55 protein-coding genes (1 of these 55 running past the window's edge) are annotated in these 55729 nt (G+C 72.4%); 30 read left to right on the forward strand and 25 right to left on the reverse strand.

Translation table 11 applies throughout. The features are described 5' to 3' along the window. The 5 genes in view from HOO61_RS24985 to HOO61_RS17200 are tightly spaced (at most 40 nt apart) and all read left to right on the forward strand, a layout consistent with a single transcriptional unit that may run on beyond the window. Positions 1-1338: the 3' portion of a hypothetical protein gene (locus tag HOO61_RS24985; protein ID WP_172260660.1), read on the forward strand. The gene continues 108 nt to the left of window position 1, outside the view; the window shows 1338 of its 1446 coding nt (coding positions 109-1446); its start codon lies beyond the left edge, outside the window; its stop codon occupies positions 1336-1338. Positions 1339-1378: 40 nt separating this feature from the next. Beyond that, positions 1379-2344: an ABC transporter ATP-binding protein gene (locus HOO61_RS17185; RefSeq protein ID WP_216659044.1), complete on the forward strand. Its 966-nt coding sequence runs from the start codon at positions 1379-1381 to the stop codon at positions 2342-2344. A gap of 11 nt (positions 2345-2355) precedes the next feature. Next, positions 2356-3204, forward strand: coding sequence for an ABC transporter permease (locus HOO61_RS17190; RefSeq protein ID WP_253942525.1), 849 nt, complete (start codon positions 2356-2358; stop codon positions 3202-3204). Position 3205: 1 nt separating this feature from the next. Continuing rightward, entirely contained in the window at positions 3206-4006 is an 801-nt protein-coding gene (locus HOO61_RS17195) for an ABC transporter permease (RefSeq protein WP_172260662.1), read from the forward strand. Between the two features lie 27 nt (positions 4007-4033). Then, positions 4034-5650 carry an AMP-binding protein gene (locus HOO61_RS17200; RefSeq protein WP_172260664.1) on the forward strand — a complete coding sequence of 539 codons (1617 nt, stop codon included), beginning with the start codon at positions 4034-4036 and terminating at the stop codon, positions 5648-5650. Between the two features lie 9 nt (positions 5651-5659). Here the strand turns inward: HOO61_RS17200 and HOO61_RS17205 are convergent, their stop codons facing one another. From HOO61_RS17205 to HOO61_RS17230, 6 genes are read right to left on the reverse strand one after another with little or no spacing between them, the layout of a single operon-like run. Next, entirely contained in the window at positions 5660-6649 is a 990-nt protein-coding gene (locus HOO61_RS17205; RefSeq protein WP_172260666.1) for a nucleoside hydrolase, read from the reverse strand. After that, a complete protein-coding gene (locus tag HOO61_RS17210) occupies positions 6646-7548 on the reverse strand; it encodes a hypothetical protein (RefSeq protein WP_172260668.1) in 903 nt (300 codons plus the stop codon). The genes HOO61_RS17205 and HOO61_RS17210 overlap by 4 nt, the downstream gene beginning before the upstream one ends. After that, the gene (locus tag HOO61_RS17215) at positions 7545-8093 is read right to left on the reverse strand and encodes a hypothetical protein (RefSeq protein ID WP_172260670.1); all 549 of its coding nucleotides are present in this window, start codon (positions 8091-8093) and stop codon (positions 7545-7547) included. The genes HOO61_RS17210 and HOO61_RS17215 overlap by 4 nt, the downstream gene beginning before the upstream one ends. Further along, complete coding sequence (locus HOO61_RS17220; RefSeq protein ID WP_172260672.1) at positions 8090-8956, reverse strand: ABC transporter ATP-binding protein; 867 nt, start codon at positions 8954-8956, stop codon at positions 8090-8092. Before HOO61_RS17220 ends, HOO61_RS17215 begins: the two co-directional genes overlap by 4 nt. Continuing rightward, complete coding sequence (locus tag HOO61_RS17225; RefSeq protein WP_172260674.1) at positions 8953-9759, reverse strand: hypothetical protein; 807 nt, start codon at positions 9757-9759, stop codon at positions 8953-8955. The genes HOO61_RS17220 and HOO61_RS17225 overlap by 4 nt, the downstream gene beginning before the upstream one ends. Further along, positions 9756-10322 (reverse strand): RNA polymerase sigma factor, encoded by a 567-nt coding sequence (locus HOO61_RS17230; protein ID WP_172260676.1) that lies wholly within the window; start codon positions 10320-10322, stop codon positions 9756-9758. The genes HOO61_RS17225 and HOO61_RS17230 overlap by 4 nt, the downstream gene beginning before the upstream one ends. Positions 10323-10492: 170 nt before the next feature. On the opposite strand from HOO61_RS17230, the gene HOO61_RS17235 reads away from it, so the two are divergent. From HOO61_RS17235 to HOO61_RS17295, 13 genes are all read left to right on the forward strand, one after another. Continuing rightward, positions 10493-10990, forward strand: a complete 498-nt coding sequence (locus tag HOO61_RS17235) for a superoxide dismutase family protein (protein ID WP_172260678.1) — start codon at positions 10493-10495, stop codon at positions 10988-10990. Positions 10991-11195: 205 nt separating this feature from the next. Then, on the forward strand, positions 11196-11723 hold the full coding sequence (locus tag HOO61_RS17240) for a DinB family protein (protein WP_172260680.1): 528 nt from the start codon (positions 11196-11198) through the stop codon (positions 11721-11723). After that, positions 11720-12349 carry a class I SAM-dependent methyltransferase gene (locus HOO61_RS17245; protein WP_172260682.1) on the forward strand — a complete coding sequence of 210 codons (630 nt, stop codon included), beginning with the start codon at positions 11720-11722 and terminating at the stop codon, positions 12347-12349. Before HOO61_RS17240 ends, HOO61_RS17245 begins: the two co-directional genes overlap by 4 nt. Further along, positions 12346-12540 (forward strand): DUF3046 domain-containing protein, encoded by a 195-nt coding sequence (locus HOO61_RS17250; RefSeq protein ID WP_172260684.1) that lies wholly within the window; start codon positions 12346-12348, stop codon positions 12538-12540. The genes HOO61_RS17245 and HOO61_RS17250 overlap by 4 nt, the downstream gene beginning before the upstream one ends. Next, the gene (locus HOO61_RS17255; protein ID WP_172260686.1) at positions 12537-13793 is read left to right on the forward strand and encodes an MFS transporter; all 1257 of its coding nucleotides are present in this window, start codon (positions 12537-12539) and stop codon (positions 13791-13793) included. The genes HOO61_RS17250 and HOO61_RS17255 overlap by 4 nt, the downstream gene beginning before the upstream one ends. A 217-nt stretch (positions 13794-14010) precedes the next feature. After that, positions 14011-15063 (forward strand): recombinase RecA, encoded by a 1053-nt coding sequence (gene recA / locus HOO61_RS17260; protein ID WP_172260688.1) that lies wholly within the window; start codon positions 14011-14013, stop codon positions 15061-15063. 94 nt (positions 15064-15157) lie between these two features. Next, positions 15158-15919 (forward strand): regulatory protein RecX, encoded by a 762-nt coding sequence (locus HOO61_RS17265; RefSeq protein ID WP_172260690.1) that lies wholly within the window; start codon positions 15158-15160, stop codon positions 15917-15919. Between the two features lie 142 nt (positions 15920-16061). Next, on the forward strand, positions 16062-16553 hold the full coding sequence (locus HOO61_RS17270; RefSeq protein WP_172260692.1) for a phosphoribosyltransferase: 492 nt from the start codon (positions 16062-16064) through the stop codon (positions 16551-16553). After that, entirely contained in the window at positions 16537-17301 is a 765-nt protein-coding gene (locus HOO61_RS17275; protein ID WP_172260694.1) for a GNAT family N-acetyltransferase, read from the forward strand. Before HOO61_RS17270 ends, HOO61_RS17275 begins: the two co-directional genes overlap by 17 nt. Positions 17302-17308: 7 nt before the next feature. Then, positions 17309-18160, forward strand: a complete 852-nt coding sequence (locus HOO61_RS17280; RefSeq protein ID WP_253942526.1) for a polyphosphate kinase 2 family protein — start codon at positions 17309-17311, stop codon at positions 18158-18160. After that, the gene (locus HOO61_RS17285; RefSeq protein WP_367650226.1) at positions 18157-18933 is read left to right on the forward strand and encodes a HipA family kinase; all 777 of its coding nucleotides are present in this window, start codon (positions 18157-18159) and stop codon (positions 18931-18933) included. The genes HOO61_RS17280 and HOO61_RS17285 overlap by 4 nt, the downstream gene beginning before the upstream one ends. After that, positions 18930-19316, forward strand: a complete 387-nt coding sequence (locus tag HOO61_RS17290) for a DUF3037 domain-containing protein (protein WP_172260696.1) — start codon at positions 18930-18932, stop codon at positions 19314-19316. The genes HOO61_RS17285 and HOO61_RS17290 overlap by 4 nt, the downstream gene beginning before the upstream one ends. Positions 19317-19387: 71 nt before the next feature. Then, on the forward strand, positions 19388-22588 hold the full coding sequence (locus tag HOO61_RS17295; protein WP_172260698.1) for an AAA family ATPase: 3201 nt from the start codon (positions 19388-19390) through the stop codon (positions 22586-22588). On the opposite strand, the gene HOO61_RS24990 is transcribed toward HOO61_RS17295, so the two are convergent. Next, complete coding sequence (locus tag HOO61_RS24990) at positions 22525-23319, reverse strand: glycosyltransferase (RefSeq protein WP_367650243.1); 795 nt, start codon at positions 23317-23319, stop codon at positions 22525-22527. The two genes, HOO61_RS17295 and HOO61_RS24990, sit on opposite strands and share 64 nt — an antisense overlap. Then, positions 23316-24641, reverse strand: coding sequence for an alpha/beta fold hydrolase (locus tag HOO61_RS24265; protein ID WP_253942527.1), 1326 nt, complete (start codon positions 24639-24641; stop codon positions 23316-23318). The genes HOO61_RS24990 and HOO61_RS24265 overlap by 4 nt, the downstream gene beginning before the upstream one ends. A gap of 131 nt (positions 24642-24772) precedes the next feature. Between HOO61_RS24265 and HOO61_RS17305 the strand changes: the two genes are divergently transcribed. Next, positions 24773-25879: a trans-aconitate 2-methyltransferase gene (locus HOO61_RS17305; RefSeq protein WP_216659047.1), complete on the forward strand. Its 1107-nt coding sequence runs from the start codon at positions 24773-24775 to the stop codon at positions 25877-25879. A 13-nt stretch (positions 25880-25892) separates the two neighbouring features. Continuing rightward, on the forward strand, positions 25893-26591 hold the full coding sequence (locus HOO61_RS17310) for a DNA alkylation repair protein (protein WP_172260701.1): 699 nt from the start codon (positions 25893-25895) through the stop codon (positions 26589-26591). Positions 26592-26601: 10 nt separating this feature from the next. Here the strand turns inward: HOO61_RS17310 and HOO61_RS17315 are convergent, their stop codons facing one another. The 5 genes from HOO61_RS17315 to HOO61_RS17335 all read right to left on the reverse strand — a co-directional run bounded on the left by HOO61_RS17315 (position 26602) and on the right by HOO61_RS17335 (position 30972). Next, positions 26602-27345: a sirohydrochlorin chelatase gene (locus HOO61_RS17315; protein ID WP_172260703.1), complete on the reverse strand. Its 744-nt coding sequence runs from the start codon at positions 27343-27345 to the stop codon at positions 26602-26604. A 100-nt stretch (positions 27346-27445) separates the two neighbouring features. Next, positions 27446-28189 (reverse strand): phosphoadenylyl-sulfate reductase, encoded by a 744-nt coding sequence (locus tag HOO61_RS17320; protein ID WP_172260705.1) that lies wholly within the window; start codon positions 28187-28189, stop codon positions 27446-27448. Continuing rightward, a complete protein-coding gene (locus HOO61_RS17325) occupies positions 28186-28356 on the reverse strand; it encodes a hypothetical protein (protein WP_172260707.1) in 171 nt (56 codons plus the stop codon). Before HOO61_RS17325 ends, HOO61_RS17320 begins: the two co-directional genes overlap by 4 nt. Further along, positions 28356-30068 carry a nitrite/sulfite reductase gene (locus tag HOO61_RS17330; RefSeq protein WP_172260709.1) on the reverse strand — a complete coding sequence of 571 codons (1713 nt, stop codon included), beginning with the start codon at positions 30066-30068 and terminating at the stop codon, positions 28356-28358. Before HOO61_RS17330 ends, HOO61_RS17325 begins: the two co-directional genes overlap by 1 nt. Before the next feature lie 298 nt (positions 30069-30366). Further along, the gene (locus HOO61_RS17335) at positions 30367-30972 is read right to left on the reverse strand and encodes a DUF5701 family protein (protein WP_172260711.1); all 606 of its coding nucleotides are present in this window, start codon (positions 30970-30972) and stop codon (positions 30367-30369) included. Between the two features lie 113 nt (positions 30973-31085). Between HOO61_RS17335 and HOO61_RS17340 the strand changes: the two genes are divergently transcribed. Next, on the forward strand, positions 31086-32522 hold the full coding sequence (locus tag HOO61_RS17340) for a glycine hydroxymethyltransferase (RefSeq protein WP_172260713.1): 1437 nt from the start codon (positions 31086-31088) through the stop codon (positions 32520-32522). Here the strand turns inward: HOO61_RS17340 and HOO61_RS17345 are convergent. The 3 genes from HOO61_RS17345 to glgA all read right to left on the reverse strand — a co-directional run bounded on the left by HOO61_RS17345 (position 32515) and on the right by glgA (position 35498). Beyond that, the gene (locus tag HOO61_RS17345; RefSeq protein WP_172260715.1) at positions 32515-33192 is read right to left on the reverse strand and encodes a hypothetical protein; all 678 of its coding nucleotides are present in this window, start codon (positions 33190-33192) and stop codon (positions 32515-32517) included. The two genes, HOO61_RS17340 and HOO61_RS17345, sit on opposite strands and share 8 nt — an antisense overlap. A gap of 98 nt (positions 33193-33290) precedes the next feature. Further along, positions 33291-34178 (reverse strand): DUF559 domain-containing protein, encoded by an 888-nt coding sequence (locus HOO61_RS17350; RefSeq protein WP_172260717.1) that lies wholly within the window; start codon positions 34176-34178, stop codon positions 33291-33293. A 132-nt stretch (positions 34179-34310) separates the two neighbouring features. Then, entirely contained in the window at positions 34311-35498 is a 1188-nt protein-coding gene (gene glgA, locus HOO61_RS17355) for a glycogen synthase (RefSeq protein WP_172260719.1), read from the reverse strand. A gap of 73 nt (positions 35499-35571) precedes the next feature. Here glgA and glgC point away from each other — a divergent pair, with 73 nt between their 5' ends. Beyond that, positions 35572-36825 (forward strand): glucose-1-phosphate adenylyltransferase, encoded by a 1254-nt coding sequence (glgC, locus tag HOO61_RS17360; protein WP_172260721.1) that lies wholly within the window; start codon positions 35572-35574, stop codon positions 36823-36825. A gap of 6 nt (positions 36826-36831) precedes the next feature. Here glgC and HOO61_RS17365 read toward each other — a convergent pair whose 3' ends face one another. From HOO61_RS17365 to HOO61_RS17380, 4 genes are read right to left on the reverse strand one after another with little or no spacing between them, the layout of a single operon-like run. Continuing rightward, positions 36832-38079, reverse strand: a complete 1248-nt coding sequence (locus HOO61_RS17365; RefSeq protein WP_172260723.1) for a DUF6596 domain-containing protein — start codon at positions 38077-38079, stop codon at positions 36832-36834. Between the two features lie 8 nt (positions 38080-38087). After that, positions 38088-38444, reverse strand: a complete 357-nt coding sequence (locus tag HOO61_RS17370; RefSeq protein ID WP_172260725.1) for a YciI family protein — start codon at positions 38442-38444, stop codon at positions 38088-38090. After that, positions 38441-38800: a YciI family protein gene (locus tag HOO61_RS17375; protein ID WP_172260727.1), complete on the reverse strand. Its 360-nt coding sequence runs from the start codon at positions 38798-38800 to the stop codon at positions 38441-38443. Before HOO61_RS17375 ends, HOO61_RS17370 begins: the two co-directional genes overlap by 4 nt. A gap of 35 nt (positions 38801-38835) precedes the next feature. Further along, positions 38836-39186 carry a YciI family protein gene (locus HOO61_RS17380; RefSeq protein WP_172260729.1) on the reverse strand — a complete coding sequence of 117 codons (351 nt, stop codon included), beginning with the start codon at positions 39184-39186 and terminating at the stop codon, positions 38836-38838. A gap of 167 nt (positions 39187-39353) precedes the next feature. On the opposite strand from HOO61_RS17380, the gene pgm reads away from it, so the two are divergent. Further along, on the forward strand, positions 39354-40997 hold the full coding sequence (gene pgm, locus HOO61_RS17385; RefSeq protein WP_172260731.1) for a phosphoglucomutase (alpha-D-glucose-1,6-bisphosphate-dependent): 1644 nt from the start codon (positions 39354-39356) through the stop codon (positions 40995-40997). On the opposite strand, the gene HOO61_RS17390 is transcribed toward pgm, so the two are convergent. Then, positions 40978-41319, reverse strand: coding sequence for a hypothetical protein (locus HOO61_RS17390; RefSeq protein WP_172260733.1), 342 nt, complete (start codon positions 41317-41319; stop codon positions 40978-40980). The two genes, pgm and HOO61_RS17390, sit on opposite strands and share 20 nt — an antisense overlap. A 167-nt stretch (positions 41320-41486) precedes the next feature. Continuing rightward, positions 41487-43142, reverse strand: a complete 1656-nt coding sequence (locus HOO61_RS17395) for an acyl-CoA dehydrogenase family protein (protein WP_172260735.1) — start codon at positions 43140-43142, stop codon at positions 41487-41489. A gap of 174 nt (positions 43143-43316) precedes the next feature. On the opposite strand from HOO61_RS17395, the gene HOO61_RS17400 reads away from it, so the two are divergent. The 5 genes from HOO61_RS17400 to HOO61_RS17420 all read left to right on the forward strand — a co-directional run bounded on the left by HOO61_RS17400 (position 43317) and on the right by HOO61_RS17420 (position 49573). Then, a complete protein-coding gene (locus tag HOO61_RS17400; RefSeq protein ID WP_172260737.1) occupies positions 43317-44282 on the forward strand; it encodes a YihY/virulence factor BrkB family protein in 966 nt (321 codons plus the stop codon). Positions 44283-44284: 2 nt separating this feature from the next. Then, a complete protein-coding gene (locus HOO61_RS17405; RefSeq protein ID WP_172260739.1) occupies positions 44285-45376 on the forward strand; it encodes a potassium channel family protein in 1092 nt (363 codons plus the stop codon). Between the two features lie 16 nt (positions 45377-45392). Beyond that, on the forward strand, positions 45393-46016 hold the full coding sequence (locus HOO61_RS17410) for a hypothetical protein (protein WP_172260742.1): 624 nt from the start codon (positions 45393-45395) through the stop codon (positions 46014-46016). Between the two features lie 382 nt (positions 46017-46398). Beyond that, positions 46399-47943 carry a CHAP domain-containing protein gene (locus HOO61_RS17415; RefSeq protein WP_172260744.1) on the forward strand — a complete coding sequence of 515 codons (1545 nt, stop codon included), beginning with the start codon at positions 46399-46401 and terminating at the stop codon, positions 47941-47943. Between the two features lie 97 nt (positions 47944-48040). Next, positions 48041-49573, forward strand: a complete 1533-nt coding sequence (locus tag HOO61_RS17420; protein WP_172260746.1) for a helix-turn-helix domain-containing protein — start codon at positions 48041-48043, stop codon at positions 49571-49573. Between the two features lie 13 nt (positions 49574-49586). On the opposite strand, the gene HOO61_RS17425 is transcribed toward HOO61_RS17420, so the two are convergent. Further along, a complete protein-coding gene (locus tag HOO61_RS17425; RefSeq protein ID WP_172260748.1) occupies positions 49587-50828 on the reverse strand; it encodes an FAD-binding oxidoreductase in 1242 nt (413 codons plus the stop codon). A gap of 175 nt (positions 50829-51003) precedes the next feature. Here HOO61_RS17425 and HOO61_RS17430 point away from each other — a divergent pair, with 175 nt between their 5' ends. Continuing rightward, complete coding sequence (locus tag HOO61_RS17430; RefSeq protein WP_172260750.1) at positions 51004-51144, forward strand: hypothetical protein; 141 nt, start codon at positions 51004-51006, stop codon at positions 51142-51144. Positions 51145-51540: 396 nt separating this feature from the next. Further along, positions 51541-52227, forward strand: coding sequence for a response regulator transcription factor (locus HOO61_RS17435; RefSeq protein ID WP_172260752.1), 687 nt, complete (start codon positions 51541-51543; stop codon positions 52225-52227). Between the two features lie 44 nt (positions 52228-52271). Here the strand turns inward: HOO61_RS17435 and HOO61_RS17440 are convergent, their stop codons facing one another. Further along, positions 52272-54809, reverse strand: a complete 2538-nt coding sequence (locus HOO61_RS17440) for an ABC transporter permease (protein ID WP_172260754.1) — start codon at positions 54807-54809, stop codon at positions 52272-52274. Positions 54810-54812: 3 nt separating this feature from the next. Next, the gene (locus HOO61_RS17445) at positions 54813-55586 is read right to left on the reverse strand and encodes an ABC transporter ATP-binding protein (RefSeq protein WP_172260756.1); all 774 of its coding nucleotides are present in this window, start codon (positions 55584-55586) and stop codon (positions 54813-54815) included. Positions 55587-55729: the final 143 nt, after the last annotated feature.

Genomic DNA, 55729 nt, shown 5'->3' on the forward strand with positions numbered 1-55729 from the left:
GCCGGCGACCTCGCCGAGATGGCCGGTCTGGGCGCCCGCGTGATGGCCGACGGTGACCTCCTCGAGTCGTCGGTCCTGTCGCCGTTGACCTTCGCCGACGCGCAGGTGCAGGTACTCGACGCCACCGCCGGTGCCGACGGGCTGGCCGTCCGGGCAGTGGGCCTCGAGGCCGACGCGCTGGGCGTCCGCGCGGTGGTTGCGGCGTTCGAGGCCAGCGATGCCCTCGCGTGGCACCTCGGCGAGACCATCGACAGCACCCTCGGTCGCGTCACGGGCCGCGCCCTCGCACCGGCGCTCCCGGCGCTGCTCGTGGCAGGCGGTCTCACCTACGCCTGGTGGTCGACGGCGTCCGTCGAGGAGCAGGCCGCCCTGGGCGACGAGCTGGCTGACGACGTCGGCCGGCTCGTGCACGACCACCCCGCGCTCGCGCAGCACCTCGTCAACAGCGGTGGCGGGCTCGTCGACGGCCTGACCGGCGGGCTGCTCACCGGCACCGGGCTGCTCGACGGCGGCGGTCCGATCGAGCGCGCGAGCACCAACGACGCGGCCCGGCTGATGGCCCTGCTCCTCGGCAACGACACCGAGTTCACCGTCGAGCGCATCGACGGCGTCGACCCGTCGCCCGTCCAGCGCCGCGCGCCCGGGTCGCTGGAGGACCTGATGGTCTCGCTCGACGACACCCACCTGCTGGACCGGACCGATCCCGACCGCCACGGCGCGATCCAGGTCCAGCGGATCGTCGACGAGCATGGCGAGCGCTCCATCGTCTACCTGCCCGGCACCGACGACATGAGCCCCGTCGGCCGCGACGGCGGACCCGTGCGCGACATGGAGACCAACTTCCAGCTCATCGGCGGGCTCGACTCCGCCTACGGACGCGGCATCCAGCAGGCGATGCTCGACGCCGGTCTCGAGGGCCAGGACGTGATGCTCGTCGGGCACTCGCAGGGCGGCATGGTCGCGACGGCGCTCGCGGCCGACCCCGGCTTCACCCGTCACTTCGACGTCCGGCACGTCGTCACCGCCGGGTCGCCGACCGCGCAGGTTCCCGACCTGCCGGCGGGCACGAGCGCGATCCACCTCGAGAACCGCGGGGACGCCGTGCCGCTGCTCGACGGCGAGGACAACCCCGACCAGCCCCACCGCACGACGGTGTCGTTCGACGCAGGCAGCCACGACGTCGTGGACAACCACGCGCTCGACCACTACATCAGCGGCGCGGCGGCCGCCGACGCGTCGACCAACGGCTCGATCCGTGACCAGGTCGAGCGGATGCGCGACGACGGCTTCCTCGGCACGGGGTCGGCACGGGTCCAGACCTTCGTCATCACCCGGTGACGTGACCCGGCCCCGTCGATCCGGACGTGCCCCGTCCGTCATGGTGGTGAGGTCAGCGGATGATCTAGGGTCGACGCCCGTGACAGAAGCCATGATCTCGGCACGGGGACTGCGCAAGTCGTTCGGCGACTTCGAGGCCGTCAAGGGCATCGACGTCGAGGTGCGCAAGGGCGAGGCCTTCGGGTTCCTCGGCCCCAACGGCGCCGGCAAGTCGAGCACCATGCGGATGATCGCGTCGGTGAGCCCCGTGAGCGGCGGCGAGCTGCGGATCCTCGGGATGGACCCGGCCACCGACGGCCCCGCCATCCGCGGCCGCCTCGGCGTATGCCCGCAGGAGGACACGCTCGACAACGAGCTCAACGTCTTCGACAACCTCTACATCTACGGCCGCTACTTCGGCATCGACCGCGCCACGTGCCGCGAGCGCGCCCGGGAGCTGCTCGAGTTCGCGCAGATCACCGAGAAGGCCAAGGCCAAGGTCGAGGACCTGTCGGGCGGCATGAAGCGCCGCCTCACCATCGCCCGCAGCCTGATCAACAACCCCGACCTGCTGCTGCTCGACGAGCCGACCACCGGCCTCGACCCGCAGGCCCGCCACGTCCTGTGGGACCAGCTCTTTCGGCTCAAGCAGGCGGGGGTCACCCTCGTCATCACCACCCACTACATGGACGAGGCCGAGCAGCTGTGCGACCGCCTGGTCGTGATGGACAAGGGCCGCATCGCCGCCGAGGGGTCCCCGCGCGAGCTCATCGACGCCCACTCGACACGTGAGGTCGCCGAGCTCCGCTTCGGCGTCGGGGAGCACGAGGCGCTCGCCGAGAAGATCGAGGACCTCGGCGAGCGCGTCGAGGTGCTGCCCGACCGGCTCCTCGTCTACAGCGACCACGGTGAGGACGTCGTGACGGCCGTCCTCGACCGGGGGCTGCACCCGATCGCCACGCTCGTGCGCCGCTCCACCCTCGAGGACGTCTTCCTGCGCCTCACCGGCCGCAGCCTGGCGGACTGATGGGATCGGACATGGCCACCGAAGCAGGAGCCGGTACGACGCCCGGCACGGGCCGCCCGGCACGACCCACCGGCTCGCTGTCCGCGTGGGAGGGCATGAGCCGCCAGTACGACTACTGGCTCACCGTCCTCAAGCGCACCTGGCGCGGGGGAGTGGTGAGCAGCTTCCTCACCCCGCTGCTCTACGTCGTCGCGATGGGCGTCCTGCTCGGCGGGTTCATCGAGGGTGACCCCGACCGGCTCGAGGGCGCGACGTCCTACCTCGCCTTCGTGGTCCCCGGCCTCGTCGCCTCGCACGCCATGACGATCGCGGTCAGCGAGTCGACGTACCCCGTCATGGGTGCCATCAAGTGGCACAAGACCTTCTACGCGCAGCTGGCCACGCCGCTCGCCGTACGCGACCTGGTCAACGCCTTCGTCGGCTTCGTCATGTTCCGCGTCGCCTCGGCGTGTGCGGTCTTCATGCTCGTCATCGCACCGTTCGGAGTCTTCGCCACCTGGTGGGGTCCGATCCTCGCCTGGCTGTCGCAGGTGCTCGTCGGCTTCGCCTTCGCCACCCTGGTCTTCGCCTACAGCGCCTGGCTCAGGTCGGAGGAGGGGTTCGGCCTGCTGTTCCGCCTCGGCGTCATCCCGCTGACCCTCTTCTCCGGCGCCTTCTTCCCGATCAGCAACCTCGGCCCGGTGCTGGAGTGGATCGCCCGGCTGACCCCGCTGTGGCACGGCGTCTCGCTCTCGCGGATGTTCTGCGTCGGCCAGGTCGACTGGTCGCTCGTGGTCCTCCACGTCGTCGTGCTGGTCACCCTCACCGTCGTCGGCTGGTTCCTCGCCGTGCGCAACCTCGACCGCAGGCTGGAGGTCTGACATGGCGCTGATCCAGGAGATCCCGGCCCCGCTGACGCCGGCCGCCGCCACCAAGGTGCTGGTGCTGCGCAACTACGTCGTCTACAAGGACGCGTGGAAGCTCTTCATCACCGGCTTCCTCGAGCCGGTCTTCTACCTCTTCTCGATCGGCATCGGCGTCGGCCAGCTGATCGACACCTTCGAGTTCCACGGCGAGGCGATCCCCTACGCCGAGTTCGTCGCGCCGGCCATGCTCGCGACGTCCGCCTTCAACGGCGCGCTCCTCGACTCGACCTACAACGTCTTCTTCAAGATGAAGTACGAGAAGCTCTACGACCAGATGCTCGCCACGCCGCTGTCGACAGGTGACATCGCGCGCGGGGAGATCACCTGGGGTCTCATGCGTGGCTCGGTCTACTCCGCGGCCTTCCTGGTCGTGATGGCGCTGATGGGCCTGACCCACTCGTGGTGGGCCGTGCTCGCACTGCCGGCAGCGGTCCTGATCGCGTTCGCGTTCTCGGCCGTCTGCATGGCTGTGACGACGTGGATGACGTCCTGGCAGGACTTCGACAAGATCCAGCTCGCGCAGATGCCGCTGTTCCTCTTCTCGGCCACGTTCTTCCCGGTCGAGGCGTTCGGCGACGGCGTCCTGCGGTGGGTCGTGGAGGCCACGCCGCTCTACCGCGGCGTGGTGCTGTGCCGCGAGCTGACGACCGGCGTGGTCACCTGGGAGTCGGCGGTCTCGGTGGTCTACCTCGTCGTGATGGGCATCATCGGCCTCCTCGTCGTACGACGCCGTCTCGACAAGCTGCTGCTGACCTGAGCCCCGGTCCCGGGCTAGGTTCGGAGGATGGACTCCTACGCCCAGGGCGAGACGACGCCGGAACTGCTCGACGAGACCATCGGCGACAACCTGGCGCGCACCGTGGCGTCGTACGTTGACCGCGAGGCGCTGGTCGAGTGCGCGAGCGGGCGGCGGTGGACCTGGGCGGAGCTGGAGGCCGACGTCGATGCCGTCGCGCGCGGGCTGATCGGAGCCGGCATCCGGAAGGGCGACCGGGTCGGCATCTGGGGACCCAACAGCGCCGCGTGGACGCTGGTGCAGCTCGCCACTGCGAAGATCGGCGCGATCCTCGTCAACGTCAACCCGGCCTACCGCACGCACGAGTTCTCCTACGTCGCCAACCAGTCCGGCATGAGGCTGCTGGTCGCGGCGACGTCGTTCCGCACGAGCGACTACCGCGCCATGGTGGACGAGACCGCCGCGGAGAACCGGGCGCTGGAGCGCGTGGTCTACCTCGACGACGAGCAGAGCTGGGGCGGCCTGCTGGCCGACGGTGAGGGCGTCTCCGCCGACCAGCTGGCCGAGCGGGCCGCGAGCCTGGCGCCGGGCGACCCGATCAACATCCAGTACACGTCCGGCACCACCGGCTTCCCCAAGGGCGCGACCCTGAGCCACCGCAACATCCTCAACAACGGTTACCTCGTCGGCGAGATCTGTGGCTACACCGAGGCCGACCGGGTGTGCATCCCGGTGCCCTTCTACCACTGCTTCGGCATGGTGATGGGCAACCTCGCGTGCACCACCCACGGCGCCGCGATGGTGATCCCGGCGCCCGGCTTCGACCCGGCGCTGACGCTGAAGGCGACCGCCGACGAGTCGTGCACGTCGCTCTACGGCGTGCCCACGATGTTCATCGCCGAGTGGGCCCTGCCGGACTTCGACACCTACGACCTCTCGTCGGTGCGCACCGGGATCATGGCCGGCTCGCCGTGCCCGGAGGAGATGATGAAGAAGCTCATCGCGGCGGGGATCGACGAGATGACGATCTGCTACGGCATGACCGAGACCTCCCCGGTGTCGACGCAGACCCGCAGGGACGACTCCCTCGAGCGCAAGGTGGGCACCGTCGGTCGGGTCTGCCCGCACCTGGAGATCAAGATCGTCGACCCGGTCAGCGGCGACACCGTCCCGCGCGGCGAGGCGGGGGAGTTCTGCACGCGCGGCTACTCGGTGATGCTCGGCTACTGGGACGAGGAGGAGAAGACCCGCGAGGCCATCGACGGCGACGGCTGGATGCACACCGGTGACCTCGGCGTGATGGACGACGACGGCTACGTCCGGATCACCGGGCGGATCAAGGACATGGTCATCCGCGGTGGCGAGAACATCTACCCACGCGAGATCGAGGAGTTCCTCTACACCCACCCGGACGTCGAGGACGTGCAGGTCGTCGGCGTCCCGGACGAGAAGTACGGCGAGGAGCTGTGCGCGTGGCTGCGGATGCGCCCCGGCAGCGAGCATCTGGACGCCGACGGGGTGCGGGCCTTCGCAACGGGCAAGCTCGCCCACTACAAGATCCCGCGCTACGTGATCGTCGTCGACGAGTTCCCGATGACCGTCACCGGCAAGGTGCGCAAGGTCGAGATGCGCGAGGTGTCGACCGCACGACTCGGTCTCGACTGAGCCGGCCGGTCACCGGAAGACCTCGTGGTAGAGGCGGTCCAGGGCTGCCGTGTCGAGGCTGGTCACCACGCGGACGGGTCCGTCACCGGTCCGCGCGAGCCGGCCGCGGTCGTCGGTCGTGTCGACGATCCAGGCCCCCGACCGGGTGGTCGCGGCCGAGCCGTCGACAAAGATGCCGGCGGTGGCGAGATCCCAGTACTTCGGGGACTCGAACCCAGGAACGCGGCCGAGCCCACCGACGACCGGGCCGGCCAGCCCGTCCGGAGCGCCGGGCGGCACCGGGTCGTCAGGGACCACGGTCACCGGCACGGGTCCGGCCAGCACCTCCGCGAACGGCACCGGGTCCGCCCCGGCGTTCCACTCGGCCACCCCGTCGGCGTGCGAGTCGCTGTCGACCGTGCCCGCCATGGTGGTGACGCCGCCCAGTCGGGCGTACGCCGCAGGCTGCTCGCGCATCACCGCGGCCACCTCGGTCAGAGGGCCGAGCGCGACGACCTCGAGGCCGCGATGGCGTCGAGCCAGCCGGGCGATGAGCTCGTCGGCCGGGGCACGGACCGGTTCGAGGTCGCCGTCGGTGGGGTCGCGCGGCAGCCCGCTGTTCATCAGCGCCCCGGCGCCCCACTCGGGCGGGAACATCGTCCCGTCCTCACCGCGCGGCGTGGTGCCGCAGGCCACCGGCGGTGGCTCCGTACCGAGCGCCTCGAAGAAGTCGCTCAGCAGTCCGATACCACGGCAATCGAGCTGGCCCGTCGTCGGCACGGTCACGGCGACGACCTCGACCGCGGGGTGGCGCAGCAGGAGGGCGAGCGCGGCGAGGTCGTCGGGAGCGAGGTCGGTGTCGACGACGACCGGCGTCGCGGCCGGGTGCTTCGCGGCGGCGGGCGCCATCGGCCCGGGCGTGAAGACCTCTCCGTCGACGTCCGAGGCCGCGGGGGTGCAGGCCGCGAGCGCGGCGACGACGAGCGGGACGAGCGCGAGGAGGGGCAGGCGACGCCTCACGGGATCACCACATGCTGGCCGACGATGCCGGTCACGGCCAGGACCGCACCGACGAGGAGCAGGGCACGCCGCCCGGACCTCGGCCAGGCAGCGGCCAGCAACAGGGAGGTGAGCCCGAGCAGCCACACGTCGTGCCACCACGAGAGCGCCGGCGAGATCCACTGCCGCTCCCAGCCGCCGCTGGTGTGCGGAGCGCCGACGAGCAACCAGTCGGAGGGGAAGGACAGCGGGTCGGCCGTCGCCGGGCCGACCGGGAGGTGGATGGGTTGCACCTGGAGGATCGAGAACGGCGTGACCGCGGGCCCACCGAACAGCCAGTAGACCATCACCACGAACCACATGACGAACAGCAGGGGCACGATGGCGACGAGCCGGGACATCCGCCGGCCCATGGCGGCGCCGACGGCGATGGCGAGCAGCGAGAGGACGACCAGCTGCGACAGCTCGGCGGTGGTGTGGAAGGCCTCGGTGGTGCGTCCGGGCTCCATGCCGAGCCACAGGCCGCCCAGGTCCCGCTCGCGCCACGCCACCAGGGCGGCATACGCCGCCGCCACTGCGACGAAGGGCAGCGCCGCGAGCAGCCGGGCGAGCGTGCGCCGAGCCTCCGACACGGGTGCGGCAGGGGCGATGTCGTGGCGCGCCCGGTGGAACGGCACGGCTACGGCGACCGAGATGCCGAACAGCAGCGACACGACGGAGGGGATGATCGCCTCGTACGACGAGCCGGGCCACTCGCCCGGCTCGGGTTCGACCGTCCACATCCCCCAGGTCGCGAGCGCCAGGAAGAGCCACGGCACGGGGTTGCGCAGCATCCTGCGCGCCTCCGTCACGACCAGAGCGCGCGTCACCCGCGGCGAGGTGAGCGTTGCCGTCGTGCTCCTGGCCAGCGTCGTGCTCATCGGCGGTGCCCCGCGACGCAGACGAGCGTGGCACCGGCCAGCACCCACCACGGGTCCGTCCACCACCACGCGATCGCGTCCCCGACCGTGCCGCTCGGCACGACCTGGTCCAGCGCGAACAGCACCGGGGGAGTCGAGGCTCCCAGGAGCACTGCTCGCCGCTGCGGCGCCCACAGTGCGACAGCCACCCCGCACGCAGACAGGGCCAGCAGCGGGCCGGGGCCGGACGCCTCCGCGTTGGCCAGCGAGTCCACGAGCGTCCACACCACCACCGCCGGCAGGCCGACCAGGACCAGGCGCAGCACCCGGCGCTGCATGACCGACACCGGGACCGCCGACAGCAGCGCGGCGGCGGGGTCGTGCAGGCCTGAGACGATGGTCCCGGCCAGCCCGGCCGCGGCGATCGCGAGCACCAAGTCGGCGGGCCGGTCGGCGGACCGGGCGAGCACGGCGGCAGCGATGAGGAGGGCCGCGAGGCCGGTCGCCGGGGCCCAGCGGATGGCTCGTGCGGTGGGAACGGCCGCCTGTACGAGCACGGTGCTCACCGGGTCAGCCTCGTCACGAGCAGGTAGCCGTCGTCCACGGTGGGAGCGGCCGCGGTGGCGCCGGCCGGCGGGGTGCCGACGTGGCGGCGCGTGCCCGGGCCGGTCAGCCACGAACGCAGCGCAGTCGGCTCCTCGACGTCGGACTCCCACACCCGGCCCTCGGCCTCCCCGGCGAGCTGGGCGGGAGTGCCCGACCAGCAGATCCGGCCGCGGTCCATGACGAGGACCTGCTGGCACAGCGCCGCCACCTCGGCCGTGTTGTGCGTCGAGAGCACGACGCAGCCGCGGTGCGACGTCTCGGCCAGCACCGATCGCAGGGCGATGCGCTGCTCGGGGTCGAGTCCCGTGGCCGGCTCGTCGAGGACGAGGAGGTCGGGGGCGCCGACGAGCGCAGCCGCGAGCGCCACCCGCTGCTGCATGCCGCCCGACAGCGTGCGGATGCGCTTGTGCATCCGGTCGCCGAGGCCGACTGCCTCAAGGATCGCTGCCGCCTCGCGCCTGCGCCGGGTCGCGTCCGTGTGCTCCTTCAGGATCGCGACGTAGTCCACCATCTCGAGCGGAGTGAACCCGCCGTAGAGCCGGGGTGACTGCGGGAGGTAGCCGAGCCGTCGCCGCAGCTCGGTGCGTGCGGCGGGATGGGCGGGGTCATGGCCCAGCAGCGACAGGGTTCCCCGGTCGGGGGCCAGCACAGTGGCCAGGATGCGCAGCAACGTCGTCTTCCCGGCCCCGTTGGGTCCGAGGACGCCCACGATGCCTCGTCCGAGGTGGAGGTCGACGTGGTCGACCGCGGTGAGCGAGCCGAAGCGCTTGGTGACGCCGGCGGCCTCGAGCAGCGTGCCCGTGGCCGTGTGGGTGGTGGTCATACGTTCCTCCGGTAGGCGACGGCGTCGCGACGGGCGATGGTGAGCGCGATCGCGCCGAGCGCGATCGCGAGGGCCGTGAGCTGGGTGGGTGCCGAGGCGACGAGGTGGCTGACCAGGTCGGCGGGCAGCCTGCGCGAGGCAGCCGGCCACGACACCGCCACGGCCCAGGCCGAGCCCAGCGACGCGGCGACGACCGAGGGGTCCAGCCGCGTGGTGCCGGCCAGGGCCACGAGCGAGGCGAGGGCGGCACCGGGCAGCAGCCAGCCGAAGGCCACCGAGGTGGGGAGGCCGACCAGCACCGCCACGCCGACGCCGATCGGGACGGCGGGCAGAGCGACCAGCAGCGCCCGCGCCGCGATGACCCGGAGCCCGGCCCGTGGCGTGGCGAGGACGAGCTCGCCCGCCGGCTCGGCGTGGCGGCTGTAGGTGAGCGCGACCGCGGCCAGCGGTGCGGCGGGCGCCAGGGCCATGAACACGGGGAGGCGGAGGCCGAGCACGGAGACGATGACGGGCAGCGCGAGCAGCAGCAGGATCGAGGCGAGCCAAGCCATCCGCAGCCCGGGTGTGGCGAGTCCGAGGCGCAGCAGCGGTGTGGAACGCGGTCGGTCGATCCGGTCGGCCAGCGCCTGCCACCGGCGTGCGGAGTCACTCGCGGCCTCGCCTGCGGAGAGGGCCGTCGTACGGCGCCGGCACTCCTCGCAACGCAGCAGGTGGGACTCGACGGAGGCGGCGAGCAGGGGCGCCGCGCCGCCCGCGGCCCACGACCGGAGCGTCTCGTCGTCGGCGTGCCAGGTCTGCGTCACAGCAGTCCCTCCCTCAGCTCGGTGCGAGCACGGCTCATCCGGCTCTTGACGGTGCCGCTCGGGATCCCGAGCAGCGCGGCGGCCTCACGCGTGGTCAACCCGTCCAGGACGGTGGCCTGGACGACGGCCTGGAGGTCGGGGGAGAGGCGCGAGAAGGCGAGGCCGACGTCGCTGTGCTCGACCCGGGCGAGCACCTCCTCCTCCGCGGAGACGGCAGGCGAGCTGCGGAGGTTCCGCAGGCGCTCCACGACGTTGGCGCGCGGGCGCAGCTGGTGGAGCAGCGAGCGCACGGCGATGCCCCACAGCCACGCCGCCACCTCGCCGTCGCCCCGCCAACCGGACGGCTTGCGCCAGACCGCGAGGAACGTGTCCTGCACGGCGGTGTCGACGATCGCCGGGTCGGCGCACCGTCGTGACAGCCGGATGGCCAGCCACGGCTCGTGACGCGCGAACAGCTCGTGCAGCGCACCGCGGTCGGCCTCCGCCACCGCGGCCAGCAGCTCGGCGTCGGACCGGTCGTCGGCGCCCTCGCGGGCGTCCCAGCCGGTGTCGTCCACTCCCATCACGTCTCATAGTGGCGCCGACCCCCGCGATCGGTTCACGCGCACCGCCGAGTCGTGAGCCGGTCCAGACCGGCATGAACCGAACACCGGTCCCGGAGGCACCTCCTGATGGCGGCCCGCCCGGTCCGCCGAGGCGAGCTCGGAGAGCCCAGAAGCGGAGGAGGACCCAGATGTACCGGAAGAGAGCAGGACTGGCAGCGGCAGCTGTGCTGGTCGCAGTGCCGGCAGCGGCGATGGCGGCGGGCGTCGCGGTCGACCACGGCCACGGTCCCACGGTCGTGCACGACACGACGTACGAGCAGATCAGGACGCAGGTGCACGCCTGGTCGAGCGACGGGACGACCCGCGTCCGCCTCATGGTGACCGGGCTGCCGGCCGGTCGGACGTTCGGCGCGCACGTGCACACGGGCACCTGCGGGGCGGACCCGCTCGCCTCAGGAGGTCACTACCAGCACTCCACCGACCCGAGCGTGCCGCTGGCAGAGCGGGAGGCCTGGCTCGACGTGACGTCCGACGCCAACGGTCGAGGAGTGGCCACCACGACTGTGCCGTGGGCCTTCGCTCCCGGCAGTGCCGGATCGGTCGTCATCCACGCCCAGCCGACCAACACCACCACCGGCGCAGCTGGCGCCCGCCTGGCCTGCACGAGCGTGGAGTTCGGCGGCTGACCTCCGGGTGTGGGCGTGCGCCGGCTTCGGCCGGGATGTGGATGAGTGGCGTAGCCGGTGACGGCGCCGTCAGCATTGGCGGTGAGGAGGTGACCACCCTCGTCGCCGAGCCTCGTCCCACAGCTCCGGCAGGTCGGCGGGAAGTGCGCGGCGGATGGCCGTTCCACGCATTGTCCCCGTCGTCAGGGCTGGTTGGATGACGGCCATGAGCATCACGCCCGACACCAAGGACTGGACCTGGGTCCTCGAGCGGCCCTGCCCGGAGTGCGGCTTCGAGTCGGCGACCCACGAGGTGTCCGACCTGCCCGGGCTGCTCGAGCAGACCGCCGCCCGGTGGGCGCAGGTGCTGGGCCGCGGGGACGTCTCGGAGCGCCCCGAGCCGGGCGTCTGGTCGGCGCTGGAGTACGCGTGCCACGTCCGCGACGTGCACGTCCTCTTCGCCGAGCGCGTGCGCCTGATGCTGGACGAGGACGGACCCACGTTCGCCAACTGGGACCAGGACGCCACGGCCGTCGAGCGCGACTACGGCAGCCAGGACCCCGAGGTGGTCGCGACCGAGCTGGTCGCGGCCGGACGGGAGGTCGCGTCGCTCTACGCGACCGTCACCGACGCCACGCGCGGACGGAGGGGGCTGCGGTCCAACGGTGACGAGTTCACCGTGGAGAGCCTCGGTCGCTACCACCTGCACGACGTGGTGCACCACCTGCACGACGTGGGGGCGGACGCCGGGTGAGGGAGACGATCGAGGCCTACGACCGCGACGCAGAGGCGTACGCCGCCCGCACGGTGGCGATGCCCGACTCGGTGCGCGCCGACATGGAGGATCTCGCCACGCGGCTCGGCCCGGGCGCGCGCGTCCTCGAGATCGGCTCCGGTGGTGGTCGCGAGGCCCTGCTGATGGAGGAGCTCGGGCTGGCGGTGCGGCGCACCGACGTCACCCCCGGCTTCGTCGACCTGCTGCGCGGGCAGGGGCATGCCTGCGACCTCCTCGATCCGCTGGTCGACGACCTGGTCCCGCCCGACGGTCCGCCCGGCGTTCCGTACGACGCCGTGTGGGCCAACGCCTCGCTGCTCCACGTCGACCGGCGCGACCTGCCGACGGTGCTCTCCCGGCTCGCCGACGTCACCCGGCCCGGGGGCCTCCTCCGGGCCTCGTTCAAGGAGGGCGACGGAGAGGGCTGGTCCACCCACGGGACGATCAGCGCGCCGCGGCACTTCACCTACTGGCGGGCGCCGGACCTCGAGGTCGTCACGGCGGGCTCGGGCTGGAGCGACGTCGTGGTCCGTAGGGGTCTCGAGGGCGACCGGGGGGAGACCTGGCTCGGGCTGTCGGCGGTCCGTGATGAGGTGTCGGCATGAGGCACACGGAGTTCTGGGCGCGTCTCGACGAGGTCCTCGGGCGGGCCTACTCGCGCACCTGGGCCGAGCTGACGGTCGTGCGCGACCTGGGCGGTCGGACCACCCAGGAGGCGCTCGACGCCGGCGTGCCGCCCAAGCAGGTGTGGGCGGCCGTGCGCCGCCAGCTCGAGCTGCCGGACAGCGAGCGATGACCACGGGGACCCACGCAGGACTCACCGTCGCGGACGTCCAGCGTCGCACGGTCCGCACGCTCGTCGTCTCCCAGGCGGTGGGTGCCGTCGGCGTCACCATCGGCGTCGCGACGGCCTCGTTGCTGGCACGCGACATCTCCGGCAGCGAGACCATGGCCGGGCTCGCGCAGACCTTCCAGGTACTCGGCACGGCAGCGGCGGCCTACGGTCTCGCGCACGTGATGCGGCGCCGCGGTCGACGCGTCGGCCTGGTCGCGGGCTACCTGATCGGCGCGACCGGTGCGGTCCTGGCCGTCGTCGCCGGTGTCGTCGACTCGATGACGGTGCTGCTCCTCGGCGCGGTGATGCTGGGCGCGACCACGGCCGTCAACAACGGCTCGCGCTACGCCGCCACCGACCTCGCGCCCGAGGAGCACCGTGCGCGGGCGCTGTCGGTCGTGGTGTGGGCCACGACCGTCGGTGCCGTCGCCGGTCCCAACCTCACCGGTGCGGGCGCCGCCGTGGCGCGCTCGATGGGCGTGCCCGAGCTGACCGGCGGCTTCGCCATCGGCGCCGTGGTGCTGGTCGTGGCGGCCGCCTGGCTGTGGTGGCGCCTGCGACCCGATCCCCTCCTCCTCTCGCAGGAGACGGCGGGTGTCAGGCCCGGCGCCGGGCCCGAACCCCATGGCCGGTCGTGGGGCCGCTTCGTCGCCGTCGTGCGCGACGTACCGGCCGTCGGTGCCGCGGTGGTGGCCATGGCCTGCGCGCACGCGGCGATGGTGACCGTGATGATCATGACGCCGCTCCACATGGAGCACGGCGGTGCCGAGCTCGAGATCATCGGCTTCGTCATCTCGGTCCACGTGCTCGGGATGTTCGCCTTCTCGCCCGTCGTCGGCTGGGCGGCCGACCGCTTCGGTCGCAGCGGCGTCCTGGTCACCGGCGGCGTCGTCCTGCTCGTCTCGCTCGCGCTGTGCGGACTCTCGCCGCAGGGGACCTCGTGGCAGATCTTCGCGGGGCTCTTCCTCCTCGGCCTCGGCTGGTCCTGCGCCACCGTCGCCGCGTCCACGGTCATCGCCGACCGCACCCCCCTCGACGCCCGCACCGACGTGCAGGGCACCTCCGACATGGCGATGGCGCTCACCGCCGCGGGTGGAGGGGCCCTCGCCGGGGTGATCGTCGGCTGGCTGGGCTATCCCGCGCTGGCGATGTTCGCCGCGCTGCTCGCCGGGGCGGTCGTGGTCGCCGGCACGGTCACCCGCCGCCACTCCTGAGCCCGGCCCGACCGTCCGCGACTGTCCGCGACCGGGTGGCGACACGCCGGGCGAGGAGCGCGCGTCGAACACCTGTTCGGGCTACTGTTCGTCCACAGGTACGACGAGGGGCGAGGTTGTCCACAGCGTTCGACCGTCCTGATCAGGGACTGTCGGTGGCTCGCCCTAGCGTCGCAGACGTACCTCACACGACACGACGACAAGACGGGACACAGCAATGGCTGGAGCAGACCGCGAGAAGGCCCTCGACGCCGCGCTCGCACAGGTGGAGAAGCAGTTCGGCAAGGGCTCGGTCATGCGACTGGGCGACGAGACGCGGGCCCCGCTCGAGGTGATCCCCACGGGGTCGATCGCCCTCGACGTGGCGCTCGGCCTGGGCGGCCTGCCGCGCGGACGTGTCGTGGAGATCTACGGTCCGGAGTCCTCCGGAAAGACCACGGTCGCCCTCCACGCGGTGGCCAGCGCGCAGGCCGCCGGCGGCATCGTCGCCTTCATCGACGCCGAGCACGCCCTCGACCCCGACTACGCCAAGGCCCTCGGTGTCGACACCGACGCGCTCCTGGTCTCCCAGCCCGACTCCGGTGAGCAGGCGCTCGAGATCGCCGACATGCTGATCCGCTCCGGTGCGCTGTCGCTGATCGTCATCGACTCGGTGGCCGCGCTCGTGCCCCGCGCCGAGATCGAGGGCGAGATGGGCGACAGCCACGTCGGCCTCCAGGCCCGTCTGATGAGCCAGGCGCTGCGCAAGATGACCGGTGCCCTCAACAACTCCGGCACCACCGCGATCTTCATCAACCAGCTGCGCGAGAAGATCGGCGTGATGTTCGGCTCCCCGGAGACCACGACCGGTGGTCGCGCGCTGAAGTTCTACTCCTCGGTGCGCCTCGACGTGCGTCGTATCGAGACGCTCAAGGACGGCACCGACATGGTCGGCAACCGCACCCGCGTCAAGGTCGTGAAGAACAAGGTCGCGCCGCCGTTCAAGCAGGCCGAGTTCGACATCATGTACGGCAAGGGCATCAGTCGTGAGGGCGGCCTGATCGACGTGGGCGTCGAGGCAGGCCTGATCCGCAAGGCCGGCGCCTGGTACACCTACGAGGGCGACCAGCTCGGCCAGGGCAAGGAGAACTCGCGCAACTTCCTGCGCGACAACCCCGACCTCGCCAACGAGATCGAGAAGCTCATCCTCGAGAAGCTGGGCGTGACTCCGGCCGTCGACAAGCCCGGTGACGACCTGAGCGACGAGCCCATCGGGGTCAATGACTTCTGACCGCGTCGCGCGGGCAGGTTGAGCAAGCGTTCCGCCGAGCCTGCGAGGCGGAATCTGCGCGTCGAAACCAGCCGCTCGGTCGGAGGATCCAACGATGAGCACCGCAGAGAACCGTCCGGCGCCCGACTGGGTCGGTGACGTCGGGCTCGGGGTGCAGGCGTGGGTGGGGGAGACCCCATCCACGCCCGCCGAGCAGCGTCCGACCCGTCCGGGCGGTGGAGGTGACGGGGGCGAGCGTCGCGCCGGGCGCTCGGGCGGGAGGAAGGGCAAGGCCGGCAAGGGCGGACGCGGCCGCACCCGGACGTGGGAGGAGCGGGAGGCGGCCAGGGTCGCCCGCGAGGAGGCCGCAGCTGCGGAGGTCGAGGCCGACCCGGAGGCGGTGGCGCGCAAGATCCTGCTCGACACGCTGACCGGACAGGCCCGCTCGCGGCAGGAGCTGGCCGACAAGCTCGCCAAGCGGGGAGTCCCCGACGAGCTGGCCGCCCGGCTGCTCGACCGCTTCACCGAGGTCGGGCTGGTCGACGACGCCGCCTACGCCCGCCAGTGGGTGGAGAGCCGGCACCGCAGCCGGGGACTGGCGCCCCGGGCACTGGCCCAGGAGCTGCGCCGCAAGGGCATCGACGACGAGGACGCCAAGACCGCGCTGGAGCAGATCGACGAGGGCGACCAGCGCTCCGCCGCCCGCGCGCTCGTCGACAAGAAGCTGCGCTCGATGCGCGGCCTCGACCACCAGGTGGCCACCCGACGCCTGGCCGGGATGCTCGCCCGCAAGGGCTACGCCGCCGGGCTGGCGTTCTCCGTCGTCCGCGAGGCGCTCGGTGAGGCCGAGGACGACGAGCCGCACCCCGACTTCTGAGGTGCTTCCGTTCGTCGGTTGCGATCCGCAGCGTCATACGGAACCGCACCCATGGGTTCGGATTCGTATGACTCAGCGGCTCGCCGACGGGGCGGCCCGGGCACCCTTCCATGCGAGCACCGTGCTCTGGTGGGATGGACCCGTGAGCAGCGAGCGCGAGGTCCTCACCTACGACCTCTTCGGCACGGCCACCCGCGAGCTGGCGCAGGAGGTGGCCGACTCGGGATTCCGTCCCGACATGATCCTGGCGATCGCGCGAGGCGGGCTCGCCCTGGGCATGGGGCTGGGCTACGCCCTGGCGGTCAAGAACATCTCGGTCGTCAACGTCGAGTTCTACACCGGCGTCGACCAGCGCCTCGACGTCCCGATCATGCTGCCGCCCACGCCGGCGGCGGTCGACCTGTCGGGCCTGAAGGTGCTCGTCGCCGACGACGTCGCCGACACCGGTCGGACGCTCGAGCTCGTGCACGCGTTCTGCGAGGGTCACGTGGCCGAGGCTCGGACGGTGGTGATCTACGAGAAGCCGCAGTCGGTCATCAAGCCGGACTACTCCTGGCGGAGCACCGAGCGCTGGATCGACTTCCCGTGGTCGGTGCTCCCGCCCGTCGTCGACCCCGATGCCCTCGCCCACTGACGCGCCCGAGACAGGCGCGGCGCCCCGCCCTGTCGTCGTACGCCATGGGGACCGGGAGCTGGCCGGCACGGTTCAGGCGGGGGAGCCGTGGGCAGAGGCCGCGATCCGCATCGCCGCGACGACCGACGGAGAGCCGGTCGCCGACGACCTGTCCGGCGCACGCTTGCGGTTCTTCGTCGAGCCCGACCAGCGGGTGGACCTGCGGGCCATGACGCACGGCGACCTCCCGGCACTGGTCCGCTGGCTGCAGGCCCCGCACGTCCAGCGGTGGTGGCACAACGACGGTGAGCCCACCGTCGACCGCGTGACGAGGTCGTACGGTCCGCGGATCGACGGCACGACGCCGACACGCATGTGGGTGGTGGAGGTCAACGGCCGGTCGATCGGTTTCGTCCAGGACTACCGGATCCGCGACCACCCCGGGTTCGCCCTCCTCACTCCCGACCCCGACGCCATCGGCGTCGACTACGCCATCGGGGAGCCCGGGTGGGTGGGTCGTGGTCTCGGCGCTCGCGTGCTGTGGGCGTGGATGCGACGAGCGCACCGACGCTTCCCCGACGCCACGTCGTACTTCGCCGCACCCCACCACGCCAACGCGGCATCGCTGCGGATCCTCGACAAGGCCGGGTTCACCCGCGGTACGTGGTTCGACGAGCCGCAACGCGACGGCACCACCGCGACGGCCGTGGGCTGCACCCTCGACGTGCGCCGCGTCCTCGGCCGGGCAGCCCCGCCCGGTGCGCCATGATGTGCCCATGACGGACGACATGGCCGCCCACCTGCGCGTGCCGGCGGGACCGGTGGACCTGACCGCGATCGAGACCGACGCGGCACCGGGCTTCGACGGCGACAAGGCCGACGGTCAGGCCGCCCTCGCCGGCATGGGCGAGGAGCTGTCCGACCTGCAGGAGCGGCTCTGGGCGGAGCGCACGGTCGGGTCCGAACGTCGAGTCCTGCTCGTGCTCCAAGGCATGGACACCAGCGGCAAGGGCGGGGTGCTGCGGCACACGATCGGTCTCGTCGACCCGCAGGGCGTCCGGATCACCAGCTTCAAGGCACCCACCGAGGAGGAGAAGCGGCACGACTTCCTCTGGCGCATCGAGAAGGGCCTGCCCGAGGCGGGCTACGTCGGGGTCTTCGACCGCTCGCACTACGAGGACGTCCTCATCGCCCGGGTCCGCGGCTTCGCCGACGCCGACGAGATCGAGCGTCGCTACGGCGCGATCAACGACTTCGAGACCCGGCTCGTCGACGAGGGGTTCTCGATCATCAAGTGCATGCTCCACATCAGCGCCGAGGAGCAGAAGGCCCGGCTGGCCGAGCGGCTCGCCAACCCGGAGAAGCACTGGAAGTACAACCCGGGCGACCTCGACGAGCGCGCGTTGTGGCCCGCCTACCGCGAGGCGTACGAGATCGCGCTCGAGCGCACCAGCACCGACGTCGCGCCGTGGCACGTGGTGCCCTCGGACAAGAAGTGGTTCCGCAACCTCGCCGTCGGCCAGCTCCTCCTCGACACCCTGCGGGGCCTCGACCTGCAGTGGCCCGCCGCCGACTTCGACGTGACGGCCGAGACCGAGCGGCTGGCCGCGGAGGACCCGGTCCAGTGAGCTCCACGGGACTGCCCAGCGTCACCGTCACCCGCTACGTCACCCCGCTCCGCGAGGGCGGAAGCCTGCCTGGCGTGGTGGAGGGCGACGACCTCGGCACCTACGTCTGCAAGTTCCGCGGGGCCGGGCAGGGCGCCAAGGTGCTGGTCGCGGAGGTCATCGTGAGCGCCCTCGCCACCCGATTGGGCCTGCGCACCCCGCGCCTCGTCGTCCTCGACCTCGACCCCGAGCTCGCCCGCTACGAGGCCGACGAGGAGGTGCAGGACCTGCTCAACGCGAGCGTCGGTCCCAACCTCGGCATCGACTTCCTGCCCGGCTCGTTCGGCGTCGACGGGCAGGTGAGTGCGGCAGACGACGAGGGCGCCCGTGTGCTGTGGCTCGACGCGTTCACCGCCAACGTCGACCGGTCGTGGCGCAACCCCAACCTGCTGCTCTGGCACGGCGACCTGTGGGTCATCGACCACGGGGCGTCGCTGTACTTCCACCACGGCTGGCGCTCCGGCGTCACCGACCCCGAGAAGTTCGCCGCCCAGGCGTGGGACGTCGGCGGGCACGTCTTCGAGACCTGCGCGCGTCGAGCCCGGGAGCTCGACGACGAGATCGCGGCAGCGCTCGACCGCGAGGTCTTCGTCGAGGTGCTGGCCGCGGTGCCCGACGTGTGGCTCGAGCCCGTGCCCGGCGCGGAGACGCCCGAGGCCCTGCGGGCGGCGTACGTCGAGTTCCTCGTCGCGCGCCTCGGCACCCGCCAGTGGCTGCCGGAGGTGGCGCGATGACCGCCGCCCGGATGGCCTACCAGTACGTCGTGCTCCGCTGCGTGCCGAGACCGGAGCGCGAGGAGTTCCTCAACGTGGGCGTCGTGCTGCACTGCCAGGCTGCCGACTTCCTCGACGTGGCCTGGTCGGTCGACGCCGAGCGGCTGCGCGCACTGCACCCCGGCATCGACGTCGACCAGGTGTGCGACGCCCTCGCCTTCACCGACCGGGTCTGCCGCGGGGACGAGCGAGCGGGCGAGGCCGCGCGCCAGTCGCTGGGCCAGCGGTTCGGGTTCCTCAAGGCGCCGCGCAGCACCGTGCTCCAGCCCGGCCCGGTCCACGGCGGACTGACCGCCGACCCCGCCCGTCAGCTGGAGCACCTGCGCGAGCGACTCGTCGGCTGAGCCGGGGAGGCCGGGTCGGGACGCCCTGTCCTGTCCTGTCCTCTCCGGTCAGCGAGGCGGATACTCGGCTCGTGAGCACGTACGACGGGGTGGTGCGGCTGCGGCTGTCGTCCACGCTGGCCGTGGACGCGCAGACGGGCTCGCTCACGGGCAACGCGCTGGGCAGCCGCAAGGCGCGCACCCTGCTCGCCCTGCTCGCCTCCGCGCGTGGCGCTCCGGTGGCGACCGAGCGCATCGTCGAGGCGCTGTGGCACGACCATCCGCCCGCCGACCCCGCGGCCAACGTCGCGACGCTGGTCAGTCGCCTGCGGCGCACGGTCGGTCCGGACCTCGTCGTGGGACTGCCGGGGGCGTACGTCCTGGGCGGGGCGTGGTCCGTGGACCTCGAGGAGGCCCGCCAGTGGTGCGTGCAGGCCGTCGGTCGGTCCGCCGCCGGCGAGCACGCCCTCGCCGAGACCGCGGCCGCCGCAGCCCAGGACCTGCTCGGCACCGGGCCGGCGCTGCCGGACGAGGACGACGACGACTGGGTCCTCGAGGTGCGGCGCGAGGCCGACGCCCTGCGTCGCGACGCGCGTCACCAGCGGGTGGCAGCGCTCCTCCCGATCGACCCCGCACGGGCGGTGCCGGTGGCGTCGGCCGGCCCGGCGCCCGACCCGTACGACGAGCGCGCGGTGCGCGACATCATGCGAGCGCTCGCCGCGGACGGGCAGGTCGCCGGTGCGCTCGCGGCGTACGACCGGCTCGCGCGGGCACTGCGCGACGACCTCGGCACCGAGCCCGACCGCGCCTCGGCCGACCTGCAGCTCACCCTGCTCCGCCAGCCGGGACCGACCCCGGCGGACGAGGCCGCACCACGCCGCCCAGCGGACGCCGGCCGCGGGGAGCTCGTGGGTCGGGGCGCGCAGCTCGCCGTGCTCCGCGACGCGTGGAGCTCGGCGGTCGCGGGCGACGACGTGGACCTGGTGCTGGTCGTGGGGGAGGGCGGCATCGGCAAGACCCGACTCCTCGACGCGGTCGCCGAGTGGGTCACCGGCACCGGCGGCCAGGTGCTGCGCGGGCGGTGCCACCCCGCGGAGAGGTCGCTGTTCATCCAGCCGTTCGTGGACGCCCTGCGCCCCGGCCTGGCCGGGTTGTCGCGTGACGCGCTCGAAGCCGTGCTGCGCGACCACGAGGGCGCCTGGGCGTCGCTGCTGCCCGACTTCGGGCCGGTCCTGCGCAACGCACCGGCGCCACCCGCGGACCGCGACCTGCAGCGGCGCGCGACGTACGACGCCGTGCTCGCCGCGCTCCGCCGGCTCGCTGCCGGCCGGCCACTGGCCCTCGTCCTCGACGACCTGCAGGACGCCGGCGCCGCGACGCTCGACCTGCTCGGATACCTCTCACGCCGTCTCGACGGGTCGCGGGTCCTGGTGGTCGGCGCCGTCCGCAGCGAGGACGTCTCGGTCGTCGAGCGTCTGGGGGACCGGGTGCGCCGGGTGCCGCTCGGCCCGCTCGACCCCGACTCCGTCGCCTCGCTCGCGGCGGCGGCCGGGCTCTCGCCGCTCGGGGGGCAGGTCATGGACCGCACGGCCGGACACACGTTGAGCGTGGTGGAGTGCCTGCGGGCGCTGGCGGACGGTGACACCGGAGTGCCGGCCTCGTTGTCGGCGGCCGTGCTCGCCCGCGTCGACCGGCTCGGCGCCGAGGCGCGCTCGGTGGTCGAGGCCGGCGCCGTCCTCCGGCGCCGGCTCGACCCGCGCCTGCTGGCCGGGCTCACCGAGCAGTCGGAGGTCGGTGCCACCCGCCAGGCCGAGGGGCTGGCCCGCGGTGGGCTGTTCGTCCGCAGCGGCGCGCTCTACGAGTTCGCCAACGACCTCTTCCAGGAGTGCGTGTACGCCGCGCTGCCGCCGGCGGTCGCCACGGCCTACCACCGCCGCGCGGCCGACCTCACGGGCGACCGGCCCGAGGTGATGGCCAACCACGCCCACGCCGTCGGCGACGACGCCCGCGCTGCTCGTGGCTGGCTCGTCGCTGCCGAGGAGGCACTGCGCCGGGCCGCGGTGGAGGACGCCCGGACCCTGGTCGAGCGGTGCCTCGCGGTCGAGGAGCTCGCGGGGGAGACGCGCGCACGGGCGCTTCTCGTCCGGGGTCGGGTCCACGAGGCTGCCATGCGGTGGCAGGCCGCGATCGACGACATCGACGCTGCGCTCGCGTGGGCCCGCCGCAGTGGGGAGCGGCGGCTCGAGCTCGCCGCGCTCCGCGCGCGCGGGGGCGACGTCGCGATCGGCGCACAGCTCGCGGCGGACGAGCTCCTCGGTCCGCTCGAGGACGGCGTCCGGATCGCTGCCGATCTGGGTGACCGGAGGGCAGAGGCCGACTTCGCGACCCGGTTGACCGTGCTGGAGGCCAGTCGGCTCCGGCTGGCCGACGCCCGTCGGCGCGCCGACCACGCCCTGGTCCGGGCCCGTGCGGCGGGCTCGGAGGACGGCGTGGTCCTGGCGCTCGACGGCGCGAAGACGGTGGCGTGGTACCTCGGGGACGCGGACGCCCTGGCACCCGTTGTGGCCGAGCTCGAGCCGCTCGTGCGGGCCCGGCACGACGCGTGGCTGCTCCAGTGGGTGGTCTTCGAGTCCGCCGTCGTCCCGGCGGCGCACGGCCAGTGGGACGAGGCGCGGGACCGGGTGGCGCACGCGATCGAGCTCAACCGCCGCAGCGGCTTTCCCGCCTACGCCGGCTACATCCGGGCGTACGACGGCTGGCTCGCGCGCCTCGCGGGCAACCTGGACGACGCGGTCCGACTCGGCCGACGGGCGGTCGATGACACGTCAGCCGTCGACCACCCCTGGTGGCACTCCTGGGCTGCCGGGCTGCTGGCGGCGACCCTGGTCCGCGCGGGTGAGGCGGGGGAGGCGGTGGCGGTCGCCCGCGCCGGGTTGGCCGCACGCAGCGGCACCGCCCGACCGGGGCGGCTGCTGTGTGCCGCCGCCCTCGCGGCGGTCACCGGCGAGCAGGCGTCCGCCGCGGCGGACGCGCTGTCCCGCGTGGACTGCCCGCCCGGTCGGGCGTGGGTGCTCGGCGCGGATGCCTACCTCCTCCTGGCGGGCGCCGCCGTAGCGCGGGGTGACGACGCCGCCGCAGACCGGCTGGTCGCTCCACTGCGGACGGCGACGACCGCGGCGTGGCCCGCGGTGCGCAGGCAGGTCGAGGAGACGGTGCGCGGCACCCCGGGTCAGAGCGCCTCCAGCGCCAGCCGGGCGGCACGCGCGGCCCCGTCGGAGGGCACGGCCAGGTAGTCCACGGGCTGCGCGAGGCAGGCCGCCAGCTCGTCGGCGATCCGGTCGGGGTCGGCGTCGACGTAGCCGAGGGCCCGCCCGGCGCGGTGCCGGTCGAGCCGGTGCCGCACGTGGACCTGCTGCTCGAAGTGGTGCCCCAGGGGGACGTAGATGAACGGCCGGCCTGCCGCGGTGAGCTCCATCGTCGTGCTGAGCCCACCCTGCACGACGGCGACGTCGCAGGCCGCGTGGTGCAGGTCGAGGTCGGGCACGAACCCGTGCACCTCCACGCCGGGCGGCACGTCGAGAGCGTCGGGGTCGATGCGTGGCCCGGCGACGACGACCATGCGCAGGCCGGGCACCCGCTCGCGCGCCGGGGCGTACGCCGCCGCTACCCGCCGGAGCAGGTGGTGGCCGACGCCCGATCCCCCGACCGAGACGACGCACACGACCTCGTCCTCGGCCCAGCCGAACCGCTCGCGCAGCTCACCGCGACGCCCGGGGTCCGGCCGCTCGCCCATCACGTAGCCGGCGAAGTCGAAGTGCTCCTCGGTCCAGGCCCGCGCCGTCGGCAACCCCGGTCCCAGTGGGAGGTCGACCACGTCGTCCGGGTCCCCGACGAAGACCGCGCGGTCCCGCAGCGACGGCGTACGGTCGACGTGCTCGACCATCTCGGCGTTGTAGTCCGCGGCCAGGAACGCCTCGCGCTCGCCCCCGTCCGGCATCGGCACCCAGCCGACGAAGTCGGTCATCCAGACGAACGGTGCGCGCTTGAGCTCGGGGTGCTCGTGCAGGAAGTGGTCGAGGTCCCACGCCTCGTCCCCGACCCACAGGTCGTAGGCCTCGCGCTCGACGAGGTCGTCGAAGACCATGAAGTTGTTGACCAGCACCTCGTCCATGCGGCGTAGGCGTCGAAGGCGTGGAGGTCGTGCTCGCCGGACTCCGCCTCGAAGTGGCCCGACTCGCTGGCCAGCAGGCGCGAGGCCGGGTGCACCACCTCCCCGCGCTGCTCGAGGAACTCCGCCACGGGTGACTGGGTGAGCCACTCGACCTCCAGGTCCGGGCGCTGCTCGCGCATCGCGTCGGCGACGGCCAGGTCGCGCCGGACGTGACCGAGACCGATCGGCGAGGACAGGTAGAGCACCCGCGGCCGACGACGCGGGTGCCGTCGGGGCACGGGTCGCGGCGCCGCCGCTCCGGACACCCGGTCCACCAGGCTCTTGATCGCGCGGTTGACGACGACCGGGTGGCGGGCCATGGGGAGGTGCCCCGACCCCTCGAGCACGAGGTGCTCGGCCCCCGTCCACTCGACCACGCTCCGACTGCGGCCCTGCGGCTGGCAGAGGTCGGCCGTCCCCTGCACGACCAGCACCGGGGCGGAGATGCCGCGCAGGAGGCGCTCGGCCTCGGCCGCGGTGTCGGGAAAGCTCGGCGAGGCAGTCTCGGCCAGGATGACCGCGCCCGTCGTCTCCCGGGTGAAGCCGACGATGTCCTCGAGCTGCTTGGTCGAGTGGGGCTCGGGGAGCATCTGGTCGAAGAAGAACGCGGCGTAGTCGGGCCAGTGGTCGGGCAGGTAGTGGCGGTTGTGGCCCTTCCAGCCCGAGTAGTCGTCCCGCTCCTCGTCGAAGTGCCGCACCGCCTCCAGCCGCACCTCGAACGGGGGCGTCCGGTCGCGCGCCCACGGAGCGACGGCGACCACGCCCAGCACCCGGTCGGGGTGGAGGGCGGCGGTCAGCAGCGCCTGCCAGGCGCTCGCACAGATGCCGACGAGCACGGCGCGGTCGATGCCGAGGTGGTCCAGGACGGCGAGGTGGTCGGCGACCATCGCCAGGTCGCCGTACGCCTCCGGGTCGAGCTCGCGACCGGAGCGGCCGTTGCCGGGCGGGTCGACCGTCACGACCCGCACGTGCTGGGCCAGGTAGGCGACCTGGCCCTTCCATGCCCGGCTGTGCACGCACGTGTCGATCGGCACGAACAGCACCGTGGTGGTCGCCGTGTCGTTGAACGACTCCCACGCCAGCCGCACCCCGTCCGACTCGACGTACCCGCTGCTGTCGGGTTCCCGTGCCCTCATGCAGACCTCCCGCTCCGTGCTCCGAGGGTGGGGCCCCGTGGTTGCAGCGCGGTTGCAATCGCGACGCAACCGGCCCGGCGCACCCTCTGCTGACAAGCATCCACCCGGGATGCCGAGAAGAGGAGACCTCCATGACCACGACCGCAGACCCGGCCGCAGGCTCGACCGAGGACCCGACCGCGCCCGCCATCGACATGGACGCGCTGATGGGCTTCGTCGGCGCCTTCGTCGGGGACCTGGGCGCCACGGTGGGCGCCGGCAACGTGCTGCTCGGTGAGCGGCTCGGCCTCTACCGCGCGCTCGCGGCCGGTCCGACCGACGCGCGGACCCTCGCCGCCGCGACGGGCACCGACCCCCGCTACGTCGAGGAGTGGCTCCGCGGGCAGGCAGCGGGCGGGTACGTCGAGCACGACGCGGCGACCGGCACCTGGTCGATGACCCCGGAGAAGGCGTTCGCCCTCACCGACCCGACCGGGCCGGTGTTCCTGCCGGGTGCCTTCGAGCTGGCGCTGGGCGCGTTGAAGGCGCTCCCCGAGATCGAGCACGCCTTCCGGACCGGCGCTGGCTACGGCTGGCACGAGCACGACCACGACGTGTTCACCGGCTGCGAGCGCTTCTTCCGGCCGGGGTACCTGATGCACCTGCTCCCGGAGTGGATCCCGGCCCTCGAGGGGGTCGAGGCGCGACTCGAGCGGGGGGCCCGGGTCGCCGACCTGGGGTGCGGGCACGGTGCGTCGACGGTCCTGATGGCCCAGGCGTTCCCGGCGAGCACCTTCGTCGGCTCCGACTACCATCGCGCCTCCATCGAGGCCGCCCGGCAGCGGGCGGACGAGGCCGGCGTGGCCGATCGGGTGCGCTTCTACGTCGCCGGGGCGCAGTCCCTGGACGAGCACGACCTCGACCTGGTGACGACGTTCGACTGCCTGCACGACATGGGCGACCCCGTGGGCGCCGCCAGGCACATTCGTGCCTCGCTGGCACCCGACGGCACGTGGATGATCGTCGAGCCCGCCGCCGGCGACACGGTCGCCGACAACCTCAACCCCGTCGGCCGGGTGTTCTACGGCTTCTCGACGTTCCTCTGCGTGCCCAACGCGATGTCCCAGTCGGGCGGCTACGCCCTGGGGGCGCAGGCAGGGGAGGCAGCGATCCGACAGGTCGTCTCCGACGCCGGGTTCACCCGCTTCCGCAGGGTGGCGGAGACGCCGTTCAACCACGTCTACGAGGCCCGTCCCTGACAAGATCCGGGGCATGACCTACGTCGGCGCGGTGCGGGCGGCCCTGGCCGAGGGGGGCGACGAGGCCAGGGCCGCCCAGCAGCAGGCCTACATGAAGTCCGAGCTGCCCTACGTCGGCCTGGGAGCCCCGGCACTGAAGGCGCTGCTGCGCCCGCTCCTGGTCGAGCACCGGTTCGTCGACCGCGCCCAGTGGGAGGCGGCGGTCCTCGAGCTGTGGGAGGACGCCGAGCACCGGGAGGAGTGGTACGCCGCGATCGCGCTCCTTCGGCATCGGGCCTACCGGGCCTGGCTCGACCCCGACCTGCTGCCGCTGCTCGAGCACCTCGTCCGCACCGGTGCGTGGTGGGACGTCGTCGACGAGATCGCCGCGCACCCGGTCGGGCAGGTGCTGCTCGACCACCGCGTGGCGGCGACGCCGGTGGTCGAGGCGTGGTCGGTGGACGCCGACAGCCTGTGGGTGCGACGTACGGCGGTGCTCGCGCAGCTGCGCCACCGCGAGCACACCGACACCGACCTGCTGGAGTGGGTGCTGGTCGCCAACCTCGACGACACGGCGTACGGCCGCGAGTTCTTCGTGCGCAAGGCGGTCGGCTGGGCGCTGCGGCAGCACGCCCGCACCGACCCGGAGTGGGTCCGCACCTTCGTGCGGGCCCACGACGACCGGCTCAGCGGGCTGTCCCGCCGCGAGGCGCTCAAGCACCTCGCTGACTGATCTCGACGACTCAGACCGGAACGAGCTCGACCGCGCCGACGGCGTAGCGGGCGAGGATCGCGCGGGCGACCGCCGGGTGTGCGCCGAGCGGGTCCGAGACCGCGACCGCGCCGGCCTCGACGGCCAGCTCGGTCGCCCGGTCGGGCAGCCGGCCGGGCGCGAGGAAGAACGAGGCGACGGCGATGTGGCGCTTGCCCTCCGCGCGGAAGGCGCGCACCGCCTCGCCGGCGGCGGGGGGAGCGGCGGAGGCGAAGGCCGCGGTCACGGGCAGGCGGTGCCGTGCGCCCCACGTGCGGGCGATGCGGGCGACCGCCTGGTTGGCGAGCGGGTCGGAGGAGCCGGCCGCGGCCAGCACCAGGGCGTCGAGCTCGCGCACCCGGGCCGCCTTGAGCGCCTCGCGCAGGCGGACGTCGAGCACCTCGAGGAAGGCGGCCTCCATGCCGAGGATGCGGCTGGCCTGGATGCGTACGCCGTCGTGGCGGGCCATGGCGGCGGCGATGGCCTCCGGCACATCGACCTTGGCGTGGTAGGCCTCGGTCAGCAGGAGCGGGACGACGACGATCTCCTCGTGACCGGCCTTGACGAGGCGGTCGACGACCGTGTCGAAGCTCGGCTTGGAGAGGTCGAGGAAGGCCGTCTCGATCTTGAGGTCGGGGCGCATCGCCTTGACCTCGGCGACGAGCGCCTTGATCGTCGCGGCCGAACGCGGGTCCCGGCTTCCGTGGGCCAGGGCAACCAGAGCAGGAGCAGCCATCAGGGGTGCCTCCGATCGTGTGTGGAGCGGTGGTGCTTCAGGTGGGGGTGCTGCGCGGCGACGGCGTTGTCGTGCGCGTGGGGTGGAGTCGTGGGGTGTGTCATGCGTGGATCCCGCACTCCGTCTTGGACGTGCCGGCCCAGCGGCCGCTGCGCGGGTCGTCGCCGGGCGCGACGCGGCGCGTGCAGGGCCAGCAGCCGATGCTGGGGTAGCCGTCGTGGACGAGCGGGTTCACCAGCACGCCGTGGTCGGCGACGTACTGCTCGACCTGCTCGTCGCTCCACCGCGCCAGGGGCGAGACCTTGACCTTGCCCTTGCGGGCGTCCCAGCCGACGACAGGGGCGATGACGCGGTTGTGGGTCTCGGCGCGGCGCAGGCCGGTGGCCCAGGCGTCGTACTCCGCCAACGTGTCGGCGAGCGGCTTGACCTTGCGCAGGGCGCAGCAGAGGTCGGGGTCGGTCTTGTAGAGGTCCTTGCCGTACTGCGCGTCCTGCTCGGCGACGGTGAGCGGGGTGCTGACGGTGCGCAGGTTGACCGGCAGGGTCGCCTCGACGGCGTCGCGGGTGCCGATGGTCTCGATGAAGTGGTAGCCGGTGTCGAGGAAGACGACGTCGATGCCGGGCGCGACCGTGGAGGCGAGGTGGGCGAGCACGGCGTCGCCCATCGAGGAGGTGATCGCGAACCGGTCGCCGAAGGTCGCGACGGCCCACTCGATGATGACCTCGGCCGGGGCGAGCTCGAGCTCGGCGCCGACGTGGGAGACGAGCTCGCGCAGCTCCTCCGGCGTACGTCCCTCGGTGTGGGTGCCCTTGAAGTCGCGGGCGGCGCGGGTGGAGAGGCTCATGCGGGTCCTCCTGCACCTTCGCCGCCGGGGTGCGGGATCATGCCGGTCATCTGGACGGTGAAGCTGCGCAGGCACGAGCGGCACTCCCACGCCCCTGCGCCCTCGCGGGGGAACAGGTTCTCGTCCCCGCAGTAGGGGCAGTAGAAGGGCTGCGCGCGCTCGGACATCAGACGGCCACCGGCTCCCCGCGGAGCAGGACGTCGTCGGCGCGGGCCACCCAGGCGGCGAAGCGCTCGCCCTCGGTGCGATCGGCCAGGTAGGCCGACACGACCGCGGTGACGTAGTCGTCGAGGCCGGCGCTGGTGACCTTGTGGGCGCGCAGCTTGCGGCCCATGGCGGGGTTGAGCCCGAGGGCGCCGCCGAGGTGCACCTGGAAGCCCTCGACCTGGCGGCCGTCGGCGTCCATGACGAGCTGGCCCTTGAGCCCGATGTCGGCGACCTGGGTGCGGGCGCAGGCGTTGGGGCAGCCGTTGACGTTGACCGAGATGTCGGTGTCGAGGTCGGGGAACCGCTTCTCGAGCTCGGTCACCAGTCGACGGGCGCGCTCCTTGGTGTCGACGATCGCCAGCTTGCAGAACTCGATGCCGGTGCAGGCCATCGTGGACCGGCGCCAGTTGCTGGGCCGGGCGGTCAGCCCGATCCTCTCGAGGTCGTCGGCGAAGGCCTCGGTGTCCTCGGCGGCGACGCCGATCACGACCAGCTTCTGGTACGCCGTCAGCCGGGCGCCGCGGGCGTCGTACCGCTCCACGAGGTCGCCGAGCGCGCTCAGCGTGGTGCCGTCGATGCGGCCCACGACCGGGGCGGCGCCGACGTAGAACCGGCCGTCCTTCTGCTCGTGGATGCCGATGTGGTCACCCTGGGCGATCGGAGCCTCGGGGGAGGGGTTGTCCACCAGCGCCCGGTGGAGGTACTCGTTCTCCAGGACCTCGCGGAACTTCTCCTTGCCCCAATCGGCGAGCAGGAACTTCAGCCGGGCCTTGGAGCGGAGGCGGCGGTAGCCGTAGTCGCGGAAGATGCCGGCGACGCCCTCCCAGGCGTCGGCGACCTCGTCGAGCGGGATCCACACGCCGAGCTTGTGGGCGAGCATCGGGTTGGTGGACAGGCCGCCGCCGACCCACAGGTCGAAGCCGGGCCCGTGCTCGGGGTGCACCGTGCCGACGAAGGCCACGTCGTTGACCTCGGGCGCGACGTCGTGGCTCGGGTGGCCGGTCAGCGCGGTCTTGAACTTGCGCGGCAGGTTGGAGAACGCCGGGTTGTCGAGCGCGCGGCGCTTGATCTCGGCGAGCGCCTCGGAGCCGTCGATGATCTCGTCCTTGGCGATGCCGGCGACGGGGGAGCCGAGGAAGGGGCGCGGGCCGTCGCCGCACGCCTCGAGCGTGCTGAGGCCGACCGCCTCGAGGCGCTCCCAGATCGCCGGGACGCTCTCGATCTCGATCCAGTGGTACTGGATGTTGTTGCGGTCGGTGATGTCGGCGGTGTTGCGGCCGTACGTCGTCGACACCTCGCCCAGCGCCCGGAGGGCGGCCGCGTCGAGGATCGCGCCGTCGGTGCGCACGCGCATCATGAAGAAGCGGTCGTCGAGCTCCTCCTCCTCGAGCTGCGCCGTCTTGCCGCCGTCGAACCCGGGCGCGCGCTGGGTGTAGAGACCCATCCAGCGGAAGCGACCACGCAGGTCGGCGGGGTCGATCGAGTCGAAGCCGCGACGCGAGTAGGTGTAGAGGATGCGGTCCCGCACGTTCAGCGGGTCGTCGTCCTTCTTGGACTGCTCGTTCTTGTTGAGCGGCTCGGTGTAGCCGAGCGCCCACTGACCCTCGGCCCGCTTGGGGCGCGGGATCTCGGTGTGCTGGGCGGCCTCGGGCGTGAAGCGGAGGTCAGGCATGGTCAGGAAGGTCCTGTTCGCTGAGGGATGCCGCGCGCGACGTTGAGCGCGGGGGGATGCAGGGGCGGCGTCAGCGATGCCAACAGGTCGCGCTGCCCACGCGCATGAGGTCGACGTGACGTCGGACCACAAGGTGTGCGTGGGTGGAAGCGGTGACCATGTCAAGAAGTCTCAGGGGTTGGACACGCCTTCCACAAGATGAAATCCCATCATGTGGGATGACGCGCCACGATGTGAGACGCAGTGTCGATGAGTCCGCTGCGAAGCGGCAGCGGGTGCGGCCCAGGTCACACCGTGGTTACGCGTGGGTACGCCGTTCGCACGACGCGATCCCCAGCCACGTGTGCCGGTTGCCCCACCAGCACCAGCCCAGCTTGGGCGCGTGGCGGCGCTCGCGCCCGTCCCGCCCGGTGCCGTTGCTGAGCCACAACGCCGGCGTGCGGGCGTCGTACGTCCCGTTGCCCCGGCGCAGCCGCGACCCGGGCGTCATGAAGCAGAGGTTGCGCTCGAGGACGTCGGGGTCCTGCAGCACCCAGTGCAGTCCTTCCGCCAGGGTCAGCGGCGAGCGGCCGGCGTCGAGGATCTCCGGCACCGACTCCTCGGGCGTCCGGTTGGCGAAGGCGTCCCCGCGGTCGAGGCCCACCGCGACGTACGGCGCCCGCGGGACCTCCACGGTGGGAGCGAAGTGGTCGACGTCGGTCATGTCCTCGACGACGAAGCCCTGCTTGTCGCCGACGCGGAGCAGGGGTGCGAGCCGGGACGCGGGGGCCGGGGTCACCAGGAGGGCGTCCGGTGGGCCGGCGGCGGCCGCCTCGTGCAGCGTGTCGGCCGGGATCCCGGCGAGGTCGTGGACACCGAGGCGGACGAGCCGCTCGGCCTGGTCGGTGAGGGAGGGGAGGGCCACGAGACATCAACGGACCGGGCGTCGTCGACGTTCCCGCGACCTCCTCGGGCGCGCGCGTCCATCACTCGCGGGGCCCGGCGCGACGGCGTCCGGAGGCCTCTAGGCTGTGGGTCATGACGGACTCCCTGATCAGCAGCGCGTACTCGCAGGCACTCGAGGTCATCGCATCGGTCGAGCCCCGCATCGCGGAGGCCACCCGCCAGGAGCTCACCGACCAGCGGGGCTCCCTCAAGCTGATCGCGTCGGAGAACTACGCCTCCCCGGCCGTGCTGCTGACGATGGGCACGTGGTTCAGCGACAAGTACGCCGAGGGCACCGTCGGGCACCGGTTCTACGCGGGCTGCCAGAACGTCGACACCGTCGAGTCGCTCGCCGCTGAGCACGCGCGTGAGCTCTTCGGCGCTCCCTACGCCTACGTCCAGCCGCACTCCGGCATCGACGCCAACCTGGTGGCCTTCTGGTCGATCCTCGCCAACAAGGTCGAGTCGCCCTACCTGGAGAAGATGCAGGCGAAGAACGTCAACGAGCTCACCGAGGCCGACTGGGAGACGCTTCGCCACGAGTTCGGCAACCAGCGCCTGCTCGGGATGTCCCTCGACGCGGGCGGCCACCTCACCCACGGCTTCCGCCCCAACATCAGCGGCAAGATGTTCCACCAGCAGCAGTACGGCACCGACCCGGAGACCGGCCTCCTCGACTACGACGCCGTCGCGGCCAAGGCGCGCGAGTTCAAGCCGCTCGTGCTAGTCGCCGGTTACTCCGCCTACCCCCGCCGGGTGAACTTCGCGAAGATGCGCGAGATCGCCGACGAGGTCGGCGCCGTGCTCATGGTCGACATGGCGCACTTCGCCGGTCTCGTCGCCGGCAAGGTGTTCACCGGCGAGGAGGACCCGGTCCCGTTCGCCCACATCACCACGACCACGACCCACAAGTCGCTGCGCGGCCCGCGCGGCGGGATGGTGCTGGCGCAGGAGGAGTTCGCCGCCGACGTCGACCGCGGCTGCCCCATGGTCCTCGGCGGCCCGCTGTCGCACGTCATGGCCGCGAAGGCCGTCGCCTTCGCCGAGGCACGGACCACGGAGTTCCAGGACTACGCGCAGCGGATCGCCGACAACGCGAAGTCGCTGGCCGAGGGCTTCCTGACCCGCGGCGCGAACCTCGTCACCGGCGGCACCGACAACCACATCGTCCTGCTCGACGTGTCGTCCTACGGCCTCACCGGTCGCCAGGCCGAGTCGGCCCTGCTCGACGCCGGCGTCGTCACCAACCGCAACTCGGTCCCGGCCGACCCCAACGGCGCCTGGTACACCTCCGGGATCCGGCTCGGCACGCCCGCCCTCACCACGCGCGGCTTCGGCCACGACGAGTTCGACACCGTGGCCGAGCTGATCGTCGACGTGCTCAGCAACACCGAGGCCGGCACCACCAAGGCCGGTGGCCCCAGCAAGGCGTCGTACGTCCTGGGCGACGGAGTCGCGGACCGCGTCACGAAGCGCTCGGCGGAGATGCTCGACAAGCACCCGCTCTACCCCGGACTCGTCCTCAGCTGACCGGGTCGCCCCCGGACGGCCGCTCGGGGAACCGGACGAGGGCGGGGTCGATGTTGACCTGCCAGGCGCGCCAGCCGAGCCAGATCCAGACGGCGAAGTGCGCCGCTCCGACGAGCGCGGCGCCGAGGGCGGCGGCCCAGCCGCCGGCAGGCCAGAGCACGAACGCCGTCACCCCGGCAGCGACGAGGGTGTTGACGACGATGATGAACATCGCCGCGCTGGCCAGGACCTGGCTCACGCTGCGCCTGGTCGCGCCCATCCCGTAGGTCTGGTAGATGCCCGGCTCGTCGTCGGTCAGCCCGGTGATGAAGTAGGGCGCGAGGGTCGGGTCGATGTGGACGTACGCCGCCCGCAGCCGGTTCATCCCCTTGATGAACATGTAGTCCTCCTGGCTGGCGTTGTGCACGCGGAAGGACGTCAGGGTCCCCGAGACCAGCAGGCTGAGGCCCATCACGATCGCCAGCAGCCGGAAGGTGGGGGAGTACGACATCGCCTGCCCGGCCAGCGCGAGGAACAACAGCGACGCCGAGGTGAACATCAGCTGGGAGGTGATCCGTCCGATCACCTCGCTCCACGTCTGGCTGCGCACCGCCAGCAGGCCCCAGTGCTCGGTCGCGAGGATCTGCGCCCGCACGGCGGGCGGCACGGGCTCGGGGCTCGGCTGGCTCATGGCGCCTCCTGGTCCACCCACGGTAGACCGGCCGATTGCGACCCGACATCCCCGATCTGTCGTACACGCGCGGACACAAGTCGGTCGCGACGAACGACTCACGCAGCGACCGGCCACGCCGCGAAGGCTTCGGTCCGCGCGTCTACGCCGATCGTGCGACAGATGACCTCGCGGACCCAGGTCGGCCGGAACATCACGTCGTCCCACGTGAAGCGAAGGACGGTCCACCCGTCGGCACTCAGGAGTGTGTAGCGCCGCACGTCCTTGAGGAAGCCCTTGCGATCGCCGTGCCACTCATAGGATTCGCACTCGATCACCAGCCGACGCTCCCGATCCACGAGGTCCGGGCACGCCCAGTAGTGGTCGGCCGACAGCACCACCTGTGGCGTGACGTCCAGGCCGGGGACCTGGAGGCAGATGGCGCGCGTGACGGACTCGAAGGGGTTGGCCGCGCGAGCGTCGGCGGCTCGACCGATGCGTCGCACCTTCGCGCTGCCGGCGCCGCGAACCTGGGCGACGACACGCCTCAGGGTCACGTCCTCACCGTGGCGCAGAGCGGAGTCTGCGATTGTCAGCGCTTCGTCGTCGGGCAACGATCGCAGGCACTGGAGCAGGGTCAGCTCCCGGCTGGTGGCGATACCGGTGACGTCGTCGGGCCCGAGGTCCGCACGGTGCAGGACCACTTGCTCGCGCCACGCACGAGGGACGTTGCGGTTGCGGGGGAAGACCACGTGCGGCCTGTCGGGCTGGGCCTTGACCTCCCAACCATGGTGGAGCGCTGCGCTCGTCAGGGCGAGACGGCCGTTGACCCGGTAGGCCGTTGTGGATGCGGCATCAACGTCCGGCCTTGCGTAGCGCCCATGGGAGAGCACGACGACCGCGCCGGAGCGCAGGGCCGCATCGACCTCGGCCCGCGACGTGGCGCGGATCAGCTCCGCGCGGGTGGCGAGTCCACCACTGCGTCGGATCACCTCGCCCACTTCCATGGCGCCACCCTGCCCGCCTCGCGGCATTCCTGCGCTCGTTCTCCACAGGACGTAGACACGCGGACAGATGTCGCGCGGCGGCCGCGTGCTGGGCGTGACGCGAGGTTCTCGAGGGTGGTTGTGTCCGCGCGTCTACGTGAGCGAGCGGTAGAGGTCGTGCGTGCGGGCGGCGATGGAGCCCCAGCTGAAGGACTCCTCGGCGCGGCGGCGGCCGGCGACGCCGTAGGCGCGGGCGCGGTCGGGGTCGGACACGGCGTCGGTGAGCGCGGCGGCGAGGTCGGCGACGTACGTCTCGGGGTCGAGCGGGGTGCCGGTGCCGTCGGTGGCCTGGTCGATCGGGACGAGCCAGCCGGTCTCGCCGTGGACGACGACCTCCGGGATGCCGCCGGTCGCAGTCGCGACGACCGCGGTCTCGCAGGCCATCGCCTCGAGGTTGACGATGCCGAGCGGCTCGTAGATCGACGGGCAGGCGAAGACGGTGGCGGCGGTCAGCAGGGCGACCACGTCGGGTCGCGGCAGCATCTCGGCGATCCACACGACGCCGGACCGGGTGGCGGCGAGGTCGTCGACCAGGCCGCGGACCTCGGCCTCGATCTCCGGGGTGTCGGGCGCACCGGCGCACAGCACGAGCTGGACGTCGGGCGGCAGGGCGGCGGCGGCGCGCAGGAACAGCGGGAGTCCCTTCTGCCGGGTGATGCGACCGACGAAGATCACGCTGGGACGGTCGGGGTCGACGCCGAGCTCGCGGACGCGGTCGGGGTTCGCCACCGGCGCCCACTCGGTCGTGTCGATGCCGTTGTGCACCACGTGCACGCGCGCCGGGTCGACGTTCGGATAGCTGCGCAGCACGTCGTCGCGCATCGCGGCGCTGACCGCGACGATGCCGGCCGCGCCCTCGTACGCCGTCCGCTCGGCCCAGCTCGACAGGGCGTAGCCGCCGCCGAGCTGCTCGGCCTTCCACGGCCGCATCGGCTCGAGCGAGTGCGCGCTGACGACGTGGGGGATGCCGTGCATCAGCCCGGCGAGGTGGCCGGCCATGTTGGCGTACCAGGTGTGTGAGTGGACGAGGTCGGCGCCGTCGCAGTCGTCGACCATCGCGAGGTCGACGCCCAGGGTGCGGATCGCCGGGTTGGCCCCTGCCAGCGACGACGGCTCGTCGTACGCCGTCGTGCCGGGCTCCGAGCGCGGGGCACCGAAGCAGCGCACCCGCGCGTCGACGTCGGGCAGCACCCGCAGCGCGCGGACGAGCTCGGCGACGTGCACGCCGGCCCCGCCGTAGACCTCCGGTGGGTACTCCTTGCTCAGGACGTCGATGCGCATGGGGCGAACCTAGTCGCAAAACGCGGTCCCGAGGGAGGTCGACCGCGCCCCTGCGGACGGCTAGTTTCGTCGCATGCCCAACACGCCCCCGCGCAAGAAGGTGCTCGCCGTCGTCCTGGCCGGTGGTGAGGGCAAGCGCCTGATGCCGCTGACGGCCGACCGCGCCAAGCCAGCGGTGCCGTTCGGCGGCATCTACCGCCTGATCGACTTCGCGCTGTCGAACGTCGTGAACTCCGGCTACCTCAAGGTCGTCGTGCTGACGCAGTACAAGTCGCACAGCCTGGACCGCCACGTCACCACGACCTGGCGCATGTCGCAGCTGCTGGGCAACTACGTCACCCCCGTGCCGGCGCAGCAGCGCGTCGGGAAGCGGTGGTACCTCGGCAGCGCCGACGCGATCTTCCAGTCGCTCAACCTGCTCACCGACGAGCAGCCCGACATCGTGGTCGTGGTGGGTGCCGACCACGTCTACCGGATGGACTTCGCGCAGATGGTGGCCGACCACGTCGAGTCCGGCGCCGGGTGCACGGTCGCCGCCATCCGCCAGCCGATCAGCCTGGCCGACCAGTTCGGCGTCATCGACGTCGACCCGTCGAGCCCGAGCCGGATCCGGGCGTTCCTCGAGAAGCCGACCGACCCGGTGGGCCTGCCCGACTCGCCCGAGGAGGTGCTGGCCAGCATGGGCAACTACGTCTTCGACGCCGACGCCCTGCGCGACGCCGTCACCCGCGACGCCGCGCGCGAGCAGTCCAAGCACGACATGGGCGGCGACATCGTGCCGTGGTTCGTCGACAAGTCGGAGTCGGCCGTCTACGACTACAAGGACAACGAGGTGCCCGGCGCGACCGACCGCGACCGCGGCTACTGGCGTGACGTCGGGACGATGCGGTCCTACTACGACGCCCACCTCGACCTGGTCTCGCCGCTGCCGGTCTTCAACCTCTACAACACTGCGTGGCCGATCTACACGAGCTACGGCCCCCACCCGCCGGCCAAGCTGGTCGAGGGCGCCAGCGGGGCGCAGGTGTCGACGTTCAACTCGATCCTCTCGCCCGGTGTCGTCGTCAGCGGCGGCACCGTCAACAAGTCGGTGCTCTCGCCGGCGGTGTGGGTCAAGGACGGCGCGGAGGTGTCCGACTCGGTCCTCATGGACGGTGTCCGCGTCGGCGAGGGCGCGATCGTGCGCAACGCGATCATCGACAAGGGCGTCGTCGTCCCGCCCGGCGTGCAGATCGGGGTGGACCAGGAGGCCGACCGCGCGCGGGGGTTCGTGGTGGACGAGGGACTCACGGTCCTCGCCAAGCAGCAGGTCGTCCCGGAGGACTGAACCCGTTCAGCTCGACGGCAGCGCGTCGCGCTGGGCGACGAGGAACGCGGTCTCGACGTCGTTGCGGCAGGCCGTGATCGCCTGGTCGTACGCCGCCCGCGCGGCGTCGACGTCGCCTGCCCGGGACAGCAGCTCGGCGCGCACCGCGGCGGGCCGGTGGCTCTGGGGGAGCTCCAGCCCCTCGAGCGCGTCGAGGCCGGCGGCCGGTCCGTGCTGCTCGGCGACCGCGACCGCCCGGGCGAGCCGGGCCGCGGGTGAGGGCGCCACCTGCAGCAGGACGTCGTACAGCTCCACGACGCGGTCCCAGCGCGTGTCCTCGGCGCTCGGTGCGGTCGCGTGCTCGGCAGCGATCCGCGCCTGCAGGACGTACGACGCCGCGAGCGGGGTCAGGAGGCCCGAGAGCTGCGGCCGGGCGAGCAGTCGCGTCGCCTCGGCGATCTCGTCGTGGTGCCACCGGGTGCGGTCCTGGTCGGCGAGGAGCACCAGCCGACCGTCCCTCACCCGGGCGTCGCGCCGGGAGTGCTGCAGCAGCATCAGCGCCAGCAGGGCGACGAGCGCCGGCTCGTCCGGACGCAGCGCCAGCACGACGCGCACCAGCCGGATGGCCTCCCCGGACTGCTCAGCGCGCAGCAGGTCGGGGCCCGTGCCGGGGGAATAGCCGGCGGTGAAGGCGAGGTAGGCGGTCTGCGCGACGATCCCGAGCCGCTCGGGCAGCACGTCCGCGTCGGGCACGGCGAACGGGATGCCGGCTCCGACGATGCGCTTCTTGGCGCGGGTGATCCGGGCCGCCATCGTCGCCTCGGGGACGAGGAAGAGCCGGGCGATGTCCACCGTCGGGACGCCGAGGACCAGGCGCAGGCTGAGCGCGCTGGCCGACTCCGGAGCGAGGGCCGGGTGGGCGCACATGAGCACGAGGCGCAGCACGTCGTCCTCGACCAGGCTGCCGGCGTCGGCCATGGTGCGGACTCCTTCCTGGCGCTGCGCCGCGTCGACGAGGAGGAGCGGCTCCTTGCGCCGGGCCACCTCCTCGGTGCGGAGCCGGTCGAGCACACGGCGCCGCGCTGCGGTCAGCAGCCAGGCCGGGGGGTTGTCCGGCGCGCCGTCGACGGGCCACGTCCGGCTGGCGGCCTCGACGGCGTCGCCCAGCGCGTCCTCCACGAGGTCGAGACGCCGGAACTGCGCGAGGAGGAGGGCGACGAGGCGGCCCCACTCCTCGCGCACGACCTGCTCGAGGTCGGTCGCGCCGCCACCCACGTGCTCGCTCAGAGCTCCACGTCCACCGTCGGGTGGATCTGGATGTCGTAGGGCGGCAGCACCTGCAGCAGCTCCACGACGACGTCGAGGTCGGGAGCCTCCAGCAGGTAGAACCCACCCATGCCCTCGATGACCTCGGCGTAGGGCCCGTCGGTCAGCTCGACCTTCCCGCCCGTCGTCCGCATGACCGTGGCGTCGCGGGGTCCGCTCAGCGCCTCACCGGCCAGCAGGCGTACGCCGTCTCGCTCGGCGCACGCGACGTCGAACGCGCCGAACTTCGCCATCGCGGCGCCCTGCTCCTCGTCCGTCTGCTCGGACCACGGCTTCTCCGCGCCGTCGCCGATCAGCAGCACCAGGTACTTCATGACGGACGCTCCTCGGGGCTGACGCACTGACGGACCTCCACGGCGTCGCCGGTGGCGGCGAGCAGCCGGCAGCAGTCCAGCAGGTCGTCGAGGTCGCCGGACTCGATGATGTAGAACCCGCCCACCTGCTCGCGCGTCTCGGCCCACGGCCCGTCGGTGACCACAGTCGTGTCGGGCGCGATGGTCCGCGCCTCCGACGCGCGTCGCAGCTCCGCGCCGCCGACGATCTTGTGGCCACGCTCGTGCACCTGCTGCGAGAAGGCGTCGTGCTGGGCGTAGCCCGCCCGGCGCTCCTCCTCCGTCATGTCCCACCATCGCTCGGCGTCGCCCATCAGCAGCACCACGTACTCAGTCATGTCTCCTCCTCACTCCGTCATCCCAATCCGTCATCTCACTGGGCCAGCTTGCGGAGCTCGATGTGCTCGCCGCGTGCGGCGAAGCGCGTGCATGCCTCCCGCAGCGCGGTCCCGTCCTCGGTGTCGACGAGGTAGAAGCCGACCACCTGCTCCGCGGTCTCGCTGAAGGGACCGTCGGTGACCAGTGCGCCGCCGGACCCGTCGGGACGCATCGACGTCGCCTGCGCGGAGGGCTCGAGGGGGCTGACCGTGACGAGGGTGTGCCCCTCGGCCTCGAGGTCACGTTGGAACTGCTGGTGGGAGCGGTGTCCCTTCTCGTGCTCCTCGGGCGGCAGGTCGGCCCAGTCGGCCTCGGGTGCGGGCAGCAGGATCAGGTAGCGGCTCATCAGTCGCTGGCTCCTTCGGGTCGCGGACCGCAGGACTGCGGCCTCACCACTGTGACGGACCGGGCCCGCCCGGATCGACAGCCGACACGACACATTTCCCGACCGCGTGCGACACACCTCCCCCCGGGTCTTGCCCAACCCACGTCGCGACCCGCCAAGATGGGCCCATGGCCACCCACGAGAGAGCCGGACAGCCCGCCCGCACCGAGGACCTGGTGGACGTCTCCCACCTCGTGACGGCCTACTTCGACCTCGAGCCCGACCCCGACGACGTCTCGCAGCAGGTCGCCTTCGGCACCAGCGGCCACCGGGGCACGTCGCTCACCACCTCGTTCAACGAGGTCCACATCGCCGCGACGACGCAGGCGATCTGCGACTACCGCAAGGAGCAGGGCTACGACGGCCCGCTCTTCATCGGCCGCGACACCCACGCCCTGTCCGAGCCCGCCTGGGCCACGGCGCTGGAGGTGCTGGTCGCCAACGACGTCACGGTGCTTGTCGACGACCGCGACGGCTTCACGCCCACCCCGGCCGTCAGCCATGCCATCCTGCGCGCCAACCAGGGACGTACGACGGGCGCGGGGCTGGCCGACGGGATCGTGGTGACCCCGTCGCACAACCCGCCCCAGGACGGCGGCTTCAAGTACAACCCGCCGCACGGAGGTCCGGCCGACTCCGACGCCACCAGCGTGATCGCGGCCCGCGCCAACGAGCTCATCCGCGGCAACATCGCAGGCGTGCGCCGCGTCTCGTTCGCCAAGGCACGCGCCGCGGTGGGGTCCTACGACTTCCTCGGCACCTACGTCGACGACCTGCCGTCGGTGCTCGACCTCGATGCGGTGCGCGACGCCGGCGTGCGGATCGGCGCCGACCCGCTGGGCGGTGCGAGCGTCGCCTACTGGGGCGAGATCGCCGAGCGGCACCGGCTCGACCTCTCGGTGGTCAACCCGCTGGTCGACCCCACCTGGCGGTTCATGACGCTCGACTGGGACGGCAAGATCCGGATGGACTGCTCCTCGCCCCACGCCATGGCCTCGCTGGTCGGCCGCAAGGACGAGTACGACGTCGCGACCGGCAACGACGCCGACGCCGACCGGCACGGCATCGTCACGCCCGACGCCGGCCTGATGAACCCCAACCACTTCCTCGCGGTCGCGATCGCCCACCTCTTCGGCGGCGCGCGGCCCGGCTGGCCCGAGGACACGCGCATCGGCAAGACGCTCGTGTCGAGCTCGATGATCGACCGGGTGGCCGAGTCGATCGGCAAGCCGCTGGTGGAGGTGCCGGTCGGCTTCAAGTGGTTCGTGCCCGGCCTGATGGACGGGTCCTTCGGGTTCGGCGGCGAGGAGTCGGCCGGTGCGTCGTTCCTGCGCCGCGACGGCTCCACCTGGACCACCGACAAGGACGGCCTCCTGCTCGCACTGCTCGCGAGCGAGATCCTGGGTGCCACCGGGAAGACGCCCAGCCAGCACTACGGCGAGCTGGTCGCCCGGCACGGCGACCCGGCGTACGCCCGCATCGACGCCCCGGCCACGCGCGAGGAGAAGGCCAAGCTGGGCGCCCTCTCGCCCGACGACGTGACGGCCACGACGCTGGCGGGGGAGGAGATCACCGGCAAGCTCACCGAGGCCCCGGGCAACGGCGCGAAGATCGGCGGGCTCAAGGTGACGACGGAGTCGGCGTGGTTCGCCGCGCGGCCCAGCGGCACCGAGGACGTCTACAAGATCTACGCGGAGTCGTTCCGCGGTCCTGAGCACCTCGCCCAGGTGCAGGACGAGGCGCGGGAGGTCGTCAGCGCAGCGCTGGGGTGACGAAGTACTGCTCGCCCCGCGAGGGGTGCGGCACCGTGACGGGTCCGGCCTCGATCGGCCCGCGCTCGGTGCCGCCGTGCGAGCGGACGTCGGCGTCGTCGCCGTCCATCTGCGTGCGGTTGAAGCGCACCGCCGTGACGGCGTCGAGCCGGACCAGCGCCTGACCGTCGCCGTCGTCGAGGACCGCACCGAGACCGTCGCAGCCGATCACGCGTCCCTGGAGCCAGCTGTCCGCGACCAGGACGCTGACCTCCGCGCCCGTGTCCTCGGCCCGGCGCAGCAAGGTCCCCACGCTGAGCATCGTGCTCGAGATCTTCGTCATCCCCCACCTCCCCACAAGGCATCACCCACACGATGTGGGTGCGGCGAACCTAGGGCTAGACGCGGTCGTCGTAGGGCGGTTGGCGCCAGGCTGGGACGAGCGTGGGGCAGGACTTCGACGAACCTGCGACGAGCCTGCGGGACAGGTCCTCGGGTGGTGTGGACCAGTCAGGCCGGCCGCGGCGTCGCCCGGTCTACGACCTCGCGGAGCGACCCGCTGTCGAGCATCCCGAAGGTGCCGCCGTACGACGTCCCGAACCGGCTGCCGCAGAAGGCGTCGGCCACCTCGGCCGGCGCGAACCGCACGAGCAGCGAGCCCTGCAGGCACGCGGCCATCCGGCCGGCGAGCCGGCGTGCTCCGGCCTCGAGCCCAGCGCCCTCGCCGAGGAGGGCGAGCGTGTCGTCGACGGCGCGGTCGAGCCGGCTGTCGGCCCCGCGGGCGGCGCCGACCTCGGTGATCCAGGCCTGGAGCACCTCGGGCTCGCGGCCGAGCGCGCGCAGCACGTCGAGCGCGTTGACGTTGCCCGAGCCCTCCCAGATGGAGTTGAGGGGAGACTCGCGGAACATCAGCGGGAGCCCGGAGTCCTCGACGTAGCCGTTGCCGCCGAGGCACTCCAGCGCCTCGGCGACCATCGCCGGCGTGCGCTTGCACACCCAGAACTTCGCCAGCGGCAGCGCGATCCTGCGCAGCGCCACCTCGTGCGGGTCGCCGGGGCGGTCCACGGCTGCTGCGAGCCGCATGGCGAGCGCGGTGGCGGCCTCGGACTCGACGGCAAGGTCAGCGACGACGTTCTGCATGAGCGGCTTGTCGACGAGCAGGCCGCCGAAGGCCGAGCGGTGCGCGACGTGCCACGACGCCTCGGAGAGCGCGTGGCGCATGAGCGCCGCCGAGCCGAGGACGCAGTCGAGCCGGGTGGCGGCGACCATCTCGATGATCGTCCGCACGCCGCGGCCCTCGTCGCCGAGACGCTGGGCCAGTGTGCCGGTGAGCTCGAGCTCGCTCGAGGCGTTGGACCGGTTGCCGAGCTTGTCCTTGAGCCGCACCACGTCGATGCGGTTGCGGGTGCCGTCCTCGAGCACGCGCGGGACGACGAAGCACGTCATCTGGCCGTCGGCCTGGGCCAGCACGAGGAAGACGTCGTTCATCGGGGCGGAGGTGAACCACTTGTGCCCGTCCAGGCGGTACCACCCGTCGTCGGACGTCGGCGTCGCCTGCGTCTGGTTGGCGCGCACGTCGGAGCCACCCTGCTTCTCGGTCATGCCCATGCCGGCGAGGGCGCCGGCCTTGGTGGTGCGGCTGCGGACGCCCGGGTCGTAGGAGCGCGCTGCCAGCAGCGGCGTCCACTCCTCCGCGATGGCCTTGTCCGCCCGCAGCGCCGGCACGGCGGCGTACGTCATCGAGATCGGACAGCCGTGGCCCGGCTCGGTCTGCGACCACGCGAGGAAGCCGGCAGCGCGGCGCAGGTGGGCGTGCGGGTCGCCGGCCTCCTGCTGCTCCCACGGCGCCGCCTGCAGCCCGTGGCCGACCGCCCGCTCCATCAGCCAGTGCCACGACGGGTGGAACTCGACCTCGTCGACGCGGTTGCCCCAGCGGTCGTACGACGTCAGCTCGGGGTGGTGTCGGTTGGCGAGCATGCCGTGCTCGCGCGCCTCCTCGGTGCCCGCCTCCGCACCGAGCGGAGCCAGCTCGTCGACGAGCGCGGGCGACCCGTGCCGGACCAGCGCCTCGGTGAGGGCGAGGTCGGCGGTGACGACGTTGTGCCCGACGAGGGGCGGCGCCTGGTTGGTCGCGGTGCGGGCGTCGTGGGTGGTGCGGTCGCTCATGCGGGGTCCCTGCGACGTTGTTCGGGGGAGCGAAGCGGAGGAGAAGAACGTCGTGGGGTGTTCATGGGGTCACCGTAGGCGCGGTCGCGCCCCGGCGTGACGCCGCCCACGTCGTACGTCGAACCGCCGCGCGGGTCCGGTCCATCGGCGCGCCGTCTCGATAGCGTGGCCGACATGGTCGAGGCGCGCGAGGACACCCCTGCCCCGCGCCGCGCGGAGGTGCTGCTGCGGCGGTGGCGCGAGCACCTGTGGCGGATCATCGTCACGACCGTCGGCTCCTGCCTGCGCCACCGCGTCACCGGGCTCGCCGCCGAGGCGGCGTTCTTCGCTGTGCTGTCGGTCCCGCCGCTCATCTTCGCGCTGGCCGGAGCGGTGGGCTTCGTCAGCGAGCGGTTCACCGCGACCCAGGTCGAGGACGTGAGCAACGCGGTGCTCGAGGTCTCGCGCCAGGCGCTCACCGACCGGGCCGTCGACCGCATCATCGCGCCGACCCTCCAGGAGGTGCTCGACGGCGGACGCTACGACGTGATCTCGATCGGCTTCGTCCTCGCGCTCTGGTCGGGCTCGCGCGCGCTCAACGTCTTCGTCGACACCATCACGATCATGCACGGGCTGGGCGGCCACCGGGGGATCGTCGCCACCCGCGCCCTGTCCTTCGTGCTCTACGTCCTGGCGATGGTGACCGGAGCCGTGAGCATCCCGCTCGTGGTCGCCGGACCGACCCTGGTCGACCGGGTGCTGCCCGAGCGGCTCGACTTCGTCAACGAGCTCTACTGGCCGGTCGTGCTCGTGCTGTGCATCTGCTTCCTCGCCACGCTCTACCACGTGTCCGTGCCGGTGCGGACCAACTGGAGCTTCAACCTCCCCGGCGCCGTGTTCGCCCTCTTCTGCTGGATCGCCGGCTCCTACACGCTGCGCTGGGTGCTCACGGTGACCGCTGCGGAGTCCCGCTCGATCTACGGTCCGCTGGCCGCGCCCATCGCCGTGCTGCTGTGGCTCTACCTGCTCGCGCTCGCCGTGCTCATCGGCGCCGCGGTCAACGCCGCCTTCGACACCGTCTTCCCGCAGAAGAGCACGACGCGCGCCCGGCTGGAGCTGGTGCAGCGGCTGCGCGAGCGGATCAGCGTGCGAGACTCCTGACCGTGCGTGCCGACAGCGTCCACCCGAGCGTGGGACGGGTCTCCCTCCCGGAGCAGGACCGGTCGCCGTGGTGGGAGCTCGGCAGGCGCCTCCTCGCCGCGCTTGCGATCCTCGTCGGCACGGTGCTCCTGGTCTACCTCGACCGGGACGGCTACACGGACGGCAACGACCCCACCGACACGATCAGCTGGATCGATGCGATCTACTACACGACCGTCACGCTCAGCACGACCGGCTACGGCGACATCGCACCGGTGTCCGACCAGGCCCGCCTGGTCAACGCGTTCATCATCACGCCGGCCCGCATCGCCTTCCTCGTCCTGCTGATCGGCACCACCCTCGAGGTCCTTGCCTCGCAGGGACGAGAGATGTTCCGGGTCGCCCGGTGGAGGAGGAGGAGCATGGACCAGCACGTCGTCGTGATCGGCTACGGCACCAAGGGCCGCAGCGCCATCGAGACCCTGCTGAACAACGGCTACCACCGCGAGTCGATCGTGGTCGTCGACCCGGAGCCCGCCGCGATGGACGAGGCCAACCGCGACCAGCTCGTCGGCATCGCGGGCGACGCCACCCGACGCGGCGTGCTGCGCCAGGCGGGCGTGGAGAAGGCCACCCACGTCATCATCACGACCGACCGCGACGACTCCAACGTGCTGGTCACGCTGACCGTGCGCCAGGTCAACCCCGACGCTTGGATCGTCGCCTCGGTCCGCGAGCACGAGAACGTGCCCCTCATGCGACAGTCCGGCGCCAACTCGGTGATCACCTCCTCCGACGCCGTGGGCCGGCTGCTCGGGCTGTCGTCCATGTCGCCGATGCTCGGGTCGGTCATGGAGGACCTGATGACCTACGGCGAGGGCCTCGAGGTCGCCGAGCGCGACCTGCTGGTCACCGAGGTCGGCAAGCAGCCGCAACGGCTCCCCGACCAGGTCATCGCCGTCGTGCGCGACGAGAAGGTCTACCGCTACTTCGACCCCGTGGTCTCCCTGCTCGCGCGCGGCGACCGCCTGATCGTCATCCGCCCGGCCAAGGAGCTCCCGTGGGCGCCGCGTCCCGGCACCCACGGCGAGGACCTGGCCGACGAGGACGACTGACGAGGACGACCGACCTGTGATCGCCTCGCACCGCCACCGCTTCGTCTTCGTCAAGACCCGCAAGACCGCCGGCACCAGCCTCGAGATCGCCCTCTCGCGCCACTGCGGCCCGGCCGACATCGTCACCCGGATCAGCCCGGAGGACGAGGAGCTGCGCACCGCCGCCGGGGGCGTCGGACCGCAGAACGACGACACCGACCCCAGCTCGTACGCCCACATGGGCGCCCGCCGCGTCATCGAGGTCCTCGGCCGCGACACGTGGGACGCCTACTTCACCTTCGCGGTGGAGCGGAACCCCTTCGACGTGGTCGCCTCGTCCTACCGCTACAGCGCCCGCAAGCCGACGTTCACCAAGTCCTTCGCCGAGTTCGTCCGCACGCCCAAGCGGATGGAGCGCCTGGCCCTCAACGAGCGGCTCTACCGCCTCGACGGCCAGGTGGTCGTCGACCGGGTCTACCGCTACGAGGAGCTGCCAGCCGCGGTCGCGGACATGTCCGCCCGCCTCGGCATCGCGCTCGACCTGCCGCACGCCAAGCAGGGGAGCGGGCCGCACTACCGCGAGCTCTACGGCCCCGGCGACGCCGACATCGTGGCGCAGCGCTTCGAGCGCACCATCCGGGAGTTCGGCTACGAGTTCTAGCGGCCCTGCCGGCCGTGCGTCACAGCGCGTGGCCGGCAGGGCCTCGACCGAGCGCCCCACGCAGCTCGATCTGCCCGGGAGGTGCTGATCGGGGTCGCCCTGATACACGCGCTCACCCCTGGGGCGGGGGGCGACCACAAAACCGATGATTCGGCCGCGCTCCTCGCGTGAATGCGAGAGAATTACACGGTTGATCTTCTCTCATCGGCGTGGCGCCCTTGACATTTGCATCCTACGATCGCTTCTTGTGCCCCATCAGCAACAAGAGCATCACTCGTCACAGCGACCTTCCGCGCCCATCTCGGGCCTGCGGTACGTCGTTCGGCGCACCGTTCGCACGGCGCAGCTGTTCGCCGGGGTGCTCGCCCTCCTCCTGCTGGTCATGCCGTCCACGACCGGTCGCATCAGCCTCGTGTCGTCGACCTACCTCTGCCAGGGGTACCAGGGCTGCGAGGCGGCCGGCTACGGGAACGCCGGCTACCGGCAGGCCTCCTCGACGATGTACTGGCGGATGTACGCCGGGCACAACTGCACCAACTACGCGGCGTACCGCCTGATCCAGTCGGGCATGCCCGACGTCCGGCCGTGGGAGGGCAGCGGCAACGCGTCGAACTGGGGCGTGGCGATGGCCTCGATCACCGACCAGGTCCCCACCGTCGGCTCGATCGCCTGGTACAAGCCGCACGTGACACCGGCCGGTTCGGCCGGCCACGTCGCCTACGTCGAGCAGGTCGTCTCCGAGACCGAGATCATCGTCTCCGAGGACTACTGGGGCGGCGACTTCTACTGGCGCCGCATCACCAAGACCGGCGGTGGCTGGCCGAGCGGGTTCATCCACTTCAACGACCGCGTCATCCAGCCCACCTCGCCTCCCACCATCGCCGGCACGCCCATGGTGGGCGCCCCGCTCGAGGTGGCCGTCGGGGCGTGGACGCCCGCGCCCACGAGCATCGGCGTCCAGTGGCTCGCCGACGGTGCCGCCATCCCGGGTGCCACCGGGGCCGGCTACGTGCCGACGCCCGACGTCAAGGGCAAGACGCTGACGGCCCAGGTGACGGCGCAGCTCGACGGGTACACCCCCGGCGCGGCGGCCCTCGCCACCGCTCCCGTGGCACCTGGCACCTTCCAGCGCGCCCAGGAGCCCACCATCCAGGGTGCCCCCGAGGTCGGCACCACCCTGACACTGACCGCGCCGGCGTGGGCGCCGCAGCCCACGAAGGCCAAGACCCAGTGGTACGCCGACGGCAACGCCCTCTCCGGCGCCACCGGGACGACGCTGACCCTGACCCGCGACGAGATCGGCAAGCAGATCAGCGCGCGCGTCATCGCGAGCGCCAAGGGCTACAAGAAGTCGAGGGCGACCGCACCGGCGACCGCCCCGGTCCTGGCCAAACCGGTCACGCTCACGCGCCCGTCGCGGGTGAAGGGCACGCCCCAGGTGGGGGACCGCCTCGTCGTGAAGCCCGGTCGGGTCCGTCAGGCCGGCGCGACAGCCAGCTACCGGTGGCTGCGCGACGGGCGCCCCGTCGCCAAGGCCACGCGCCCCACGTACACGGTCCGTCGAGGGGACCTGGGCCGCAGCATGTCGGTCGAGGTCACCTGGAGCCGGCGCAACTTCCGCGACACGACGGAGGCGATCGCCGTCGCGTCCCCCGTCACGACCGTCCCGGAGGTGCGGGTCCGCCCCGAGGCCAAGCGCGGACGCGTGATCGTCGACATCCGGGTCAAGGCCGTGGGAGCCCCCAAGCCGGGCGGGGCGATCACCGTCGCCGTCGGCAAGCGGGTCGCCGAGGGCCAGGTCGTCGACGGGAGGGCGCGCCTGGTCGTGCGCGACGTCAAGCCCGGCACCCGGCCCCTTGTCGTGAGCTACGCGGGCACCGACGTCGTGCAGGCGGCGGTGTCGCGTACGACGGTCGCCGCACGCTGACGCAAGGGGTCCTGACGGCCTGACGACGACCGACGTCCCCGGACCGCGCGGTCGGCCGCTCGTCGTCAGCTGCGTCGCCGGGTGCGACAGTGGGCCCGTGATCACCGCCTCCGCCCTGTCTGACGCGCTGACCTCGGCCTTCGTCGAGCTCCTGCCGGGTGCCGAGCGGTCGGTGGTCGGGCTCGAGCTGGTCGAGCCCGGCGACGCGGTGCTGCTCGAGGCGGGCGACCTGGTCGTGCTGGTCGGCGCCCGCACGGAGGACGAGGTGGTGGAGGTCGTGCGGCGCGCGGCCCCGGCCTCGGGGATCGTCCTGCGCAAGGAGCAGGCGAGGAGCCTCCGGGTGCGAGAGCTCAGCCAGGAGCTCGGCCTGTCAGTGCTGGTGGTGGACGACGACGCTCCGTGGTCGTGGGTGGTGAGCCAGCTGCGCACAGCAGTCGACCGGCCGGCGGCGCTCGTGAGGCAACGCCGCGTCGACGTCCACAGCGACCTGTTCGAGATGGCCGACAAGGTCAGTGCCGTGCTCGGCGCCCCGGTCACCATCGAGGACGCCACCTCGCGCGTGCTGGCCTACTCCACCGGGCAGCTCGACGTCGACGAGGCTCGCACCTCGACCATCGTGGGCCGGCAGGTGCCGCGCGAGGTGCGCTCCCACTTCAGGGCGCTCGGTGTGTTCCGACGCCTGGCCAGGTCCGACGAGCCGTTCCTCGTTCCTGGCAGCGACACCGGCGTCCGGGCGCGCTACGTCGTCCCGGTCCGCGCCGGCGGTGAGTGGCTCGGCTCGGTCTGGGCCGTCGTCGACCAACCGGTGTCGGCGGAGCAGCAGCGCGAGGTCTCCACCGCCGCGCACGTCATCGCGCTGTACCTGCTCCGGTTGCGAGCCCAGAGCGAGCTGCAGCGCCAGGTCGAGCTCGACAACGTCCGGACCCTGCTCAGCACCCCGTCGGCCCAGCAGCCCGGCTGGCTCGCCGACGGCCCCTGGCGCGTCGTCACCCTGCGCGGGCCGGCCGGCCTGGACCCCGAGGCGCGCGGCGAGGTGTGGCTCGCGCTCGCGCGCCGCCACGGGTGGCGCCAACCGCTCGTGGCCGACCTCGGCGAGGCCGTCCACGCCGTCGTCGTGACGACCGGCGACGACCCGGGCAGCTGGTCGTGGCTGCAACGCCTGGTGGCACAGGAGGCCCGTCGGGGCACGCACGTGGGTGTCGTCGCGGGGAGCCGCACCGAGGACGTGGCCGGCCTGCCTGCCTCGCGCGCGCTCGCGGACGAGCTGGCGACCCTCGTGGCGCACGACGCGGCAGACCACGACGGACCGGTCCTCACCGTCGACGAACGCTGGGCCGACCTCGTCGTCGCGCGCGCCGTGGCGGGGCTCCACGGAACACCGTTGCCCTCGCCCGCGGCCGGCCTCGCGGGCAGCGAGCACGCCACCCTGCGTCACACCGTGCGAGCCGTCATCGACCACTGGGGCAACCCGCAGCGAGCCGCAGAGGTCCTCGGCGTGCACCCCAACACGGTGCGCTACCGGATGGCGCGGCTGGGTGAGGTGTGTGACGTCGACCTGCACGACCCGACGCAACGGCTGGCCCTGCGCCTCGAGCTCGAGACCATGCCGGGCGGCGCGGAGGTGCGCTGACCCGTGTCGCGACCTAGCGGGTGGGGGAGAAGGGCGCCAGCTGCGGTGGGGTCGATCCGGTGGCGATCTGGTGGGCGAGGAGCTTGCCGCTGACCGGGCCGAGCGTGATGCCCCACATGCCGTGACCGCCGGCTGCGAAGACCCGCGGCGACGCGGTGGCCCCGACCAGGGGCAGGCCGTCGGCGGTGCACGGCCGTGCCCCCACCCACTCGTCCTCGCGCTGGTCGAGGTGCGCGCCCTGGAGGAGCTGTCCGGCCTGGTCGACCAGCGCCCGGATGCGACGCGGGTCCATCGGGGCGTCGGGACGGCGGAACTCCATCATCCCGGCGATGCGGAGCCGGTCGCCCACCGGCGTGCACGCCACGCGCTGGGTGGGGAAGTACACCGGCCCGCGCGGCAGGGTGTCGATCTTGACGGTGAAGGAGTAGCCGCGGCCCGCCTGCACGATCCGGCGCACTCCGTGTCGGCGGCCCAGGTCGTTGAGCCGCGCCCCGGTCGCGAGGACGGCAGCGTCGTACGACGCGTCGCCGACGACCACCCCGTGCGCGGAGTGCCGGACCTCGCTGACGTGGACGTCCTCGCGGATGACGCCGCCGCGCGCCCGGAACGACTCCGCGATCGAGTGGACGTAGGCCGCGGGGTCGATGAAGCGCTCGTCGCGGATCCGGATGGCGAGCGAGGTGTCCTCGCTCAACGCCGGTTCGTCCGCGCGCGCGGACGCACCGTCGATGACGTCGTGGGCGACGCGCTGCCCGGACGCCTCGATGTGCTCGAACTCCGCCAGCAACCCGTCCGCGTCACGGGGCTCGCGGAACGCGGCGGTGAACGGCTCGGCCGCCCGGGTGCGCTCGCGGACGCCGCCTGCCTCCAGCTGGGCGAAGGAGTCCAGTGCGTCCCGGTTGAGGGGGACGAGGGCCTGCATCGCCTTCTCCCACCGGCTCGTCGTGCAGTTGCGCGCGAACTGGGCCAGGAACCGGAACAGGCGGGGATCGAGCGTCGGGGGGACGTAGACGGGCGAGGAGGCGTCGAGGAGCGCCCGGACGCCGTAGCGGAGCACCCCCGGCTCGGGCAGCGGCACCGCCATGCTGGGAGTGAGCCAGCCCGCGTTGCCCCAGCTCGACCCCGCGGCGACACCCCCCTCGTCGAGGACGGTCACCTCGACGCCGTGCTCCTGCAGGAACCACGCCGTGGACAGTCCGACCATGCCGGCGCCCAGCACGACCACGCGCTGCGGCGCCCTCGTCTTCTCGCTCATGGCACTGATCGTCGCCCACGGGCCCCCGGAGCGCGTTGTGCGTCCGCCACGACGGATCGACGCTCGGTTGTCCGCCGAGCACAGGCCGGGTGGATGCCCACCTGTCTAGGGTGGTGACGACGGCCCGGCCACGCCGCCCGGGGGCGTGATCGCGACGCGCGGACGGAGGTGCGGCATGGAGGCCCAGCTCGCTGCGACACGCGTGCCGACCGGTGCCGCCCTGGCGGCGTTGCGGCTCAGCGAGGAGGCTCGCGGCGTCCGCGGCCTCGACGTGCTGCGACGCAGCGTCGACCGCGCGCCGCCCGTCCTGCCCTGACCGCAGCGCCCACCCGCCGGCCCGCCTCGACGGCCGCCGGTGCCGCAGGCTGCCCCGGCGCCGCGCGCACCTGTCGGAGCGTCGCAGGCGCATCGGCCTGCGACCTGACGACTCGCAAAGGACATCGACGTGCGTACGCACACCCACCAGCACTCCCGGGCCACCCCCGTGCCCCGCTCCACACCGCCGGAGCACCTGCCCGACACCGACCACGCTCCCGCCGCGTGGGACGGGTTGAAGATCGCGGACGCGCGACCGGGCCCGGTCGGGACCGCACCTCCTACAGGGCCCCGACCCCTCGACACAGGGCAGGGGTCACGTTCGTGACTGCCGTTCCGCTGCTCGGCGGCAGCAGTCTGACCTGCGGGCATCCTCTGGCCGGGATACCGTCGTTCCATGAGGCTGCGCGTGGTCTTCGCTGACGACAACTACCTGGTGCGCCAGGGCACAGCCGCCTTGTTGGCCACGTCGGACCAGGTCGAGCTCGTCGACACCGTCGCCGACCCGTCCTCGTTGATGGCCTCGGTCGATCAGCACCAGCCGGACGCCGTGCTGACGGACATCCGCATGCCCCCTTCGTTCACCACCGAGGGCATCGAGGCCGCTCGACAGATCCGTGCGAGGCATCCCGGGGTCGGCGTCGTCGTCCTGTCGCAGTACGTCGAGGCGGACTACGCCTTCGAGCTGCTCAAGGACGGCGTCGCAGGGCTGGGCTACTTGCTGAAGGAGAGGGTGTCTGAGGTCGCGGAGCTCGTCCGGGCCCTGTACGAGGTGTCTCGCGGCGGGTCTGCGCTCGACCCGAAGGTGGTCGAGGGATTGCTCCAGCGCAGCACGTGCCAGTCCTCCTCTCCGCTGCTCGGGCTCACAGAGCGGGAGTCAGAAGTCCTCCAGCAGATGGCCATGGGGCGGAGCAACTCCGCGATCGCCACGACGCTCTTCATGAGCGAGCGCGCGGTGGAGAAGCACATCACGGCGGTCTTCCAGAAGCTCCAGCTGAGCGAGGAGTCCGAGGTGAACCGCCGTGTGACCGCGGTGCTGACGTACCTCGAGGCGGGCGGCACCACCGGCCCTCCGAGGACGTGACGAGGGCCCTCCCGGCATCAGCCGGGAGGGCCCCCGCGTCCGGCTCAGTCGCTGACGACCGCCCGGAGCACATCCACGTCGGACGCCCTGCGAGCCGGCCCGATCGCCGCGAGCACCCCGGCCAGACCGGCTGCCACGACATAGAGGGCGAGCTGGGGAACCGGCACGGCGATCTGGTCGATCCCCATGTCGGCCAGGGCCCGGCTCAGCGACAGGCCGAGGCCGATGCCGAGCACGGCGCCGAGCAGCGCTCCGATGGCGGAGATCACCACCGACTCCCAGCGAACCATGGCCCGCACCTGTCCCCGCGTCATGCCGACCGCTCGCAGCAGTCCCAGCTCGCGGGTGCGCTCGAAGACCGACAGCGCCAGGGTGTTGACGATGCCCAGAAGAGCGATCACGACCGCCAGCAGGAGCAGCACCGTCACGAACCCGACGAGCTGGTCGATGAGACCACCCATCGCGCCCTGGAACTCCTCTTGGTCCATCACGGTCGCGTCGGGTTGTTCGGCCAGAGCCTCGGCGATGCGGTCGTGGACCGCGGTCACGTCCTCGCCGTCCGCGACGAGCACCATGGCGGTGCCCTCGAGGCGGTCGGGGAAGTACGCGGTGTGTGCGGACCCGGTGATCACGTAGTCGGTGTTGACGAACCCCTCGCCGTCGTAGATCCCCTCCACCCGCAGCTTCGCGCTCCGCTCGCCGGGGAACGCGCCGCGGATCGTGTCTCCGACCTCCCAGCCCTGGGTAGCGGCGAGGTCCTCCTTGACGAGCACGCCGGTGTCCGTCAGGTCCACGGCTCTGCCTTCCACCATGCCCATCTCGAGAGCGCTCTCGACCGTCCCGGGGTCGACGGAGGTGAACTGCCCTTCCTTGCCCTCGAAGAGTCCCGCGCCGAAGGATGTGGGCGACACGAGGTCGACGCCGTCGACGGCTCGCACCAGGTGCACGACCTCGGGGCTGTACCCGGGGGCGTCGTTGGTCGGCGTCAGGACGTACAGGTCCGCCTTGGTGGAGTTGGCGAGGACGTCAGTGAACGACGCCTTCAACGACGCGGCGAAGACTGCGACGGTCACCACCATGGTCAGGCCGATCACCAGGGCCATCGCGGTGGAGGCGGTGCGCTTGGGATTGCGCATCGCGTTCTGGCGGGCCAGGTCGCCCGCCAGGCCGCGCATGCGGAGGGGCCAGCCCACGGCCGCGGCGAGGGATCGCATGAAGAGGGGCGCCAAGGTCGTGATGCCCAGGACCGCTCCGACCACGCCGACCCCGATGAAGGCGGGGTGGGCCGGCCCGAACAGCGCCAGCAGCAGCCCCACCACGCCGCCGGTCGTCAGCACGGCGCCGATGCCCAGCCGCACCATCGAGAACCGCGGCGCAGCGGGAACGGCGTCCCGCAGTGCTTCGACAGGAAGCACCTTGGTCGCCCGGCGCGCGGGCGTCACGGCTGACACCACGGTGATGACGGTCCCGACGACGAGACCGGCCAGAATCGTGACGGGGCGGACCTCCAGGGGGGCCGTGGGCAACGAGAACCCGAGACCCTCCATCAGACCGGTGAGGGCCCGCGCCATCCCGACCCCGAGGGCGATGCCCGCCATGGAAGCGACGAGGCCCAGGAGGACCGCCTCCCCCAGGATGGTGCGCATCACCTGTTGCCGGGTCGCGCCGATGGCACGGAAGAGCGCGAGCTCCCGCGTGCGCTGCGCGACCTGCATGGAGAACGTGTTCCAGATGATGAAGGACCCCACGAAGAGCGCGATGCCGGCGAAGGCCATCAACGCGTAGGTGAAGAACCCGAGGCCCTCCTTGGCCGACTCCGAGCGCTCCTCGGCGACGGCGGCACCGGTCACCGCCTCGACTCCCTGGGGGAGCGCCTCGCCGATCCGGCGCGCGAGCTCGTCGTCGGAGACGTGGTCGGCGGCCGCGGCGACGATGGTGTCGAAGGTCCCGTCGTGGCCCATGAGCCTCTGCGCGGTCGCGGACTCGAAGTAGGCGACCGACGAGCCGCCGAGGTCGTCGGCGTCGCCGTAGCCCACGATGCCGACGACCGTGAACGTCTGTGCGGGTCCCCGGAACATGATGCGCACCTGCGACCCGATGCCGAGGTCGCCCTCGGCCGCGGAGGTGGCGTCGATGGCCACCTCGTCGGGGGCCTCAGGGGCGCGACCGTCGCGAAGCTCGCTGACGCCGCGCAGCTCGACGCTCTCGGCCAGGTTGGTGCCGATGGCCGGTGCGCCGCTGGGCTGCATCGGCTTGCCGTCGGAGTCGGTGAGGAGCGCGTAGCCCTCCACCCGGCCCTCGGCGGTGGCGACGCCGTCGACCTGACCCACGTCCTCGACGAGCGACGCGCGCACGGGACGCCGATTGGCCCCGGCGTCCGGCTGCTTCTCGTCCACGTCGCTGCGGATGATGGTGTCCGTCCCCGAGCTGGCGCTGGCGAAGAGATCGTCGAACGCAGTCTGCATGCTGTGGCTCAGCATCAACGTGCCTGCCAGGAAGGCCACCCCCAGGGCGATCGAGGCGGCGGTGAGGAGCAGCCGGAGCTTGTGCGCCAGCATCCCCTTGATCGTTGCAGTCAACATGGTTCAAGCTCCTAGCTTCTTCATGTACTCGAGGACCTCGTCAGAGGTGGGGTGATGCATCTCGTCGACGATGTCGCCGTCGCTGAGGAAGAGGACCCGGTCCGCGTGCGCGGCGGCGGCCGGGTCGTGGGTGACCATGACGACGGTCTGGTCCATCTCGCGGACGGCGTGCTGCAGGAAGCGCAGCAGCTCCTCGCCGGATCGTGAGTCGAGCGCGCCGGTGGGCTCGTCGGCGAAGACGATGTCCGGCTTGCCGGCGAGGGCCCGTGCCGCGGCTACTCGTTGCTGCTGCCCGCCCGAGAGCTCGGAGGGCCGGTGCGAGAGACGCCCGCCGAGCCCGACGGTCTCGACGATCGACTGCACCCAGAGCGGGTCCGGTCGCCGGCCCGCGATCTTCGACGGCAGTGCGATGTTCTCGGCTGCGGTCAGCGTCGGCAGCAGGTTGAACGCTTGGAAGATGAACCCGATCCGGTCCCGCCGCAGCAGGGTCAGCTGCTTGTCGCTCATGGCGGTGACGTCCGCGTCACCGATGAAGATCTCCCCGCTCGTGGGACGGTCGAGTCCCGCGAGCACGTGCAGAAGGGTGGACTTGCCGGAGCCTGAGGGTCCCATGATCGCGGTGAACCGTCCGGCCTCGATCGTGACGTCGACGTTGTCGAGCGCCAGGACGCCTGCGTCCCCCGCGCCGTAGGATTTCGTGACGCCGACGGCACGTGCGGCCGCCATCGTCCTCGGGCCCGCGGTCGTGGTCGTGGTCGTGGTCGTGGTGCTTGTCATTGTTCTTCTCCTGGGTCAAGGCGACCGGTCACCCGACCGGCTCTCCTCAATTGCAGGCGCTGTCGAGGGCCTGGAGGAGGGGGCCGTGCGCATTCCGGTGAGGGTCCACCGCATGACCCGCGCGCGGCCCCGCCGCGGTCACC

Source organism: Nocardioides sp. zg-1230 (genome assembly GCF_013155335.1).
Lineage (GTDB): Bacteria > Actinomycetota > Actinomycetes > Propionibacteriales > Nocardioidaceae > Nocardioides.

Coding starts and splice junctions, on each gene's coding strand:
- HOO61_RS17425 (WP_172260748.1), bottom strand. CDS start 50,828: ATGAGCGAGAAGACGAGGGCGCCGCAGCGCGTGGTCGTGCTGGGCGCC.
- HOO61_RS17435 (WP_172260752.1), top strand. CDS start 51,541: ATGAGGCTGCGCGTGGTCTTCGCTGACGACAACTACCTGGTGCGCCAG.
- HOO61_RS17345 (WP_172260715.1), bottom strand. CDS start 33,192: ATGAGCCAGCCGAGCCCCGAGCCCGTGCCGCCCGCCGTGCGGGCGCAG.
- HOO61_RS17240 (WP_172260680.1), top strand. CDS start 11,196: ATGAGCATCACGCCCGACACCAAGGACTGGACCTGGGTCCTCGAGCGG.
- HOO61_RS17305 (WP_216659047.1), top strand. CDS start 24,773: ATGACCACGACCGCAGACCCGGCCGCAGGCTCGACCGAGGACCCGACC.
- glgA (WP_172260719.1), bottom strand. CDS start 35,498: ATGCGCATCGACGTCCTGAGCAAGGAGTACCCACCGGAGGTCTACGGC.
- HOO61_RS17190 (WP_253942525.1), top strand. CDS start 2,356: ATGGCCACCGAAGCAGGAGCCGGTACGACGCCCGGCACGGGCCGCCCG.
- HOO61_RS17380 (WP_172260729.1), bottom strand. CDS start 39,186: ATGAGCCGCTACCTGATCCTGCTGCCCGCACCCGAGGCCGACTGGGCC.
- HOO61_RS17415 (WP_172260744.1), top strand. CDS start 46,399: ATGCCGTCCACGACCGGTCGCATCAGCCTCGTGTCGTCGACCTACCTC.
- HOO61_RS17370 (WP_172260725.1), bottom strand. CDS start 38,444: ATGAAGTACCTGGTGCTGCTGATCGGCGACGGCGCGGAGAAGCCGTGG.
- HOO61_RS17440 (WP_172260754.1), bottom strand. CDS start 54,809: ATGTTGACTGCAACGATCAAGGGGATGCTGGCGCACAAGCTCCGGCTG.
- HOO61_RS17350 (WP_172260717.1), bottom strand. CDS start 34,178: ATGGAAGTGGGCGAGGTGATCCGACGCAGTGGTGGACTCGCCACCCGC.
- HOO61_RS17395 (WP_172260735.1), bottom strand. CDS start 43,142: ATGAGCGACCGCACCACCCACGACGCCCGCACCGCGACCAACCAGGCG.
- HOO61_RS17220 (WP_172260672.1), bottom strand. CDS start 8,956: ATGACCACCACCCACACGGCCACGGGCACGCTGCTCGAGGCCGCCGGC.
- HOO61_RS17255 (WP_172260686.1), top strand. CDS start 12,537: ATGACCACGGGGACCCACGCAGGACTCACCGTCGCGGACGTCCAGCGT.
- recA (WP_172260688.1), top strand. CDS start 14,011: ATGGCTGGAGCAGACCGCGAGAAGGCCCTCGACGCCGCGCTCGCACAG.
- HOO61_RS24265 (WP_253942527.1), bottom strand. CDS start 24,641: ATGAGGGCACGGGAACCCGACAGCAGCGGGTACGTCGAGTCGGACGGG.
- HOO61_RS17325 (WP_172260707.1), bottom strand. CDS start 28,356: ATGTCCGAGCGCGCGCAGCCCTTCTACTGCCCCTACTGCGGGGACGAG.
- HOO61_RS17275 (WP_172260694.1), top strand. CDS start 16,537: ATGCCCTCGCCCACTGACGCGCCCGAGACAGGCGCGGCGCCCCGCCCT.
- HOO61_RS17445 (WP_172260756.1), bottom strand. CDS start 55,586: ATGACAAGCACCACGACCACGACCACGACCACGACCGCGGGCCCGAGG.
- HOO61_RS17375 (WP_172260727.1), bottom strand. CDS start 38,800: ATGACTGAGTACGTGGTGCTGCTGATGGGCGACGCCGAGCGATGGTGG.
- HOO61_RS17390 (WP_172260733.1), bottom strand. CDS start 41,319: ATGACGAAGATCTCGAGCACGATGCTCAGCGTGGGGACCTTGCTGCGC.
- HOO61_RS17250 (WP_172260684.1), top strand. CDS start 12,346: ATGAGGCACACGGAGTTCTGGGCGCGTCTCGACGAGGTCCTCGGGCGG.
- HOO61_RS17430 (WP_172260750.1), top strand. CDS start 51,004: ATGGAGGCCCAGCTCGCTGCGACACGCGTGCCGACCGGTGCCGCCCTG.
- HOO61_RS17230 (WP_172260676.1), bottom strand. CDS start 10,322: ATGGGAGTGGACGACACCGGCTGGGACGCCCGCGAGGGCGCCGACGAC.
- HOO61_RS17315 (WP_172260703.1), bottom strand. CDS start 27,345: ATGGCTGCTCCTGCTCTGGTTGCCCTGGCCCACGGAAGCCGGGACCCG.
- HOO61_RS17330 (WP_172260709.1), bottom strand. CDS start 30,068: ATGCCTGACCTCCGCTTCACGCCCGAGGCCGCCCAGCACACCGAGATC.
- HOO61_RS17210 (WP_172260668.1), bottom strand. CDS start 7,548: ATGAGCACGACGCTGGCCAGGAGCACGACGGCAACGCTCACCTCGCCG.
- HOO61_RS17400 (WP_172260737.1), top strand. CDS start 43,317: ATGGTCGAGGCGCGCGAGGACACCCCTGCCCCGCGCCGCGCGGAGGTG.
- HOO61_RS17195 (WP_172260662.1), top strand. CDS start 3,206: ATGGCGCTGATCCAGGAGATCCCGGCCCCGCTGACGCCGGCCGCCGCC.
- HOO61_RS17290 (WP_172260696.1), top strand. CDS start 18,930: ATGACCGCCGCCCGGATGGCCTACCAGTACGTCGTGCTCCGCTGCGTG.
- HOO61_RS17200 (WP_172260664.1), top strand. CDS start 4,034: ATGGACTCCTACGCCCAGGGCGAGACGACGCCGGAACTGCTCGACGAG.
- HOO61_RS17280 (WP_253942526.1), top strand. CDS start 17,309: ATGACGGACGACATGGCCGCCCACCTGCGCGTGCCGGCGGGACCGGTG.
- HOO61_RS17340 (WP_172260713.1), top strand. CDS start 31,086: ATGACGGACTCCCTGATCAGCAGCGCGTACTCGCAGGCACTCGAGGTC.
- HOO61_RS17235 (WP_172260678.1), top strand. CDS start 10,493: ATGTACCGGAAGAGAGCAGGACTGGCAGCGGCAGCTGTGCTGGTCGCA.
- HOO61_RS17265 (WP_172260690.1), top strand. CDS start 15,158: ATGAGCACCGCAGAGAACCGTCCGGCGCCCGACTGGGTCGGTGACGTC.
- glgC (WP_172260721.1), top strand. CDS start 35,572: ATGCCCAACACGCCCCCGCGCAAGAAGGTGCTCGCCGTCGTCCTGGCC.
- HOO61_RS24990 (WP_367650243.1), bottom strand. CDS start 23,319: ATGACCGACTTCGTCGGCTGGGTGCCGATGCCGGACGGGGGCGAGCGC.
- HOO61_RS17320 (WP_172260705.1), bottom strand. CDS start 28,189: ATGAGCCTCTCCACCCGCGCCGCCCGCGACTTCAAGGGCACCCACACC.
- HOO61_RS17185 (WP_216659044.1), top strand. CDS start 1,379: ATGGTGGTGAGGTCAGCGGATGATCTAGGGTCGACGCCCGTGACAGAA.
- HOO61_RS17310 (WP_172260701.1), top strand. CDS start 25,893: ATGACCTACGTCGGCGCGGTGCGGGCGGCCCTGGCCGAGGGGGGCGAC.
- pgm (WP_172260731.1), top strand. CDS start 39,354: ATGGCCACCCACGAGAGAGCCGGACAGCCCGCCCGCACCGAGGACCTG.